The organism is Mycolicibacter sinensis (assembly GCF_001667375.1).
GTDB lineage: Bacteria > Actinomycetota > Actinomycetes > Mycobacteriales > Mycobacteriaceae > Mycobacterium > Mycobacterium sinense_A.
Genome location: NZ_LZIN01000039.1, coordinates 1 through 57,671 on the forward strand (window position 1 = coordinate 1; position 57,671 = coordinate 57,671).

Below are 57,671 nucleotides of genomic sequence, written 5' to 3' on the forward strand. Positions count from 1 at the left end.
CAGCCGGTTGATCACCGACTACGGCGCCGAGCACCAGTGTGAGTTCTGGGCGACTATTCGTTACATGCCCCCGCCGAACGTGAAGCCACCTTCACGCTCGGCGGACATAACGGCTGGGGGGCGGTCGCCGGCGCCGGGATCTTCCTGGGCTTCGCGGCCACCTTCTATACCCTGCTGGTGGCCTACACCGCGTTCACCGTGGTGCTGATGGCGCTGGCCCTAGCAGTTACCCGGCGCAGCCTGAATCCGCTGGTCCGGCTCACCGTGGCCGGAGTGATCGCCGCGGCCATCGCCGCGATCACCTGGACGCCGTACCTGCTGCGCGCCGCGAGCAACCCGACCAGCGACACCGGCAGCGCCCGGCACTACCTGCCCGGCGACGGCGCCGAACTGAGCTTCCCGATGCTGCAGTTCACCCTGCTCGGCGCGCTGTGCCTGCTGGGCACCGGATGGCTGGTGGTGCGGGCCCGAACCTCCACCCGCGCCGCCGCGCTGGCGATCGGCGTGCTCGGCGTCTACGCGTGGTCGCTGCTGTCGATGTTGTCCACGCTGGCCCGCACCACACTGCTGAGCTTCCGGCTGCAGCCGACGCTGACGGTGCTGCTGGCCACCGCCGGGGTGTTCGGCTTCGTCGAGGCGGCCCGCGCCTTGGGCGGGGCCGCGACCGGCTGGCACCGGGTGGTGTATCCGGCGGCGACGGCGGTCGGGCTGGCCGGGGCGATCGCGTTCAGCCAGGACATCCCCGAGGTGCTGCGGCCCGACATCACCGTCGCCTACACCGACACCGACGGCCACGGCGAACGCGGCGACCGGCGCCCGCCCGGCGCGGCCAAGTACTACGACGCCGTCGACGCCGCCATCACCAAGACCACCGGCAAGCCCCGGAATGAGACCGTGGTGCTCACCGCCGACTACAGCTTCCTGTCCTTCTACCCCTACTGGGGGTTCCAGGGCCTGACCTCGCACTACGCCAACCCGCTGGCGCAGTTCTCCGCCCGCGCCGCCGCCATCGAGGCCTGGTCCAAGCTGGAGACCGCCGAGCAGTTCACCCGCGCGCTCGACGACCTGCCGTGGCCGGCGCCGACGGTGTTTCTGATGCGTCCCGGTTCCGGGGACACCTACGCGCTGCGGCTGGCCAAAGACGTCTACCCCAACCACCCCAACGTGCGCCGCTACACCGTCGACCTGGACGCCGCGCTGTTCGACGGACCGGCGTTCAGCGTGGAGAAGATCGGCCCGTTCGTGCTGGCGGTGCGGCGCTGATCCGCTCGGCCACCTCGGCGGCCACCGCCAGCGTGTGTCGGTCGGTCGCGGCCGCATAGCTGTCGGTCGCGGGGTGGTAGACGGCGCCGGCGATCGACCCGTGATCGGCGGACAGCTCGGCCAGCTCCACCGGCCACTGGTGCTGGGCCAGGGCGTGGGCGAACTCGCGGCTCGCGGTCACCGGAACGACGTCGTCGAAGGTGCCGTGCAGCAAGGTGATCGGGCAGCGCCGCTCGCCCGGCAGCGCGGCGGCCGGGACCTCGCCGCTGATCGGGTCGGCAACCATGAACGCGCCGGCCAAGCACACCACGTGCGAGAAGCCGACGTCGTATCGGCTCGCGTGGATCGCCAGCCCCGCCGCTGCGAGGCCGCCCATCGACCAGCCCACCAGGATCAGCCCGTCGGGATCGTCAGCCCGGTCGCGGGCGAACCGCACCGATCCCAGCAGGTCGGCGCGCCCGCCGTCGTCGTGGTGGGAATTCCAGTCGGCGGCCACCACCTGCAGGCCGTGCGCGGCCACCCGTTCGGCCAGCGGCCGGACCGCTGCGCGGGCGTCGGGCTGTTTGCCGTGCCACAGCAGGGCGGTCCGCGGCGAACCCGCACCGAACACATCGGCCAGCCGGCCGGGGGCGTACTCGAGCGTCTCCACGGTGCAAGTCTGCCCGGCCGACACGCCAAACGCCGCCGCCGAGGTCACCGATAGCATCTAGGTCCGTGACCGATACGCGCGCCGACTTCCGGATCGCTCGGGCCGTCGCCGTCGTCGCCGGCGTACTGGGCACCTTGCTGGCGATCCTCACTCCGCTGTTGCCGGTCAAGCAGACCACCGCCGAGCTGAACTGGCCGCAGAACGGCGCGTTGACCAGCGTGCAGGCCCCGCTGATCGGCTACGTGGCCACCGATCTGGACATCGCCGTGCCCTGCCAGGCCGCGGCCGGGCTCACCAAGACCAAGACCGTGCTGCTGTCCACGGTGCCCAAGCAGGCGCCCAAGGCCGTCGACCGCGGGCTGCTCATCGAACGCGTCAACGACGACCTGGTCCTGGTGGTGCGCAACGTGCCGGTGGTGGTGGCGCCGCTGTCGCAGGTGCTCGGACCGGACTGCCGGCAGCTGACGTTCACCGCGCACGCCGACCGCGTCACCGCCGAATTCGTCGGCCTCAAATACGGGCCCAACGCCGAGCACCCCGGCTCACCGCTGACCGGCACCCGCAGCGGCTATGACTTCCGGCCGCAGATCGTCGGCGTCTACACCGACCTGGACGGGCCGGCGCCGGACGGGCTGGCCTTCTCCGCCACCGTCGACACCCGCTTCTCCAGCGCCCCGACCCCGCTGAAGCTGGCCGCGATGATCCTCGGGGTGGCGCTGACGGTGGTCGCGCTGATCGCCCTGCACATCCTGGACACCGCCGACGGCCACCGGCACCGCCGTTTCCTGCCCGCGCGCTGGTGGTCGATGTCGCCGCTGGACGCGCTGGTGGCGCTGGTGCTGGTGTGGTGGCATTTCGTGGGCGCCAACACCTCCGACGACGGCTACATCCTGACCATGGCGCGGGTGTCGGAGAACGCCGGCTACATGGCCAACTTCTACCGCTGGTTCGGCACCCCGGAGGCGCCGTTCGGCTGGTACTACGACCTGCTGGCGCTGTGGTCGCACGTCTCCACCACCAGCATCTGGATGCGGCTACCCACCCTGGGCATGGCGCTGGCCTGCTGGTGGCTGATCAGCCGCGAAGTGCTGCCCCGGCTGGGGCATGCCGTCAAGCACAGCACCGCGGCGGCATGGACCGCGGCCGGCATGTTCCTGGCGTTCTGGCTGCCACTGAACAACGGGCTGCGCCCGGAACCCATCATCGCGCTGGGCATCCTGGCGACCTGGTGCTCGGTGGAACGGGCGGTGGCCACCAGCCGGCTGTTGCCGCTGGCGATCGCCTGCATCATCGGCGCGATGACGTTGTTCTCCGGGCCGACGGGCATCGCCTCCATCGGGGCGCTGCTGGTGGCGATCGGGCCGCTGCGCACCATCTTGCACCGGCGCTCGGCGCAGTTCGGGTTGCTGCCACTGCTGGCGCCGATCGCCGCCGCGGTCAGCATCACCGCGATCGTGATCTTCCGCGACCAAACCCTGGCCGGCGAGATCGAGGCCAGCACGCTCAAGTCCGCGGTCGGGCCCAGCCTGGCCTGGTTCGAGGAGCACGTCCGCTACGAGCGGCTGTTCCTGGCCACCCCGGACGGTTCGGTGGCGCGGCGGTTCCCGGTGCTGGCGCTCGGTGTCGCGCTGGTGATGAGCGTGGCAATGGCGTTGCGCAAGGGCCGGATTCCCGGCACCGCGGCCGGGCCGAGCCGGCGCATCATCGGGATCACCATCATCTCGTTCATCGCGATGATGTTCACCCCCACCAAGTGGACGCATCACTTCGGGGTGTTCGCCGGGCTGGCCGGATCCCTGGGTGCGCTGGCCGCCGTCGCGGTCGGCGCCGCGGCGATGCGCTCCCGGCGCAACCGAACGCTGTTCACCGCGCTGGTGCTGTTCATCACCGCACTGTCGCTCGCCAGCGTCAACGGCTGGTGGTACGTCTCGAACTTCGGGGTGCCGTGGTCCAATGCCTTCCCCAAGTGGCACCTGGCGTTCGCCACGATGGGGGTGGGGCTGACGGTGCTGGCGCTGCTGGTGGCGGCCTGGTTCCACTTCTTCAACGGCGAAGACCGCCCGCCGCGCTTCACGGCGCTGTCCGGCTACCCCTTGGCGATCGCCTGCTGGGTGCTGATCGTCTTCCAGGTGGTGTCGCTGACGGTGGCGATGCTCGGTCAGTACCCGGCGTGGACGGTGGGCCGCTCCAACCTGGCCGCGTTAACCGGCAAGACCTGCGGGCTGGCCGACGACGTGCTGGTCGAGCAGGACCCCAACGCCGGGATGCTGGCGCCGGTCTCGATGCCGACCGCCGACGCGCTGGGCGCCACGTTCTCGACGGGCTTCACCCCCAACGGGATTCCCACCGACGTCTCCGCCGACCAGCTGATCGGCCCGCCCGGGTTGGGCAGGCTGGCCGACGACGACGCCCAGACCGGCGGTGAGGCCGGTAGCGAGTCCGGCGGTGAGGCCGGCACCGAGGGCGGCACCACGGCCCGCGAGGGCATCAACGGCTCCCGGGCCCGGCTGCCCTACAAGCTCGACCCGGCCCGGGTGCCGGTGCTGGGCAGTTGGCGCCCCGGTGTCCAGGTGCCCGCACAGCTGCGCTCGGCGTGGTACCGGCTGCCCGCCGACCGGGCCAGCGCCGGGCCGTTGCTGGTGGTGGCGGCCGCGGGCCGCTTCGACCGCGGCGAGGTCACCGCGCAGTGGGCCACCGACGCCGGCGCCGCGGCCGACAAGCCCGGCGGCAGCATCGACTTCGGTGACATCGGGGCGGTGCCGGCATGGCGCAACCTGCGCGCGCCGATGTCGGCGGTCCCGGCCGACGCCACCGTGGTGCGCCTGGTGGTGCGCGACAACGACCTGGCGCCGCAGCACTGGATCGCGGTGACGCCGCCGCGCGTCCCGCAGTTGAGCAGCCTGCAGGAGGTGGTCGGGTCGTCGGATCCGGTGCTGCTGGACTGGCTGGTCGGTTTGGCGTTCCCGTGTCAGCGCCCGTTCGGCCACCAGAACGGGGTGACCGAGGTGCCCAAGTGGCGGATCCTGCCGGACCGGTTCGGCGCCGAGGCGAACTCGCCGGTGATGGACAACAACGGCGGCGGCCCGCTGGGCATCACCGAGTTGCTGGTGCGCGCGACGACGGTGCCCAGCTATCTGGCCGACGACTGGTTCCGCGACTGGGGTGCCCTGCAGCAGCTGACGCCGTATTACAAGGCGACGCCGGCTGAGCTGGATCTGGGCACCGCGGTCCGGTCCGGGCTGTGGAGCCCCGCGCCGCTGCGGCACTGATTTCCCGCCGCCGGTTTCCGCACCGCGGCGGCTCCGGACCATATGGATGCCCGCCTTTGAGCAACAACCACATATCTCCCCGCCGCGGCAGGCAGCGGGCCGGGGTTCCCACCGGGACGGGCCGGACGGGGTCCCGACGTCACCCATCCCGTCGCATAGCATCGAGGCTCGTGTCCTCCCCCCACGACCGGCCCAATTATCGGCTAGCCCGGCTGATCGCGGTGGTCGCCGGAATCACCGGCGTATTGCTGTGCGGCATCACCCCGCTGCTCCCGGTCAAGCAGACCACCGCCACCATCGCCTGGCCGCAGGGCACAAACGCCGACGGCCATATCACCGACGTCACCGCCCCGCTGGTCTCCGGCGCCCCCAAAGGCCTGGACATCACCATCCCCTGCGAGGCGATGTCCGCCCTGCCGGAAAAGGGTGGCCTGGTGCTGTCGACCGTGCCGGCCGGCGGCGTCGACGCCACCGCACACGGCCTGTTCGTGCGGGCCAACAAGACCGCCGTGTTCGCCGCCTACCGCGACCAGGTGGCCGCGGCCGCCCCCCGGGACAAGCTCGCCGACTGCAGCCACCTGCGCCTGTGGGCCAACGCCGGTGAGGTCGGCGCGGAGTTCGTCGGCATCCCGGGCGCGGCCGGCAGCCTGCCTCCGGAGAACAAGCCGCAGATCGGCGGTATCTTCACCGAACTGAAGATCGCCCCGCAGCCCGGCTTGAGCGCGCACATCACCGTCGACACCCGGTTCATCACCAACCCCACCACGCTCAAGGCCGCGGTGATGGCGCTCGGGATCATCGCGGTGCTGGCATCGATTGCAGCCCTGGCGGTACTGGATCGCCGCCAGACCCACCGCACCCCGCGCAGCTGGCGACGCCGGCTCAAGGCCAACCCGATCACTTGGCTGGCCGACGTCGGCGTGCTGGGCATCCTGGCGCTGTGGCACGTCATCGGCGCGATCTCCAGCGACGACGGCTACAACCTGACGATGGCGCGCAACGTCGCGCACGCGGGATACGTCGCCAACTACTACCGGTTCTTCGGCGCCAGCGAGGCCCCGTTCGACTGGTATCCCGCCCTGCTGGGCCAGTTGAGCACGGTCAGCACCGCCGGAGTGTGGATGCGCCTGCCGGCCACCGCCGCCGCCATGGCCTGCTGGCTGATCATCAGCCGGATGATCCTGCCCCGGCTGGGCCGGCTGTCGAGCAACCGGATCGCGGTGTTCACCGCCGCGATGATGTTCGCCGCGGCGTGGCTGCCGTTCAACAACGGCCTGCGCCCGGAGCCGCTGATCGCGCTGGGCACCCTGATGGTCTGGGTACTGGTGGAGCGCACCATCGCCACCCGCCGGCTGGTGCCGACGGCGTGGGCGATCGTGGTGGCCGTCTTCACCGTCACGCTGGCCCCGCACGGGCTGATCGCGCTGGCTCCGCTGCTGACCGGCTCCCGCAAGATCGAAGCCGTCATCCGAACCCGGCGCCTTACCGACGGGCTCCTAGCCCCGCTGGCGGTGCTGGCCGCGGCCGCCTCGACCATCGCCGTGGTGGCCTGCCGGTCGCAGACCCTGGCCGCGGTCGCCGAATCGGCCCGGATCAAATACGTCGTCGGCCCCACCATCGCCTGGTACCAGGAATTCCTGCGCTACTACTTCCTGACCGTCGAGGAGAACGTCGACGCCTCGCTGACCCGCCGGTTCGCGGTGCTGGTGCTGCTGTTCTGCATGTTCGCCATGCTGGTGGTGCTGTTGCGGCGCGGGCGGATCACCGGGGTGGCCGGCGGCCCGGCCTGGCGGCTGATCGGCTCGACCGCGGTGGGTCTGCTGCTGCTGACGTTCACCCCGACCAAGTGGGCGGTGCAGTTCGGCGGGTTCGCCGGGCTGGCCGGGGCGCTGGCCGCGCTCACCGCGTTCACCTTCGCCAGGGTCGGCCTGCACAGCCGACGCAACATGACCCTGTACGTCACCGCGCTGCTGTTCCTGGTGGCCGTGGCGACCTCGGGGGTCAACGGCTGGTTCTACGTCGGCGGCTACGGCGTGCCGTGGTTCGACATCCCGCCGGTGATCGCGAGCCGTCCGGTGACGTCGATGTTCCTGGCGGCCTCGATCGCCACCGGGCTGCTGGCCGGCTGGCAGCACTTCCGGCTGGACTACGCCGGCCACACCGAGGTCACGCCGAACCGCCGCAACCGGATCCTGGCCTCAACACCGCTGCTGGTGGTCGCGAGCCTGATGGTGCTGCTGATGGTCGGTTCGATGGCCAAGGCGGCAGCGGGCCGCTACCCGGCCTACACCACTGCCCGGGCCAATGCCGACGCTCTCATGTCCGGCCTGTCCTCCTGCGGCATGGCCGACGACGTGCTGACCGAGCCCGACACCAACGCCGGTCTGCTGCAACCGATCCCGGGCCAGAAGTACGGCGAGCTCGGCCCGCTCGGCGGCGCGGACCCGTACGGCTTCGACCCCAACGCCGTCGACGACGACCTCACCTCGCTGGCGGTGATCGCCAAGCCGGGCGTGCCCAACGCCGACGCCTCACCCAACAAACCCAGCGCCAACCAGAGCGACGCCGCGGGCACCGCCGGCGGCAAGCTGCCCGACGACGCCCCCGATGGGGTGAACGGCTCCCGGGTGGCACTGCCGTTCGGCCTGGACCCGGCCGTCACCCCGGTGCTCGGCTCCTACAAGGAACAGGTCGCCGCGCACGCCACCTCGGTCTGGTACCGGCTGCCCGAGCCGGCGAAGGAACGGGCGCCCATTGTCGTCGTCAGCGCCGCCGGCGCCATCTGGTCGCACGGCGAGGACGGCAAGCTCGACTACGGCCAGCCGCTCAAGCTGGAGTGGGGCGCCAGCGCCCCGGACGGCACCGTGAAGGGCCTCGGCGAGGTGGAGCCGATCGACATCGGGCCGCAGAACTCCTGGCGCAACCTGCGTTTCCCGCTGGCCTGGGCGCCGCCGGGCACCGACACCGTGCGGATCGTCGCCAATGACCCGAACCTGTCCACCGAACAGTGGATCGCGTTCACCCCGCCGCGGGTGCCGGTGGTGCAGACCATCACCGAGCTGATGGGATCGCAGACCCCGGTGCTGATGGACATCGCGGTGGCGGCGAACTTCCCCTGCCAGCGGCCGTTCGCCCAACACCTGGGCGTCGCCGAGCTCCCCGAGTACCGGATCATGCCCGATCACAAGCAGACCGCGGCGTCGTCGAACCTGTGGCAGTCCGCCGAGGACGGCGGGCCGTTCATGATCACCCAGGCGATGCTGTGGACGACCACCGTGCCGACTTACCTGCGCGACGACTGGTATCGCGACTGGGGTGCGGTGGAGGCCTACCACCGGCTGGTCCCGGCCAAGACCGCGCCCGACGCCGCGATCGACCAGGGCACCCTGACCGTTACCGGCTGGAGCCGGCCCGGACCGATTCGAGCACTGCCATGAGTATCCGCACCACGCGCCTGGTAGCGATCATCGCCGGCCTGGTCGGCTTCCTGCTGTCGGTGGCCACCCCGCTGCTGCCGGTGGTGCAGACCACCGCGACGCTGACCTGGCCGCAGCACGGCGAACTGAACAGTGTTACCGCGCCGCTGATCTCGCAGACCCCGGTGTCGATGTCGGTGACGGCGCCGTGCGCGCTGGTGCGCGAGCTGCCGGCCGAGGGCGGCACACTGCTGTCCACCGCCCCGGCCAAGGGCAAGGACGCCGCGCTCAACGGGCTGTTCATCACCGTCACCGAGAAGCGGGTCGACGTCACCGACCGCAACGTGGTGCTGGCCACCGCGCCGCGGGCCAAGGTGGAAGGTCCCGGCTGCACCGACATCGAGGTGACCTCCTCGCACGCCGGCACCTTCGCCACCATCGGCGGGGTCACCCAGCGCTACGGCTGGGCCGACCCGAACCTGCGCCCGCAGATCGTCGGGGTGTTCACCGACCTGGCCGGCCCGGCGCCGCAGGGCCTTTCGCTGACCGCCGACATCGACACCCGGTTCTCCACCAAGCCCACGGTGCTCAAGCGCATCGCGATCTACGCGGCGATTCTGGCCACCGTGATCGCGGTGCTGGCGCTGTGGCGCTTGGACCGGCTCGACGGCCGGCGGATGCACCGGCTGATCCCGTCCCGCTGGCGGTTCTTCAGCATGGCCGACGTCGCCGTGGTGCTCGGGTTCGGCCTCTGGTACGTGATCGGCGCGAACTCCTCTGACGACGGCTACATCCTGGGCATGGCCCGGGTGGCCGACCACGCCGGCTACATGAGCAACTACTTCCGCTGGTTCGGCAGCCCCGAAGACCCGTTCGGCTGGTACTACAACCTGCTGGCGCTGATGACGCATGTCTCCGATGCCAGCATCTGGATCCGGTTGCCGGACTTGGCCGCCGGGCTGGTGTGCTGGCTGCTGCTGTCCCGCGAGGTGCTGCCGCGGTTCGGCCCCGCGGTGGCGGCCAGCAAGCCCGCGCTGTGGGCGGCCGGGATGGTGCTGCTGGCGGCATGGATGCCGTTCAACAACGGTCTGCGGCCCGAGGGCATCATCGCGGTCGGGGCGCTGATCACCTGGGTGCTGGTGGAACGCGCGATCATCTCCAGCCGGCTCACCCCGGCCGCGCTGGCGATCATCTGCGCCGCGTTCACCCTGGGCATCCAGCCGACCGGGCTGATCGCGGTGGCCGCACTGCTGGCCGGTGGCCGGCCGCTGCTGCGGATCTTGGTGCGTCGTCATCGCATTCACGGCACCTGGGCGCTGGTGGCGCCGTTGCTGGCGGCCGGCGCGGTGATCCTGACCGTGGTGTTCGCCGACCAGACCATTCGGGCGGTGTTGGAAGCCACCAGGATTCGCACCGCGATCGGGCCCAGCCAGGCCTGGTACACCGAGAACCTGCGCTACTACTACCTGATCCTGCCCACCGTCGACGGCTCGCTGTCGCGGCGGTTCGGGTTCCTGATCTGCGCGCTGTGCCTGTTCACCGCGATGTTCATCATGTTGCGCCGCAAGCGGATCGCCGGAGTGGCCAGCGGCCCGGTATGGCGGCTGATGGGCGTCATCCTGGCGACGATGTTCTCGCTGATGTTCGCCCCCACCAAATGGGTGCACCACTTCGGGCTGTTCGCCGCGGTGGCCGGAGCGATGGCCGCACTGACCACCGTGCTGGTATCGCGTCAGGTGGTGCGCTGGTCGCGTAACCGGATGGCGTTCGCGGCGGCGGTGCTGTTCGTGTTGGCACTGTGTTTCGCTACCACCAACGGCTGGTGGTACGTCTCGAGCTACGGCGTGCCGTTCAACGCCGACATGCCGCGGTTCGGCGGGATCACCGTCAGCACAGTCTTCTTCGCGTTGTTCGCCGTCGCCGCCGGATGGGCGGCGTGGCTGCACTTCGCACCGCGGGGCCGCGGTGAGGGCCGGGTCGCGCGGGCGCTGACCGCCGCCCCGGTTCCGGTGGCCGCCGGCTTCATGGTGTGCGTTTTCGTGGCCTCGATGGCGATCGGGATCGTGCGCGAGTACCCCAGCTACTCCAACGGCCTGGCCAACGTGCGCGCGTTCGTCGGCGGCTGCGGTCTGGCCGACGACGTGCTGGTCGAACCGGACGCCAACGACGGCGCGCTGACGCCGCTGCCGGGCAGGTACGGCGAGCTCGGTCCACTCGGCGGCTCCGACCCGGTCGGGTTTACCGCCAGCGGGGTGCCGGAGAAGGTGGTGGCCGAGGCGCTGCGGATGTCGATCACCCAGCCGGGCACCGACTACGACTGGGACGCCCCGAAGAAGCTGAAGACCCCGGGCGTCAACGGTTCGACCGTCCCGCTGCCCTACGGGCTGGATCCGGCGCGAATTCCGTTGGCCGGCAGCTACAGCACCGAGGGCCAGCAGGAGTCCAAGCTGACCTCCGCCTGGTACGCCCTGCCCCCGGCCGACGACGCGCACCCGCTGCTGGCGGTGACCGCGGCGGGCACCATCGCCGGCAACAGCGTGCTCAAGGGCTACACCACCGGCCAGGACGTGCAGCTGGAGTACGGGCTGCCCGGCCCGGACGGCGCCGTCGTTCCCGGCGGACGGCTGGTGCCCTACGACCTGTTCGGCGAGTGGCCACGGATGTGGCGCAACCTGCGCTACCCGCGCGAACAGATCCCCGCTGACGCGGTCGCGGTTCGCATTGTGGCCGTGGACAAGTCGCTGAACCCGCGGGACTGGATCGCGTTCACCCCACCGCGGCTGCCCGAGGTCAAGACCATCCAGGAGTACATCGGCTCCGAGCAGCCGGTGCTGCTGGACTGGGCGGTGGGCCTGGCGTTCCCGTGCCAGCACCCGATGCTGCACGCCAACGGTGTCACCGAGGTACCCAAGTACCGGATCACCCCGGACTACAACGCCAAGAAGCAGGACACCGACACCTGGCAGGACGGTGTCAACGGTGGGTTGCTGGGTATCTCCGACATGCTGCTGCGGGCGCACGTGATGGCCACGTATCTCAACCACGACTGGGGCCGGGACTGGGGCTCGCTGCGCAAGTTCGACGAGGTCACCTCGGCCACGCCGGCCGAGCTGGAGCTGGGCAGCGCGACCCGCAGCGGCTGGTGGTCACCCGGTGAGATCCGCATCAAGGCCTGACCCCCGCGCCCATGGCGCGCGACCCCTTGCGGCTCAGAACAGGTAGATCACGAAGATCGCCCCGATCAACGCGGCCAGCCAGCCGTCGGTGGCACGTCTGAGCCAGCGCGGCGCGGTATGGACTTCCATGAAGTGGCCGATGATCATGCGTGACTTGATGAATGTCAGTGCCAGCACCAGCGCGGTGACTCCCGCGCTGGCCTGCGCGACATGGGTGATGTGCGCCGGCGCCAGGGTCCACGATCCGATGGTGATCGCCACCAGCACGAGCCAGACCCGGGTCAACGACCGCTCGGTGCCCTCTGAATGTTGGCGGTAGCCCAAGACCGTCATGCTCACCTCATCACGTAGAGCAGGCCAAAGATGATGACCCACAACAAATCCACCATGTGCCAGTAAATCGCTGCCGACTCGACCACCATGAGCCGGCGCCGCCCCGGGTTGTTCAGCTCCCGGACGACCACGCCGAGCGCGATCAGTCCGATCACCACGTGCACCAGATGCACACCGGTGATCACGTAGTAGAACGAGAAGAACAAGTCGGAGTTGGTGTGCCCGGCGCTGATCTTGGCCGCCCATTCGTAGCTCTTGAGCACCATGAACAACACCCCGCCGCCTGCCCCGGCATAGACGAACCGCACCGCCGAGCGGTGGTTTCCGGCCCTGGCGGCCAGCACACTGCGCGCCACGAACCAGGAACTGGTCAGCAACACCACCGTGTTGATCACACCGATGTTGACGTTGAGATGTTGTTGGGCGGCAAGGAAGTCGGCCGGATTCATGGTCCGGTAGACGATGAAGATGACGAGGTAGCCGGTGAAGATGAGCAGATCGCCCAGCACCATCACCCAGATGTGGCCGTCGCCCGGCACTCGGGTTTCCGTTGTGGTCGGAGCATCACGTTGCAGCATGGGTTTCCTTCCGGTGCTTCAGTCCAGGCCTGGCGAGTCGACCGGCTCGCGGATAGTGGCCGCCCGCAGCACGAAGACCAGCGCACCCAGCCACACCGAGAACACCACGACCGCCCACCAGAGGCTGAGCACACCATTCCAGGCGAGCGGCCCGGAGTAGAACAGGAAGAACTGGGTGGCGATCACCTCGGTGATGACCTGCCAAACGGTCACGTAGCCAAACCATTTCGGGAAAACGCCGTTCTTGTCGTACAGCACGGCGATGGCCAGCACGATGTAGGCGGTGGTGAAGCATCCCAGCGACCCGTTGTAGGACAGGTTGCCCAGGTCGTAGAGCCAGCCGATGAGCTCCGGATCACGGTCGGGCCGAAATGTCGCGGTCAGGTAGCAGACGCCGACCAGCAGGAACCCCGGCAGGGCGCCGACGCTCATGCCGCCGATGTAGCCGTAGGCGAACACCGACCCCACCGACATCCGTTTCATGTGGTACAGGACCAGGCCGTTGGTGAGGGGGGCACCGCCCAGCAGGATCAGCAGCAGCACGAACCCGATCTGGATGGTCAGGTGGTGTTCGGTGAAGAACGCGACCTTCCCGGCGGTGGTGACGTCCGGCCGCGGCGGCGGCGTCACCCGCGTCAGCACGCAGATGATGACGCCGAAGACGGTGTACCAGACCGGGAAGAACCAGGTCAGAAAGCGCACATCGGGTTTGCCGGCCGGGACGCCGTCTGTCGTGGTGACGTACCGGTCGGGGGTCAGCAGGTTCACCCGGCCACCACTCCCTCGGCCACCGCCTGGCGCAGCACCGCACGACGCAGCACGAAGAACATCACCACGACGAACGCCGCGAACGCCCCGTTGCGCAACCAGAACGACAGCAGCCCATCCCAGGCCAGCGGGCCGGTCTGCCAGACCGCCGCGCCTGCCGCCGGGGTGATCGCCACACCGGTGGCCAGCGAGTAGGGCCCGACCCAGCGCGGGAAGACCGGGTCGGGTCCGTCGTCGAAATGAACCGCGGCGGCCAGCAGCAGGAACTGTGCCAGCACCATCCCGATGGGTGCGATGAACACGATCCAGGCCAGGTCGTTGAGCAACATGGTCAGTTCCGGGTTGCGGTCCGGGCGAAACGCCGCGACCAGGAAGAAGACGTTCGACAGCGCGAAGATGGTGGTACCGCTGACGATCGCGGTCAGATAGCAGTAGGCGAAGATGTGGCTCTGGGTTTTCATGCGTTTCATCTGGACCACGATCACCATGAAGAACGGCAGCAGCATGATCCCGCACAGGTTGAAGGTGATCTGACTGAACCGAATCCAGTCGGTGTGCTCGGCGTAGTAGCGAGCGACTTGTTCGGCGGTCAGGGTGGGCGACATCGGGGGCCAGAAACCGGGGAACGCCAGCAGCGCGACCACCAGCACAGCACCGACCGCCGGCCCGGTCCACAAACTGACCCACTGGGCTTTGACGTTGCCCGCACTCGGCAGGTCTTGAACTTCCTGGAGAATCTGCACCGAACCCCTCCGAGATGACTCGAGTCAACTGGCTGACGGCCGCTGACGGCCGCCGATCTGCCACCAAGGCACTGCTGAGAGCCCTGCTATGGCAGTGATTACGCCACTCGTACCGTAGCGGCCCCGATCACCGATGCCAAGCATTTTTTTGATTACAGTCAGTTTTGCGATGGTTTAGACTCGACCAGACCAGTGCGCCGAACCCGGAGAAAGCCCGCCGTGCCCAACCCCAAGCCCGACAGTCGCAGCCGCAAAGGTCTGCAGACCCGCGAACGGCTGCTGGGAGCGGCCCTCGCCGAGTTCAAGCGCGCCGGCATGGCCGCCGCCGACATCGGCGCCGTCGTCACGGCGGCGGGCGTGGCCCACGGCACGTTCTTCTTCCACTTCCCCACCAAAGAACACGTCCTGCTGGAGCTGGAGCGTCGCGAGGAAGAACGGATGGCCGCCGAGCTGGCGCGCTTCTTCGCCCGCGAGCATGATGTGCGGGCCACTTTGGCGCAGATCGTGCAGGTGCTGGAGAAGCTAGAGCGTCGCCTGGGCGGTCATTTGTTCAAAGAGCTTCTGGTACTGCACTTCTCGCCGACCCGACCGCCGTCGGAGGTGTGGCCTACGCACCCGGTGATCGTGGCGGTCATCGAGGAACTGGAGCGGGCCCGCCACCGCGGCGAGATCCCGGCCGAGGTCGACGTCATGCACAACGGCATCTCGTTTCTGGTCGGGCTGTACGCCTTGCTCATCACGATCCCCGAGGCCAAGGAGGTCCGGGCCCCGGTGATCGAGGAATACCTGACCACCTACCTCTATGGCATGCGGGTGATCAGACCCTGATCCGGGGGCCGCATTGGCGCGCCGCCAATTTATCTGTGCTGCATTTCATTCGATCCGGGACTAAGGCACCAGTGGTGCGCAACCTCAGTGCTGATCGCGGGCCTCGGGTGGCAGGAGTTCGTCCATTAAGGCATGGACGTGCTCGCGAACGTTGTCGCGGATCCTGCGAACAACTTCGAGGGGTTGGCCGGCGGGGTCGTCGAGCTTCCAGTCGCGGTATGTCACGCCCGGGTGGTAGGGACAAGTGTCGCCACAGCCCATGGTGACCACGACATCGCTGGTTTGGACGGTGCCGGCGGTAAGGATGCTGGGCGCGTTGGTGGTGATGTCGATGCCGAGTTCGGCCATGGCGGTGATGGCGACCGGGTTGATCTGGTCGGCGGGTTCGGTCCCGGCCGAACGGACTTCGATGCGGTCACCGGCCAGGTGTTCCAAGAGGGCGGCGGCCATTTGGGAGCGGCCGGCGTTGTGCACGCAGACGAACAGCACACTGGGTTTCGTAGGCATCACGTTGCCGCGGTGTCGGGTTGGGTGAAGCTGGACCGCAGCGCCAAGGAGGCGTAGACCAGGCCGACGAGGACGGGCACCTCGATCAGGGGGCCGACCACCCCGGCGAGGGCCTGGCCGCTGGTGGCGCCCCAGGTGGCGATCGCCACGGCGATGGCCAGTTCGAAGTTGTTGCCGGCTGCGGTGAACGCCAGGGTGGTGGTACGTGCGTACCCCAAGCCCAGTGCCGCGCCGAGGAGGTAGCCGCCGCCCCACATGATCGCGAAGTAGGCCAGCAACGGGACGGCGATACGAACGACGTCGAGGGGCTGGTGGGTGATCTGATCGCCTTGCAACGCAAAGAGGATCACGATGGTGAACAGCAGACCATAGAGCGCCCACGGCCCGATGCGCGGCAGGAACCGGGCCTCATACCAGTCTCGGCCTTTCGTGCGTTCGCCGATCCGCCGCGATAGGTACCCGGCCGCCAGCGGGATGCCCAGGAAGATCACTACCGATTTCGCGATCTGCCACGGGGACACCTCGATGCTGGCTTGCGGCAACCCGAGCCAACCGGGCAACACCGCCAGGTAGAACCAGCCGAGTGCGGCGAACATGACGACCTGGAAGATCGAGTTCAGCGCGACCAGCAAGGCGGCGGCTTCGCGGTCCCCGCAAGCCAGGTCGTTCCAGATGATGACCATGGCGATGCAGCGCGCCAACCCGACCACGATCAGGCCGGTGCGGTATTCGGGCAGATCGGCCAGCAGCAGCCAGGCCAGCGCGAACATCACCGCCGGGCCCAGCAGCCAGTTGAGCACCAGGGAACTGACCAGCAGTCGTCGATCGGAGGTGACGGCGTCGAGGCGGTCGTAGCGGACCTTGGCCAGCACCGGATACATCATGATCAGCAGGCCGGCCGCGATCGGCAGGGAGATCCCGTCGAGCTGCACGGCGCTGAGCGCGTCGCCGAGGCCAGGGATGATGCGGCCCAAGGTCAGGCCGGCGGCCATGGCCAGTCCGATCCAGAGCGGCAGCAGCCTGTCCAGGGTGGAAAGCCGTGCCGCCGCCGGGTGGATCGCTGTTGCGCTGGTAGTCATCCATCACCGCCTGTGGGGTTCGGTCGTGGGGTCAGCAGCACGAGGCCGGGGCGGCCGCGGACTCGTCGGGTGCGTTGGCGGTGCTGCCGCAGCACACCTGGTGACCGTCAACGTCATTATCGGGGTGCTGCGGGCTGGCGCCGAAGGTCTCGGTGTCGGCGAGTTTGGTGTAGACCTCCCAGCGCTCGTTACCGGGGCCGGTCACCCAGACCTTGTCCTGGGTGGCGAAGCAACAGGTGGCGCCGATCTCCTCCTCGGTGAACATCCCCGCTTCACTCAACCGGGCAATCTCGGCGTGCACAACCTCGCTGGAGGCCACCTCCACACCCAGGTGGTTGAGGGTGCCGCCCTGGCCCTGGTTTTCCAACAGCACCAGCTTCAGCGGCGGGTCGGCGATCGCGAAGTTGGCGTAGCCGGGCTTGACCTTGGCCGGCTCGGCATTGAACAGCGTCGAGTAGAACGCAATCGCGGCGTCGAGGTCATCGACGTTGAGGGCGAGCTGAATCCGGGCCATGACAAACACCTCCGGCTTGTGAGACATATATCGAACTAATGGACGCGCTCCAGCATGCTCCACCTTTTCGGCATATGTCAACAGGGTGTGGCAGGATGGGGGCCATGCCCAAAGCGTTGCCGGCGATCGACATGTCCGCGCCGGTGTGTTGTGCTCCGGTGGCCTCGGGGCCAATGAACGATGCCGATGCGCTGGGGATTGCGTTGCGGCTCAAGGCATTAGCTGATCCGGCGCGAGTCAAGATCGTGTCGCATCTGTTCAGCTCGACCGCCGGTGAGGAGAGTTCCGGTGACCTGGCCGCGGTGCTGGATCTGAGCGACTCCACGGTCAGCCACCACCTGACCCAGCTGCGCAAGGCCGGCCTGGTGGTATCCGATCGGCGCGGGATGAACGTGTTCCACCGGGTCCGCCCGGAGGCCCTGCAGGCACTGTGCACCGCACTTGACCCGAACTGCTGCACCTGAAAGCCAGACCTTACGCCCCTGACACGGTCGGCCGGCTGCTGAGCCAATACACCGAGGGTGAGACCCTGATCAGACCCTGATCCGGGGGCCGCTCACACCGGCGAGTTGCGGGACGCCGCGATAGCCGGCGGGCGTGCGCTGCTGCGGCCGCAGGTACTTGTCGACGGCCCACTCCGCCTCGAACGCCGCGTTGCGAGTCGCCCCGGCCGGCGGGCCGGCGGTCAGCGCCGCCAGCTCGCACTCGAGCTCGCCCTGCACACCGGGAACACCGGTACCGCGCAGGGAGTAACCGACCGTCTCCGGCAGGAACCGCAGGGCCACCAGACCGATCAGCGCGGCGAACACCAGGTAGGCGGCCGGAAACAACTGCCACCCGGTGCGCTCGATGACGGTGTCGGCCACCACGGGCGCGGTGCCGCCGAACACCGCCACCGCCGCATTGTCGGCGATCGCGAAGCCGGCGTAACGCACCTGGGTGGGAAACAGCGCCGGGAACGTCGCCGACACCGTGGCCAACGGCGCCGCGAACAGCACGCTGAGCACCGTGAAACCCACTAGCGCCCAGCCGAAGCCTTGGCCCATCAGCCAGTACATCGGCAACGCCAGCGCGGCGAATCCCAGCAGCGAGACCCGCCACAGCGGCTTGCGGCCGATCCGGTCCGACCAGGCGCCGGCGAACGGGATGCAGGCCATCATCGCCAGCTCCCCGATCAGCACCACCGTCGTCCGGCTGCGCTCGTCGAGCCCGGCCGTGGCGTGCAAATAGGTCGGCTGGTAGGTCACCAGGGTGTAGTCGATGATGTTGAGCACCACGAACAATGCGAAGGTTACCGCGATCGGCCGGGTGTAGTTGGTGAGCAGGTCCACCAGGCGGTCCCACGCCGAACCGGTGATCTCCTCGCAGGCAACGCATTCGGTGAACACCGGCGTCTCTTCCATCCGGCTGCGCAACGCCAGGCCCACCACGCCCAGCGGCAGGGCCAACAGGAACGGGATCCGCCACCCCCAGGCCGCCATCTGCTCGTGGGTGAGCATCGCCTCCAGTGCGAGTACGACGGCGCTGCCGAGCACGAACCCGGCTACCGCGCCGAACTCCAGGAAGCTGCCGTAGGTTCCACGTTTGGCGTCGGGTGCGCTTTCAGCCATAAATGTTGCGGCACCGCCGTATTCGCCGCCAGTGGAGAACCCCTGAACCACCCGTAGCGCGATCAGCAGGGCGGGCGCCCACCAGCCGGCCGTCGCGTAGGTGGGCAGCACACCCATCAAAGTGGTAGCCACCGCGATCAGCGCGATGGTGGCGACCAACACCGACTTGCGTCCGAACCGATCGCCGATCGGGCCCCAGACCATGCCGCCCAGCGGCCGCAGCACGAACGACACTGCAAAGCCGAGCATGGTGCCGACGTTGCCGAGGGTGCCCGGGAAGAACGCCCCGGTGAGGTAGGTCGCCACGACGGCGTAGACGCCGTAGTCATACCACTCGGTGGCATTGCCGACCGCGGAGGCGATAATTGCCCTGCGCAGCACGCGGTTACGTTCATCGGCGGTGCTGCGCTGCGTTATGCCGGCCCGCGCCGGCGGCAACGCCGCCGGCAATAGCAGGCTCATCGCACCTCGCCGCTAAGACGCACGCCGTCCCCCTCATCACACCACCGGAGACCCCGGGAGGCGATCCGCGCAGCCGGGAATCACGTTCCGGCCCCGGCGTTTTGGGTGCCTCGGCGGTCGGCCCTGCATGGGATCGCCTGGAGGAAACGATAACTGCTTTGGGACGAAAGTGACTGGCGTTGCCGAAGCGTTACGCAACACTTACTCGCCCGAGACCCGGTGCTCGGCACACCGGGCGCGCAATGCCCTACGACGGCATCGCGAACAGGCCACCCACCAGCGAGGACCACATCATGTTCGTCAACCCGGCGAGCAGGTCCGACACCGACGTGTCGTCCGAGCCCCCGACGCCCGCAGCGAACCCCGCGTCCAACAGGCCCGCCAGCGCGGGATTGTCGACCAGGGCCGGGATAGCGAAGAGGTCGTAGGTCGCCGGGTCCATCACGTCGGCGACGAAGGCGTCCCAGCCGGTCTGCGCGGCCTTGGCAAGCGCGTCGGAGACCTCGGCCCAGTCCATATCCGGCCCGTCCACCGACACCGGCGTCGGCACATCGGGCGGTCCGTCATTCCAGCCGTGATCGATGTTGCCGTAGCCCAGATTCACCAGGATCCGCATGGTCGGCTCCATCAGGTCATACAGCGGCTGTCCGACCACCGGCACGAACAGCAGCGGCCACAGTAGCGGCAGGTACTCGCTGGTGATCATGTAGGAGTTGATCAGGCTGTCCGGACTGGACTCCAGCAGCGTCGCCTCGGCAAGCTGTTCGGGGGTCAGGCCCAGGTACGCGATGTGCTGGGTGGCCAGGCCCATCAGGGCGTTCATGCTGGACAGCAGATTCATCGGGTAGCGCGGGAAGTCGGCGTAGCCGTCGTACTCCAAGGTGTAGATGTCGGTGGGGTACAAGTCATTCGGCGTCGGGTGGCCTAACGTGACCCCGCCGTGCTCCAGCGAGTCGAAGATGCCCGGCATATTGGCGAAGCCCACCAGCATGCCGCCGTTGGGGTACGCCGAGTCGCCGATCAGCACGAAGTGCACGGCCGAACTGGGCACCCCAGCCTCATTGAGCTGTTGCATCGCCAGCGTCGTCAGGGCGGCGCTTTGGGAGTAGCCGAAGACCGTCACCGGATGCTCGGCGTCGGCCTGGCCACCGTCGAGGAGGCTCTGGACCCGGTCGACCAGGATCCTTGCCCCCTCGGCCAGCGAGCTGTTCAGGTTGTAGGGCGACGCGGGGGTGGTCAGCACCTCGAGTTCGCCGGCGAAGCCGCGCGGCTGCAGAAACAGCGCCTCCACGGTGTCGGCGTACTGCTGGCTCGGCGTCGGGATCATGCTGGGCCCCATGATCAGCGCGACGTTCGACCCCGAAAGGCTGCCCCCGTCGGTGGCCGTCAGCGCAACGCCGTCGTGCGCGAGAGCCGACGACGGCGGCGCTCCCGGCGGCATTCCACTCAGGCCGACCGCCAGTGCGACGACTCCTAAGGCAGCTCGCGGAGCATCAAACATCCAGAACTCCCCGTTGAGGTCGCGCGTCCGCGCGTGAGCGGGCCGCCGTCGAACTGGATGATGTCAATCACACTCTGTTATGTCAAATTAAGCTTGCCAGGGTCGCGGGCCTGCGGTGATGAACACTCTTCCACCTCAGCCGACCACGGTTCTGAGCATTAACTTAATGCGGGTACGGCCGACGAGCGTGCGTAAATCCGGTCCACTGCCCGGTGTGTCGGGCGGGTACACGCACGCTCGCGGGGAAAGAACCCTAGATCGGCAGCAGCCCGTGCTTGCGCTGTACCTTGGGGAAGTTCTGCTTGTCGCGCAGCAGCCGCAGCGACTTACGCAGCAGCAGCCGGGTCTCGTGCGGCTGGATCACCGCATCGATGTAACCGCGCTCGGCCGCGGTCCACGGAATCGCCATGTTCTCGTTGTAGCCGGCGATGAAGTCCGCCTTGATCTTCTGCACCTCGGGCGCGGTCGGATCCGGGAAGCGCTTCACCAGCAGCTGGGCGGCGCCGTCGGCACCGATCACCGCGATGCGGGCCGTCGGCCAGGCGAAGTTGAGGTCGGCGGAGAGCTGCTTGGAGCCCATCACCGCATACCCGCCGCCGTAGGCCTTGCGGATGATGAAGGTCACCTTGGGCACGTCGGCCTCGACGATCGCGTTGAAGAACCGGCCGCCGCGCTTGATGATCCCGTTCTTCTCCTCCGAGACCCCGGGCATGGCGCCGGGGGTGTCGACGACGAACACCAGCGGCAGGTTGAACGAGTCGCAGAATCGGATGAAGCTGGCGGCCTTGTCAGAGGCCTCGGTGTCGACCGCCCCGGACATGAACATCGGCTGATTGGCGATTACCCCGACCGGATGCCCGTCGACCCGGGCGAACGCGGTGATCATCGCCCGGCCGCGCTGTTCGGAGATCTCGAAGACGTCGCCGTCGTCGAACATCCGCAGCAGGATCTCGTGCATGTCGTAGGCGGTGTTGTCCGAGTCCGGCACGATCGCGTCCAGCTCCAGGTCGTGCGGGGTGATCTCCGGCTCCAGGCCCGGGTTGACCACCGGCGGGTCGTCGAAGTGGTTGGCCGGCAGGAACGACAGGTAGTCGCGCACGTATTGGAAGGCCTCGGCCTCGTCGGCGACCACCTTGTGGATGTTGCCGCGCTGCGCCTGCGCGTCGGCGCCGCCGAGCTCGTCGAACGACACGTCCTCACCGGTGACGTCCTTGATCACGTCGGGTCCGGTGATGAACATGTAGCCCTGGTCGCGCACCGCTACTAGAAGGTCGGTCTGGATCGGTGAATACACCGCTCCCCCCGCGCATTTGCCCAAAATGATGGAGATCTCGGGCACCAGGCCGCGCAACATCTCATGGCGCCGGCCCAACTCGGCGTACCAGGCCAGCGAGGTGACCGCGTCCTGGATGCGGGCCCCGGCGGAGTCGTTGATGCCGATGATCGGGCAGCCCACCATGGCCACCCACTCCATCAGCTTGGCCACCTTGCGGCCGAACATCTCCCCGACCGAGCCCTGAAACACCGTCTGGTCGTGGCTGAACACCCCGACCGGCCGGCCGTTGATCCGGCCGTGCCCGGTCACCACACCGTCGCCGTAGAGGGCATCCGGGTCGCCGGGGGTCTTGCACAACGCACCGATCTCCAGGAAGCTACCCGGATCCAGCAGCGCATGGATGCGCTCGCGGGCGCTGGGAATGCCCTTCTTCGCCCGCTTGGCGACGGCCTTCTCACCGCCGGGTTCCTTTGCCAGCTCGAGCTTTTCGCGCAGTTCGGCCAGCAGCTCGGCGGTGGTCTTGGACTTCGGAAGCGGGAGCTCGGTGGTCACTGCTCTCCTTCGATGCGGTTGAGCGCCTCGCTCATGTGGGCGCCCACTTTGGCAATGTACGGCTCATCGATGGCCTGGATGTGCTCGCCCCCGATCGGCACGATCTCCAGATCGGAGATGTATTCGCCCCAGCCGCCGTCGGGCTTGCGGGTCGCGTACGCGGGCTCGAACACGATCGCGTCGTCGTGGTAGCGGTCGGCCATGTACAACGTGACGTGTCCGTCATACGGCTGGATCTCGATGGTGTCCAGGGCGCGGTTGTCCAGGTACGAGGTGCGCTGGTGCTCGATGATCCCGCCCGGGATCTGCACACCACTCTGCGCGACGACGTCCAGCACGAACTTCACCTGGCCCTCGTCGTCGAGCTTCTCCAGCTCCTCGTAGGGGATTTCGGGCACCTCGACGTTGAAGGTGCGCTCGGCGAACCGGGCGTAGCGGTCCCAGCGCGCGCGCATCCCCTCCTTGCTCTGGTCGATCGGCTCGCCGGGCAGCACCAGGTCGATCAGGCCGACGTAGCGCACGTCGGCGCCGGCGCGGGTCAGCCCGATCGCGCAGGCATACGCCAGCGCCCCGCCCAGCGACCAGCCGGCCAGCGCGAACGGGCCGTCGTGCAGCTCCAGCAGCTTGGGCACGTACTCGGCGGCGCGCTCCTCGATGGAGCCCTCCACCCGCTCGATGCCGTACACCGGGATGTCGGCGGGCAGCCGCTTCATCAGCGGTTCGTAGACCACGGTCGAGCCGCCCGCCGGGTGGAATACGAACAGCGGCACGGCTTTCGAGCCTTCTTTGGGTGCTCGCAGGGTGCGGACGAAGCCGTCCACCACCCCCTCTTCGAGCTGGTCGCGGACGACGGTGGCCAGGCCCTCGATGGTGGTGGCCGACATGACGTCGTCGACGGTGATGATGCCCTCGGCCCGCTCGGACAGCCGCGCGGCCATCTGCTCGGCCGCGGCGTGCTCGAGTGCGGGCAGCTCGTTGAAGATGCCGCCCGGTGACTTGCCGGTGATGATCGCCCAGGTCGCGAAGGTGACCCGCTCGGCGGCGTCGCGCGGCGGCACGTCCGCACCCAGCGCCTCGGTCACCGCCTCCTGGGTCAGCACCTTGGCGGCCGCGGCGGCAGCCGTCGCCTTGGCCACACCGGTCTGGTTGGCACCCGGCCCCGACGGGTCGGTCGGCGGCGGCGGGACCGGGATGTCCGACGGTGCCATGTCCGGGGGGGCAGGCGCGTTGGTCTCCGGCTCGGCCTGCGGGTCCGGTGCCGGCGCGGTCACGCTGGAGACCGTGGCACCGGAGATGAGCGCGGCCTGCTCGGCGGCGATCTCCTCGGGCGTCAGGGTCTTCTGGTGTTCATGCAGCGCCTGGACCTCGTCGCGGTGCTCGACCGCGTACTTGATCATCTCCGCGACGTTGTAGAGATTGGCGTCGCGGACCGCGGTCAGCTGAATCGGCGGCATGTCGAAGTCGTATTCGACCCGGTTCTTGATCCGCACGGCCATCAGCGAATCCAGGCCCAGTTCGATCAGCGGGACCTCCCAGGGCAGGTCCTCGGGCTCGTAACCCATTGCGCCGCCGACGATCGCGCCGAGCCGGTCGGCAATGGTCTCGCCGGAATCCGGCGACCATTTGGCGAAGCCGGCCGCCAGTCCCGCTCCCGCGGTCAGATTGTCGTGCAAAATCGCTGCGTCGTCGACCTCCGGCTCGGCCGGCGCCGCAACGGGTTCCGTCGTCACCGCGGTGCCCGCACCGACCGCCATCGGCAGCGCCCCGGCGCCCTCACCGCCGCGCGACACCAGGGCGTCGTAGACCAGCGTGAACGACTCGCCGATGCGGGAGTGCACCTGCACGGCCGCCCCGCCCGGGTGCCGGGTCAGCGTCGTCACCAACCGAGAACCCTCGGCCGGCACCGCGCGCTGCTCGAAGGCCGCCAGCGTGGCATCCGGAAGCACCGCTGCCGCAGCCGATTTCACCAGAGCCGCCAGGTCGATATCCGATCCGCGTGCGGCGTATTCAAAGACGTGCCGGCCGTCCGGGGTGGAGATGTGCGAGCCGGGCATGACACCGGTGGCGTCGCCGGAGAAGTGCGCGTCGAGCCAGTACGGCTTGCGCTTGAACCGGGTCGGCGGAATGTTCGCGAACTCTTCGGGGCCCACCGGGCCTTGCGCGTGCCGCGGGAACAACGTGCGGATGTCCAGGTCGTGGCCGTGGACGTAGAGCTGGGCCATCGCCATCGTCATCGAGTCGACTTCGTCGGCCTTGCGGGCCAGCGTGGCGATCAGCTGAGCGTCGGGCAATCCGGCGTCGGCGGTGGTCAGCCCCACCTGCATCAGCGCCACCGGGTTGGGCGCCAGCTCCAGGAAGGTGGTGTAGCCGTTGTCGACCGCGTTGCGCACCCCGTGGGTGAAGTACACCGAGTGGCGCAGACCCTTCTTCCAGTAGTCGACGTCGTGGATCGGCTCGACGCCCGGGCGGATGTAGCTGCCCTCGTGCACGGTGGAGAAGTAGCCGCAGGCCAGCGGCATCGGCTCGATGCCCTGCAGATCCGCGGTGAATTCGCCCAGCAGCGGGTCCATCTGGGCGGTGTGGCTGGCGCCCTTGGTCTGGAACTTGCGGGCGAAGCGGCCCTCGGCCTCGGCGCGGGCGATGATCGCGTCGACCTGTTCGGGCGGCCCGCCGATCACGGTCTGGGTCGGTGCGGCGTAGACGCAGACCTCGAGGTCGGGATAGGGGTTGGGGCAGGCAGACAACAGAGTTTTGATCTCCTCGGCGGAGTACTCGACCAGCGCCATCAGCCTGATGTACTCGCCGAACAGCATCGCCTCGCCCTCGCCCATCAACCGGGCGCGCGGCACGATGATGCGGACGGTGTCGCGCAGCGACAGGCCCCCGGCGAAGTACGCCGCTCCCGGCTCACCCAGCGACTGACCGATCATCGCCGCCGGCCTGGCGCCGTGCGCGCGGAGCAGTTCGCCGAGCGCGATCTGGATCGCGAAGATCACCAGCTGGACCGCTTCGATCGGGTACTCGACGGTGTCGCCGGTGTAGTCCACCGCGTCGTCGAGGATCATCTCCAGAATCGAGACACCGCGTTCGTCTTGGATCAGCGCGTCGACGCGTCCAATCCACTCGGCGAAGATCGGGTCCCGCAGATACAGCTCTTTGCCCATCTTGCGGTGCTGCGCACCGAATCCGGCCAGCACCCACACCGGCCCGTTGGTCACCGGGCCGTCGGCGGAGTAGACGGTGGGTTTGGATTTGCCCTCGGCGACCGCGCGCAGACCGGCGATGGCCTCGTCATGATCGTGGGCCAGCACCACCGCACGGGAACGTCCGTGGTTGCGCCGCGACAACGCCCGGCCGATCGACTCCAGCGGAGTGGCCCGGCCCTCCTCGCTGTCGATCCAGTCGGCCAGCTCGGCGGCGGCGGCCTTCTTGCGGGAGGTCAAAAAGGCCGAGATCGCCAGCGGGATCAGTGGTTTGGACGGCTCGCGGGCCGCCAGCTCAGCCAGTGCGGCGTCGCGGAGACGCAGCGCCTCCTCGGTCAGGCCGGGCAGCGGGTACTCCTCGTCGTCGGCCGCGGCCGGTTCGTCGTGGATGAACTCGCCGTACTCGTCGAACCGGGGCGCCTCGTGCTCGAGCACCGGATCCTCAGCGGCAACAGGCTCTTCGGGCTCCGCGGGAGCTTCCTTTTCCACCACGTCGCGCGGCAGCACCTCGCGCACCACCAGGTGGGCGTTCGCGCCGCCGAAGCCGAAGCCGGACACCCCGGCCACCGCGTAGCCGCCGTAGCGCGGCCAGTCGGTGACGGTGTCGGCGACCTTCAGATGGGTGGCGTCGAAGTCGATGTAGGGGTTGGGCCCGGCGTAGTTGATCGACGGCGGGATCTTGTCGTGCTGCAGCGCCAGCACGATCTTGGCCAGGCTCGCCGCTCCGGCTGCCGACTCCAGGTGTCCCACATTGGATTTCACCGCGCCCAGCAGGACGGGCTTGTCGGCGGCGCGGCCGCGGCCGACCACCCGGCCCAGCGCCTCCGCCTCGATCGGGTCGCCCAGGATGGTGCCGGTGCCGTGCGCCTCGATGTAGTCGACGGTGCGCGGGTCGATGCCGGCGTTCTTGTAGGCCTTGCGCAGCACGGCCTCCTGCGCGTCCGGGTTGGGCGCCAACAGCCCATTGGACCGGCCGTCGTGGTTGACCGCGGAGCCGGCGATCACCGCGAGGATCTGGTCGCCGTCGCGGCGGGCGTCGTCGACCCGCTTGAGCACCAGCACCCCGCCGCCTTCGGCGCGCGAATAGCCGTCGGCGTCCGACGAGAACGACTTGATCCGCCCGTCGGCGGCCAGCACGCCACCGACCTCGTCGAAGCCGACCGTGACCAGCGGGGTGACCAGCGCGTTCACGCCGCCGGCCACCGCCACGTCGGCCTCGCGGTTGCGCAGCGCCTGCACGCCCTGGTGCACCGCCACCAGCGACGACGAGCACGCGGTGTCCACCGTCACCGACGGGCCGCGGAAGTCGTAGAAGTAACTCACCCGGTTGGCGATGATCGAGCTGGAGTTACCGGTGATGGCATACGGGTGGGTGATGCTCGGGTCGGACAGCGCCAGGTTCTGGTAGTCGGCGTTGGACGAGCCCATATAGACCCCGACCGCTTCACCGCGCAGCGCCGACGCCGGGATGCGAGCGTGTTCCAATGCCTCCCAAGTCAATTCGAGCGCCATCCGCTGCTGCGGGTCGATGTTCTCGGCTTCCATCTTCGACAGCGCGAAGAACTCGGCATCGAAACCTTTGATGTCGGAGAGGTAGCCGCCGCGGGTGCGGGCCTTGGCGACCCGCTCGGCGATCCGCGGCTCCTCCAGGAACTCGCTCCAGCGGCCCTCGGGCAGGTCGGTGATCGCGTCGAACCCGACCAGCAGCTTCGCCCAGGTCTCCTCGGGGGAGTTCATGTCGCCCGGGAAGCGGGTGGCCAGACCGACCACGGCGATGTCGTCGACATCGGCCGCGCGCGACCAGTCCTCGTCGCCGGAATGATCGACGACCACCGGCTCGCCCTCGATGATCACCGTGGCCAGCGCCTCGATCGTCGGGTGCCGGAACGCCACCGTGGCCGACAGCGTCACGCCGGTGAAGTCCTCGATGTCGGAGGCCATCGCCACCGCATCCCGCGAGGACAGCCCCAGTTCGATCAACGGGGCGGTCTCGTTGATGTTCTCCGGCGACTGCGCGGTGGCATTGGCCACCCAGTTGCGCAGCCAGGCCCGCATGTCGGCGACGGACAGGTCGGTGCGGCTGGTGCCGCGCAGGGTTGCGTCATCGCCGGTCATCTGCGGTGCCTCACTCATCGGGCTCAGGCCTGGTCGGGGAAGGAGTTCGGGGCGGTGGTGCCGCGGCGCAGGCTGCCGTCCAGGTAGGCGGCCCGGCAGGCCCGCCGGCCGATCTTGCCGCTGGAGGTGCGCGGCACCGACCCCGCCGACACCAGCAGCACGTCCCGCACGGTCACCCCGTGGCGCACCGCGATCGCCGCCCGGATGTCGTCGGCGATCGGCTGGTGGTCCAGCTTGTGGGCGCCGGGGGCGCGCTCGGCGACGATCACCAACTGCTCGGAGGTGTCCTCGGCGTCGAACTTCAGCCCGGAGTGCGGGTTGTCGAACGCCTCGGCCGGCAGCTGGTTGGCCGGCACCGAGAACGCCGCGACGTAGCCGGTGCGCACGGCCCGGCTGGCCTCCTGCGCGGAGTACTCCAGGTCCTGCGGATAGTGGTTGCGGCCGTCGATGATCACCAGGTCCTTCACCCGGCCGGTGATGTAGAGGTCGTCCTGGTAGTAGGCGCCGTAGTCGCCGGTGCGCACCCAGAAGCCGTTCTCATCGGCGCCCTCGGCCCGCGACGGGTTGTTTCGGGCCTTCAGCACGTTCTTGAAGGTGTCGATGGTCTCCTGCTCGCGGTTCCAGTAGCCGCTGCCCATGTTGTTGCCCTGCAGCCAGATCTCGCCAATCTGACCGTCGGGCAGCTCGGTGGCGGTGTCGTAGTCGACGATGACGGTCCACTGGTCGACGCTGACCCGGCCGGCCGAGGCCTGGGCGACCGCATTCGGGGCGTCCTGGGGGACCTCGACGAACCGGTTGCCGTTGTTGAGCTCCTCGCGGTCGACGTAGATGATCCGCGGGCCCTCGTCGGGCGGGGTGGTGGAGACGAACAGGGTGGCTTCGGCCAGCCCGTAGGACGGCTTGATCGCCTCTTCCCGGAAGCCGTACGGAGCGAACGCCTCGTTGAACTTGCGCAGCGACGCCGCCGAGACCGGCTCGCTGCCGTTGAGGATCGCCTTGACGTTGCTGAGGTCCAGCGGCGGGTCGCCTTCCTTGGGCAGCCCGCGGGCCGCGGCGTGCTCGAAGGCGAAGTTGGGAGCCGCTGAGTAGACCTCGCCGGTCTCGCCCTCCTTGCGGGCCAGCTCACGGATCCACCGGTGCGGCCGGCGCACGAAGGCCGCCGGACTCATGAAGGTGAACTGCTGACCAAGCACGCTAGACAGCAGGATGGTGACCAGGCCCATGTCGTGGAAGAACGGCAGCCAGCTGACGCCCCGGTCGCCTTCGCGGCCCTTGAGGGAATCCAGCAACTGGACGACGTTGGTGGGCAGGTTCAGTTGGGTGATCTGCACGCCAGTCGGGGTGCGGGTGGAGCCGGAGGTGTACTGCAGGTAGGCGATGGTGTCCCGTTCGTACTCGGGCATCACCCAGGTCGATCCCACCTCGGCGGGCACTGCGTCGACCGCGATGACGCGCGGTCGGGCATTGGCCGGGCGGCTGCGGAAGAACTTGCGCACCCCCTCGGCGGAATCGGCGGTGGTCAGCACCGCCGACGGGGTGCAGTCGTCGAGCACTGCGTGCAGCCGGCCCACATGGCCGGGCTCGCCCGGGTCGAACAGCGGCACCGCGATGCGCCCGGAGTACAGGATCCCGAAGAACGACACCAGGTAGTCCAGGTTCTGCCCGCACAGGATCGCCACCCGGTCGCCGGGCTGGGTGACTTGCTGCAGGCGGGCCGCCACCGCGCGGTTGCGGGCGCCGAACTCCGCCCAGGAGAGCTCGCGGGCGACGCCGTCCCGCTCGGTAGAGAAGTCCAGGAAGCGGTAGGCCACCTTCGGGCCGCGCAGCGCCGCCCAGCGCTCGACGGTTCGCACCAGGTTGGCGTTGTCCGGGAACCGGATCTTGCCGTCCTTGACGAACGGGTTGTGGTATGCGGCCTGTGCTGGTGCCGGGGCCATGCAAAATCTCCTGTCGCGAACGTGCGTTCAGTCAGCTGCCGGGCGCGGCCGGCCACCTGCTGTGACCTGTCTGCGGGACCCGGGACCTTACAGATGCTAGCGGGATTCCGATGCCCCTCGACGCGCGCTATTGGCCCCGCGGCCCTGGGCGCCATGCTCTTAAATTCTTCTTAATGTTAGAGGTCGGTGCGGCTCGTGCCAAATCAAACGGTACCGCGTGTGACGGCTATCTCGGGGTCACGCGGGTCACGCGGCGGTCCCAGCTTCGCCTCTCCTTCGTCGAGCCCCGCTATCACCCGTGTGGCGGATGCGGCGCATTGTCGATGAGGCCGCGCGCCCAGTTCAGCGTCCACTCGGTGGCGGGCTGTCCGTCGGAGCTCCACACGGCGGTGGTGCCGTACAGCGCGTGCACCGGCTGACCGGCGCCACCGGCCAGCGTCTCCAGGGTGGCGGGCAGCCTGCCGATGCTGAACGCCTCTCGCGGAGCGGCGCAGATCAGGTCCCCGCGCGCGCAGATCTCGTAGGTGCGCTGGTCGAGGTCACCGAATCCGCCGTCGCGGGCGCCGGTCATCGTCAGCCCCATCCCGGACAGGATCGGCAGCTCGTGCAGGGTCACCTCGGCGCCCTGACCCGGCGGGGTCGGCGGCACGTCGATACCCACGCCGTCCTGGCGGCGGCCGTCGGCGATCAGCGTCACGCCCAGCACCAGGTCCTCATCGACCGGGCCGCGCCCGTTGCCGATGTCGCTGGCGACGTCACCGGCGATTACCGCACCCTGCGAGAAACCGACGAGCACATAACTGGTCAGCGGGCACTTCTCGTTCATTTCGGTCATCGCCTTGATGGCGTTGCGGGTGCCCTCGGCGCGGCTGTCGTTGTAGCTCATCTGCTTGTCGGCCGACAGCGGATTGTGGAACTGCGCGGTGTAGGGAACGGTGTAGGTCTGCACCCGGGAGGCGTCGAACTGCTCGGCGATGGGCCGGGTGACGGTGAGCAACAGCGCAATGGGGAACTGGGTGGGGTTCAGCGGGTCGTCGGTGGGCGAGGTCTCCCAGGTGCCGGGCACCGAGACCAGTTGTACGTCCGGGCAGCTGGCGTCCTGATAGGCCGGACGCGGCTTCTTCACCCGCGGCGGCACCGAGCCGCTCGTGGGGACGCCCGCGGACGGCGGCTCCGCGATCGGCGGGGAGCTCGGGTGCCGAATCCAGATCACCAACACCACCGCGACCAGCGCCACCGCCAGGGCCATCGCACCGGCGGCCACCCACGCCAGCAGGCGGCGACGGTCGCGCACCGATTTCGACGGGGATTTCCGGGGGGATTTGCGAGGGGATTTCGCGGGCTTCTTGTTGGCCATAGCGCTTCTCACGGTACAGATCGGCTACGGCATGCATGACTCTGCGCCTACCAGGCGATCTACTCGCACTTTCCCCTGGTGAGCGCAGAGTCAATAGGTGAAGTGCGCTCGCCGGCACCCGCTGGCACCATCCCGGCATGGGTCGGTCCGGCAACCAGCCGTTCATCGGTTCCGAGGCGTTGCGCGCCGGCACCGTGACCTGGTACGAGCTGGCCAAGCACTACCGCGCGATCATGCCGGACGTCTACCTGGATCGGCGCGCTGCTCGCACGATGCGGAATCGGACGCTCGCGGCGTGGCTGTGGTCGCGCCGGCGGGCCGTTGTCGCCGGCGCTGCCGCCTCAGCGCTGCACGGGGCGAAGTGGATCGACGACGACACCCCCGTCGAATTGATCTGGCGCAATGCCCGGGCGCCTCAGGGAGTCATAGCCAGGAGTGACCTCCTTTTGGGCGGTGAAACCCAGCGGTGGGGCGCGCTTGAGTTCACCACGCCGGAGCGCACTGCATTCGACCTGGGCCGGCGGGGATCGCTTTGGCATTGCGTGGCCCGCCTCGACGCGCTGGCTTGCGCAACGGGTTTCAAACTCGATGACGTCATGCAGCTGGCGAAGCAACACCCGCACACCAAGGGACTGCGCCAACTCGAAACCGCACTGGATCTTGTCGACTCCGGCTCCGGGTCGCCGAGGGAGACCAAGCTGCGATTGTTACTGATCAAGGCGGGCTTCCCGCGTCCGCAGACCCAGATTCCGGTGCTCCGCCCGAACGGTCGCTGGTTTTTCCTGGACATGGGGTGGGAGGACATCAAGCTGACCCTGGAATACGACGGCGATCAACACCGCACCAGCCGCCCGCAGTTCGTGAAGGACGCCGAGCGCTTGGAGTACATCCTCCGAATGGGATGGACGCACATCAAAGTACTGGCCGAGCACCGCGACGACGACGTCATCTATCGGGTGCGGCAGGCCTGGAACCACCTGACAGCTCATTGACTCTGCGCCTACCAGGCGAGCTACGCGCACTTCTGCCTGGTGAGCGCAGAGTCATGCAGAGTCAGCGGTCAATGCAGAGTTAGCGGATCGCGCCGACGATGTCGCCGGACATCGCGCCCAGCTGCGAAGCCCACGATCCCCAGCCGTTGTCACCGGCGGAGAAGTCGAAATGCCCGTTGTGGCCGTGCACCTGGCGGTACTGCATGTTGAAGAACCGGCCGGAGCCGTGCGCCTGGGCCGGGTCGCCGATCACCGCCGCCGGGTTGGACGCGCCGCCCATCGGGCTGTAGATCCACACCCGGGTGTTGTTCTGCGCCAAAAGGGTGGCGTGCACCGTCGGGTCGTGCCACTTCCAGCGGCCCAGCTGGGGCGCACCCCACATGCCGTACGGGTCGACCCCGCCGAAGTTCTGTAGGCCGGCGCTGATCACACCGCTCTCGGTGGTGTGCGACGGCCCGAGGAAGCCCGACATCGACCCGGCGAAGCCGAACCGGTCGGGGTGGAAGGTGGCCAGCGCCAGTGCGCCGTAGCCGCCCTGGCCCGCGCCGACCACGGCGTGACCGCCCGGCGCCAATCCCCGGTTGGCGGCCAGCCAGTCCGGCAGCTCGGTGGACAGGAAGGTGTCCCACTGCTTGGAGCCGTCCTGCTCCCAGTTGGTGTACATGCTGTAGGCCCCGCCGGCCGGCGCGACCACCGAGACGCCCTTGCCGGCCAACGTGTTCATCGCGTTGCCCGCGGTCACCCAGTTGCTCAGGTCGGGGTGGGCGTCGAAGGCGTCGAGCAGGTAGACCGCGTGCGGTCCCTGGTTGAGGAATGCCACCGGGATGTCGCGGCCCATCGACGGTGACGGCACCATCAGGTTCTCGAACTGTGCGGCATGCGCGCCCGCGCCGACCATCACGCCGCCGCCCCACAGGCCCAGCGCCAGCACGGCCACGGACAGCGTCCGCAGCAACTTCGACAGTCCGCTCATACCCACCTCGCTCGTCGGTACAGATTTCGTGGCGATCATCGCCTGCTGGCTCGCGCGCCGGCGATCCGCCGAAGGTAGTCAACCACACGGCGACGGTGGTCAGGGCCGGAAACCACCGACGGCGGCGACCCCTCCGGGTCGCCGCCGTCGGCGGTGCTTATGTGTAGGACTACTCGGCCGGAGCGCTCTCGGTCGTCGGCGAAGCGCCCAGGTGGCTCTGCAGGTCGGGCTTCATCGCCTGCAACTGCTGGCCCCAGTACTCCCAGGAGTGGGTGCCGTAGGCCGGGAAGTTGAAGACCGCGTTGCTGCCGCCGGCCGCGGTGTAGAGCTCCTGGAACTTCTTGTTCGCGCCGATCATGAAGTTCTGCTCCAGGAAGACCGCCGGGATGTTGTCGCCGCCCAGCTCGTTAGCCTTGCCGTTGCCGCAGAAGACCCACAGCCGGGTGTTGTTGGCGACCAGCTTGTCGACGTTGACGGTCGGGTCGTTGCGCAGCCAGGCCGGGTCGTTGTCGTCGCCCCACATGTCGTTCTTCTTGTAGCCGCCGGCGTCGCCCATCGACAGGCCGATCCAGCCCTTACCGGTGGACGGGTTGAGGTAACCCGACAGCGAGCCGGCGTAGGTGAACTGGTTGGGGTGGTAGATGGCCAGCGTCATCGCCGACGACCCGGCCATCGACAGGCCCACCGCCGCGTTGCGGCTCTGGCTCACGCCGTACTCCGAAGCCAGGTAGGCCGGCAGCTCACTGGTCAGGAAGGTCTCCCACTTGTAGGTGGAGCAGCCCGCCTTGCCACAGGCCGGCTTGTACCAGTCGCTGTAGAAGCTGGACTGGCCACCGACCGGCATGATCACCGAGATGCCCGAGTTCAGGTACCACTCGAACGCCTGGGTGTTGATGTCCCAGCCGTTGAAGTCGTCCTGGGCGCGCATGCCGTCGAGCAGGTACAGGCCCGGCGAACCCTGACCACCGCTCTGGAACTGCACCTTGATGTCACGGCCCATGCTCGCCGAGGGCACCTGCAGGTACTCGACCGGCAGACCCGGCCGGGAGAAGGCGTTCGCCTCCGGGGTGCCGCCGACGACACCGACCAATCCCGCCAGCAGGGCCGCGCCGGCGGCGGCGACCATCAACCTGTCAAGCAGCTTCATTCTGGACATCCTCATTCGTCTTGTTGCCGTGCTCATCATGGGGTGGCCCGAGTCGGACCAGATCTGCGCGCGCGTGCGCGGCAGTGCCGATGTAGTCAACCACAGAAACCTGACCTCGACCCCTTACGGTTCTGCCACGCCACCGGCGAATCGGCCCGACACGGGATTTCCCGCGACCGATGCGCTGCGCTCATGAGGCCATTCCAGCCGGTAAGACCGGACGTGGCCGATAGCTGCGGCCGGGCGACATGACGTCGATCACATTTTCGGCGTGGACGTTCGCAAGTCCACCCCGTCACGGAACATCGGGCGGCATCCCGGTATAGGGCGGGCGGGTCGGTTTGGGCACGGCCAGGCCGCATCGGATCAGTTCATCGCGCGGCACCCGCTCGATCCGGTACCGGGTGTAGCTCGGCGAATGCAACACATTGGACAGGAACCGGCGCGGGCCCATCGGCGCGCGCACCGAACCCAGCACCGCCGCGGTGTCGGGGCAGCGCAGGGCGGCCTCGGCCTCGGCGACCCAGTCCTGATCCAGGTAGCCCGGGATCAGCGGATACCACTTGACCCATGGGCCGTCTGCCACCACCCAGTCCCGGAACAGGTCCTTGTCGTGGCCGATCCGGCCGTGCTCGAGCCGTTCGGTATGCGCCGCAATCGGATTGATCAGCCCGATCTGGTCGATTACCCGAACGTCCAGGCCGGTGTTCATGCCCAACATGCCCATGTTGGTGAAAAAGACGGTGTGGGGACCTGTTCCACCCGGATCGGGATCGTCTGGAACGCCGATCCCCGGGGGCACCGGCAGGATGACCGGGACGACGTCCCACTGGTCGTAGTTGCCCGACGGCAGCAGCAACGCGCCATCGGGGGTGGCCGCGATCGTGCTCAACACCGCGCGCATCCGCGGGTAACCGAGGTAATCCGCGGCGGTCAGCGGGTGGGCGTGGCCGGTGGCCTGCGAATAGAACCGGCGCTCGTCGACGATCCCAGAGTAGGTGACGCGGGTGGCGTCATCGCCCATTCCCGGCGAGTTGGCCGCCCACAAGGCCCAGCCGGCCACCGCCAGCCACAGCAGGCCGACCGCGCCGCTGAGCGGGTAACCGGCCTCGCGGTGGAACCGCGCGCCGTCAGGCAGCAGCACCGGGACGACGGCCACCGGGGCCAGCATGCAGAACAGCGGCGCCAGCAGCACCCGGCCGTGCATGAAATCGCCGCCCTGGCGAATCCAGTAGGCGCCCTGCAGCACACCACTGATCACAAAGAAGCAGACCACCGCCCCCGGGCTCTGCACCAGCCGCGCCCACCGGCCGACCCCGCGCGGCACCGGACGCCGGGGCCGATGCCGTACCGCCGAACCCACCCACAGCGCCGCGCCCAGCGCCGCCAAAAGCACTGCGGGCGCCCACAAGGCGTAGGGGGCGTTGAAGTTCGCCAGGTAGATCATGCCCTGCGACCACTTGTCGCCGGCGGCATCCTTGGCCAGCGCGGTACCGGGCACCAGCAGCGCGTAGTAGCCCATCCGGAAGATTTGGTAGGCCACCGGCAGCGCGCCACCGGCCACCAGGATCAGTGCCCGCGGCCGCCAGTCCCGCGCCGCGATCAGCAGCATGATCAGCGCACCACCGCCGATCAGCGCCAGCTCGGGGCGGACCAGCACGCTACAGCCGGCCACGAACGCCAGGGCGGCGGTGAATACTGTTCCGCGGGCACGGGATCGGGGCATCCGTAGCGCCTGCGCCCAACAGACCAGCATCCACCACAGCAGGCCCAGATAGGCCAGCACCAGGCCGCTCTCCAGTCCGGAGGTGGCGAAGTCGCGAGCGGGCGGCAGCGCGATGTAGACCAGCGCCCCGGCCGGCAGCACCAGCGCGCGGCGGCCCTGCAGTCCGGGGGCGTACAGCCGGGTGGTGCCCAGCATCAGCAGCGCCACCCCGGCCAGGCTGAGCGCCAGCGCGAATGCCAGCGCCACGTACTCCATGCGCACCGGGCCGCCGAGCCAGCTGCCGACATACATCAGGTAGGTCCAGGCCGTGGAGGTGTTGGCCTCCACCCGTTCACCGGCGTTGAAGACCGGCCCGTTTCCGGCCAGCAGGTTCCGCACGGTGCGCAGCACGATCAGACCGTCATCGGAGATCCAGCGTCGCCGCCACGCCCCGATGCCGAACAACAGCAGCACGATCACCACCGCGGCCCACGAGCTCAGCCGCACCGACGGGCTGTAGGCGACCGCCGGCCAGCCCAGTGGCCGAACCCGCGGGTCCGGTAAGCCGCCGGGCGCCGGCCGACTAGCCGAAAGCGACGGCAGCACCGATGGTTCCGATCCAGGCCAGCGCCATCAGCTGCAGCACCCGGTCGCGCCGCAGGATGTCCTCTGCTTCACCGGCCATGCCGCCGTCGACGTCGACCGCGTAGCGCAGCACCCCGATGATGATCGGGATGATCGACACCGCGTACCAGGAGCCCGACCCGCTGTCGCGCTCGAAGGCGTACAGGCTGTAGCAGACCACCGCCGCGGTGGCCGACATCGTCCAGACGAAACGCAAGTAGGTGCTGGTGTAGCTCTCCAGGGACTTGCGGATCTTGGCGCCGGTCTGTTCGGCGAGCTGCTTTTCGGCGTAGCGCTTGCCGGCCACCATGAACAGCGAGCCGAACGCCATCACCAGCAGGAACCATTGCGACAGTGGGATGTTCGCGGCCACACCGCCGGCGATCGCCCGCAGCAGATACGCCGACGAGACGATGCAGATGTCAAGCACCGCTTGGTGTTTGAGCCCGAAGCAGTAGGCCAACTGCATCGCCAGGTAGATGCTTATCACCAGCGCCAGGTTGGGGGTGAGCCACCAGGAGATACCGAGCGAGGCCGCCGCCAGCAGCACCGCCAACACGTAGGCGAGCCCGACCGGCACCACCCCGGCGGCGATCGGCCGGAACCGCTTGGTGGGGTGCGCCCGGTCGGCTTCGACGTCCTGGGCGTCATTGACCAGGTAGATCGCCGAGGCCGCCAGGGAGAACACCACGAACGCGATCAACGACTTGCGCGCCAGATCGGCGTAGTCGTAGTGGATTCCGCCACCGAGGGCGGCCAGCGGCGCGGCCAGCACCAGTACGTTCTTCACCCACTGGCGGGGCCGCATCGCCTTGATCACTCCGGAGAGCAGGTTGGCCGGCGGGCCGAGCTCCGACGTGTGGTCTTGGGTGTCTGCGCTCATCGTGAGTCTCCAGAGTTGTCCAGACGGATCGCGGCTGCGGCGACCGCGGCTCCAACCAGCGCGCCGACGGCGACATCGCTGGGGTAATGCACTCCGAGCACCATGCGCGACAGCGCCATTGGCGGCACCAGCACCGCCGGCAGGGCCAGCCCGCGCAGTCCGGCGGCCCGCCCCAGCAGCACCGCCGCCGCCGTGGTGGAGGTGGCATGCGCCGAGGGGAAACTCAACCGGCTCGGGGTGGCCACGTTGACCGCGATCGCCGGATGGTGCGGGCGTTCGCGGCGGACCACCCGCTTGATCACCACAGCGGCCGCGTGGGCGACGAACGCCCCCGCCCCTGCGGTCAGCCAGGCCCGCCGCCGTCGCGGCTGGGCCAGCGCACCGAGCGCGGACACCGCCAGCCAGCCCAGGCTGTGCTCACCGAAGTGCGACATGGCACGCGCGGTGGTCAGCACCCCGGGACGGCCCGTCAGCGCCGACTGCACGGCGACCAGCACGGCGTTCTCGCCGTGCGGGGGGCCGGCCAGCGGTTCAGTCATGGTTCTCCAACAACACGGTCTCCCACTGCTGTTTGCTGGCCAGGGTGGGCAGTGCCCGGCGGTAGGCCCGGCGCAGGTCGTCGAAGCGGCGGCCCAGCTGGTACTGGCGGCGCAGCGACTCGCGCAGCAAGCTGAACATCTTCTCCCGGTCGCGCTGCCGGTAGACCACGCCGCGACCGTCGGCGGTGGTGACGGTGACGCCGTCCTGGGTGCACAGCAGGAACCACCGGGCGTCCTGGGTGGGCACGTTGAGCTGCGGGCGCTGATGGTGCTCGGGGGCGGCGGCCTTGAGGTTGTGGGCGATGCCGCGGGCCAGCCGGTAGCCGATCGACAGCGGTTGCACCGGCGGGCGCATCGGCTTGCGGCGCTTCGACGGGGCGGGTAGTTCGCTGGCCGCGGGCAGCACCACCGCGTCGGGATAGCTCTTGCGCAACGCGTGGATGTCCGGCAGCGCCGACTCCAGGATCGAGAAGATGTGCTCGGGGCCGGCCATGAAATCGTCGAGCGCCTTGTTCTGCACGGCGACCGTCGAATACTCCAGGCAGGCAAGGTGTTTCAGCGTCGCCTTGAGGTGGCTGCGGATCAGGCCGGCGATGTTGCCGTCCCAGTGCAGGGCGGCCACCATCAGCCGGTTGCGCAGGTGGAAGTAGGCCTGCCAGTCGATCGCGTCGTCCTTGTCGCTCCAGGCCATGTGCCAGATCGCCGCCCCGGGCAGGGTGACCGTGGGGTAGCCGTGCTTGCCGGCCCGCAACCCGTATTCGGCGTCGTCCCACTTGATGAACGACGGCACCGGCTGGCCGATCTCTTCGGCGACGGCCCGCGGGATCATGCACATCCACCAGCCGTTGAAGTCGACGTCGATACGCCGGTGCAGCTCGGGGCTCTCGGCCAGTGACTTCTCGGCGAAGTTGTGGTCGTACTCGGTGTGCGGGGCGTTGGTCCACATGAACACGCCCGGGTCGACGACCTCGCCCATGATGTGCAGGTGCGACGGCTCCTGCAGGTTGAGCATGTGCCCGCCGACCAGGGTGGGCGTCTTGGCGAATCGGTTCAGCGCGAGTGCCCGCAGGATCGAGTCCGGTTCGATGCGGATGTCGTCGTCCATGAACAGGATCTGTTCGCAGCCGGTGTTTTTCAGCGCCTCGTACATCACCCGGCTGTAGCCGCCCGAGCCGCCGAGGTTGGGCTGGTCGTGGATCGACAGCCGGTCACCCAGCGCGGCGGCCGCCTCGGGGAAGCCCTGATGGTCGCGCGCTTTGCGGGTGCCCTGATCCGGTACGATCACCGCGCTGATCACCTCGTCGACGTCCGCGTCGGAGGTGAGCGCGGCCAGCGCGTTGACGCAGTCGTCGGGCCGGTTGAAGGTCGGGATGCCGACGGCGACGTCGGCGCGCCCGGGCGCCTCGACCGGCGCATACCAGCCGCCGCCGATCAGGGTGACCGCGGTGTCGGTGGTGATGTCGAACCAGATCCAACCGCCATCCTCGAACGGCTGCAGGCCGACCTCGAACTCGATGATCGCCGGGGTGCCACTGCCATCGACGGATCCGAATGGCTTGCCGTCCACCGCGATACGCGCACCGGTGGCCTTGGAACGGTAGACGTCGACACGGCCGGAGCCGGTCAGTTCCAGGCGCAGCACCACCGACTCGAGGATCGACCAGCGGCGCCAGTAGGAGGCCGGGAAGGCGTTGAAGTACGTCGCGAACGACACCTCCGACTCCTCGCCGATCTCCAGGCTGGTGCGGGTGAGCGGGTGCGCCCGGCGGTTGTTGGTCTCCGACTCCTCGATGTAGAGCTTGCGGACGTCCAGCGGCTCACCGTGGCGCGGCAGGATGATGCGCGAAAGTCGGCTCACCGCACGCGAACTCTTGGCCTTGGTCATCGGTTGTTATCCCTGTTGTTCTCGTGCAGCGGAACACCCTCGGCCAGATACGGCGCCAGGACGTTGTCGTACATGCTCAGCGCACTGGCGATGGCCATGTGCATGTCCAGATATTGATAGGTGCCCAGCCGCCCGCCGAAAAGCACCTTCGCCGACTCCATTTCGGCCTTGGCCAGCCGGCGGTAAGCCTCGACCATGGCACGGTCGTCGGGGGTGTTGATGGGGTAGTACGGCTCGTCGTCGTCGCGCGCGAATCGCCCGTATTCGCGCATGATCACCGTCTTGTCGGTCGGGTAGGACCGTTCCGGATGGAAGTGCCGGAACTCGTGGATGCGGGTGTAGGGCACGTCGGCGTCGTTGTAGTTCATCACCGGGGTGCCCTGGAAGTCGCCGGTGTCGAGCACTTCGAGCTCGAAGTCCAGGGTGCGCCAGCCGAGCCGGCCCTGCGCGTAGTCGAAGTAGCGGTCCAGCGGCCCCGTGTAGACCACCGGGGCGTCCGGACTGACCGCCCGAAGCTCGTCGCGGACGTCGAACCAGTCGGTGTCCAGACGGACCTCGATGTTGTCGTGCGCCGCCATGTTCTGCAGCCACGCGGTGTAGCCGTCGACCGGCAGCCCCTCGTAGGTGTCGTTGAAGTAGCGGTTGTCGAAGGTGTAGCGCACCGGCAGCCGGGTGATGTTGGACGCCGGCAGCTCGGTGGGGTCGGTCTCCCACTGCTTGGCGGTGTAGTGCTTGACGAACGCCTCGTAAAGCGGGCGGCCGATCAAGCTGATCGCCTTCTCCTCGAAGTTGGCGGCGTCCGCCGCTGAAATCTCCGAGGCCTGCTCGGCGATCAGCGCCCTGGCCTCGTCCGGAGTGAAGTAGCGGCCGAAGAACTGCGACACCAGGCCCAGCCCCATCGGGAACTGGTAGGCCTGGCCGTCGTGCATGGCGAAGACCCGGTGCTGGTAGCCGGTGAAGTCGGTGAACTGCCGCACGTAGTCCCAGACCCGCTTATTAGAGGTATGGAACAGGTGCGCGCCGTATTTGTGGACCTCGATGCCGGTCTGCGGGTCGGCCTCGGAGTAGGCGTTGCCGCCGATATGGTGGCGCTTTTCGACGACCAGGACGCGCTTGCCGAGCTGCGTGGCTGCGCGCTCGGCAATGGTCAGGCCGAAGAATCCAGAACCAACAACATAGAGGTCGTAGCGACTAGCAGGTGAAGTCATCGGCGCCAAGGGTATCTGAACAGCGGCCGTGAGCAGCGTCGGCGCCCCGCCACTTCCGCTGTCCAGCCGGCCGGGCGATCCCTCACGGTACTGCCGGTACCGCGAGATTGCGCCCACGCAGGCAAAACGCGCGGATTCCCGGCACCAGTGCGATCTCGGCGCCCGGCTGAGGATATCGACGCCGACGAAGGGTTGGTCGCGGTTTCCTCACGATTCGATCTCGTCACTCTATTCACATCAGTCACACGCGTACCGTCGATCCGGTAGGCAGTAAACGCTCTGGTGGTCCCCGAGATCAGGACCGCGGGGCAAAACACATTGAGGAGACTTCCGTGCCGAACCGACGTCGACGCAGGCTCTCGACCACCATGAGCGCAGTCGCCGCCCTGGCAGTCGCGAGTCCGTTTGCAGTTGTCGCAGTATCCGACCTGGCCGCCCGCCAGGACGCCCCGCAGCACCGTGACTTCGTCGCGGCCGCGTCGGTGGCCGATCTGCCCAGTGAGCTCATCTCGGCCCTCACCCAAGGGCTGTCCCAGTTCGGCGTGAACCTTCCGCCGGTCCCGGGCTTCGGGGGCGGGACGGGTTCGATGCCCGGCGCCTACCCGGCCTCGCCGGGGCTTACCTCGCCGGGGCTGTACCCCGCCTCGCCGGGGTTGACCTCGCCCACGGGACTGACGCCGGGCCTGGCCACGCCGGGGCTCACCGACCCCTCGCTGACGACGCCGTCACTGGCGACGCCGCCGCTGGGTACCCCGGGCGTGTCCACCACCTCGGGCTTGACCACGCCGTCGCTGGGCACCCCGGGCCTGACTTCGCCCGGTCTGACCACGCCGTCGCTGTCCGACTCCTCGCTGACCAGCCCCGGGCTGACCAGCCCCGGGTTGACCAGCCCGGACACCGGCCTGCTGGGCTCCGGTGACCCGCTCACCTCGCCGGTGGGCCTGGACCCGGGCCTGGACGGCACCTACCCGATCCTCGGCGACCCGTCGCTGGGCATGGGCATGCCGGAGGAGAAGGGCGGAGTCGTCAGCGACCTGATGAGTGCGGCCAATCAGCTCGGTGCCGGACAGGCCATCGACCTGCTCAAGGGTGTGGTGATCCCGTCCATCGCGCAGGCCGCGCAAGGTGCCGCCCCGGCCGCCGCGGCCGCACCCGCCGCGGTCCCAGCCCCCTGACCCAGGAGCCTGTTTCCCTAACGGCACCGCAGAGTCAGCCCGCCAGGGCAACGGAGGACTCTGCGGTGCCGTTAACAATGCGGCCGGCCCGCAGGGTCGCGTGTCGTATCACTAACAACACAAGACACATACGTAACATCAGCACGTGCCAACCCGTCGCCCACCGCCGACGATCAAGCTGACCGCTACCGTCGCGACCGTGCTGATCCTGCCGTGGGCATTGGGCTATGGATCGGGCTCCCCGCCGGCCGAGCCACCGAGCGCCGCCGCGACCAAGCTGAACCAGCAGCCGCTGCCCGACCTGGAGCCCGGCGTCACCGTCCGCGAGATCACCCAGGACGAGCCGTTCACCATGGTCGCGCTCACCGGCGCCGACCTCAGCGGCACCTCGGCGAAGATCCGCGCCAAGCGCGCCGACGGGTCCTGGGGACCCTGGTACGCCACCGCCCACGAGGCCACCGAGCATGCCTCCCCGGCCCGGCCCGCCGACGCCCCCGGTCCGGACGGCACCGAGCCGGTGTTCGTCGGGCGCACCACCGCGGTGCAGATCGCGGTCACCCGGGCCGGCCCCGCCGCCCAGGCGCAGACCCCGGCCAAACAGCAGACGCCGCCGAAACAGCCCAAACCCGACCTCGGCTACATCCCGGCCACCGCCGCTCAGCCGTTCGCGCAGAACATCTCCGCGGTGCTGATCACCCCCCCGAAAGCCCCGGTCGACGCCCAGTGGTCGCCGCCGAGCGCGGCCCTGGCCCCGGGTCAGCCGCCCAACATCATTCCGCGCAGCCAGTGGGGTGCCGGCGCTCGCGGGCGGTGCGGCAAGCCGGCGGAGAGCGGCCCGATCCACGCCGCGGTGGTGCATCACACCGCGGGCTCCAACGACTACTCCCCCGAGGACTCGGCGGAGATCATCCGGGCCATCTACGCCTACCACACCCGCACCCTGGGCTGGTGCGACATCGGCTACAACGCGCTGGTGGACAAGTACGGCCAGGTGTTCGAGGGCCGGGCCGGCGGCATCACCAAGGGCATCGTGGGCAGCCACGCCGGCGGGTTCAATAAGAACACCTGGGGGGTGTCGATGATCGGCACCTTCGACGACGCGCCTCCCCCGCCGATTCAGCTCGAGACCGTCGGCCGGTTGCTGGGCTGGCGGCTGGGCCTGGACCTCGCCGACCCGCGCGGCACCGTGCACCTGACCTCCGCCGGCGGCGCGTCCACCCACGTTCCCCGCGGCTCGGAGCTGACGCTGCCGGCGATCATCGGCCACCGCGACCTCGACGCGACCGAGTGCCCCGGTGAGCAGGGGTACGTGGCGCTCAACGAGATCCGGGAGATCGCCGCCCGATTCGGCGACCCGCCGGGCCCGGAAGACCTCGCCCGGACGATGCAGGGCGGCGCCATCCACACCCGCTGGCTGGAGCTGGGCGGCTCCGAAGGCATGCTCGGCGCCGTCACCTCGCCCGAGGCGATCGGCGAGGGTTCCACCAAGTACGCGACGTTCGAGCACGGAGCGGTGTACTGGTCACCGGAGACCGGCGCCCAGCCGATCACCGGGGCGATCTACGACGCCTGGGCGTCGCTGGGCTACGAGCGCGGCATGCTGGGGCTGCCCACCAGCGCCGAGATCCCCGAGCCGGAGTGGATCGGGCAGAACTTCCAGCACGGCACGCTGAACTACAACCGGGCCAGCGGCAGCGTCGTCCGGGTCATCGACGGCAACGCCGAAGAGCTGCCGCCGCCCCCGCCGGAGGGTCCGCCGGTACAGCTGGAGCGCTTCTCCCGGGTGCTCGAAATCGGCTAACCCCCGTTGGGGTTCCACCATCGTTCCAGCACCCGCGCCAGGCCGTCCTCGGTGTTGGGCGCGGTGATCTCGGCAGCCGCCGCCAGCACTTCGGGATGCGCGTTACCCATCGCCACACCATGGCCCGCCCCCAGCAGCAACGGCAGGTCGTTGGGCATGTCGCCGAAAGCCACCACCTGATCGATGCCGATTCCCATCGGCATGATCAGCTCCTCGATGCCGGTGGCCTTGGTGATCCCGGCCGGCACCACCTCGACCAGCCCGTTGTTGGTGGAATAAGTCATCTCCGCGGCGCTGCCGATATGCGGCGCCAGCTGCGCCGTCATGTCGGCACTGGCCGCCCCGGCCTTGCGGATCAACAGCTTGATCGCCGGCTGGGACAGCAGGTCGGCCAGGGAGACCTCGGTGTTGTCCGGGTTGAGCCAGGCATGTTCATAGCCCGGTGAGCTGACGAACTGCGGCGTCGCCGCGTCGTGTGCGCGCTCGCCGATGCGTTCCACGGCCAACCCCGCGCCGGGCAGGACGCGTCCGACGACCTCGGCCAGTTTGACCAGGATGTCGGCCGACAGCGTGCGCGCCGAGATCACCCGGTCGGTGTCCGGGTCGTAGAGCACCGCCCCGTTGGCGCACACCGCCAGCGGGGCGAAGCCGAGCGCGTCGACCACCGGGGCGATCCAGCGCGGCGGGCGCCCGGTCGCCAGGACGAACCCGGCGCCGGAGTCGACGGCCGCGTGCACCGCCGCCCGGGTGCGCGCGGTGATGTTCTCGGCGTTGTCGAGCAGAGTGCCGTCGACGTCGCTGGCGATCAGCGCGGGGACCGGGTATTGCCGCGGTGCCATCAACGCCGACTCAGACCGGCCAGCGCCCGCCGCAGCCGGCCCTGCTGTGCCCGCTCGAGCCGTTTGCGATCGCGTTCGGCGAGCTCGGTTTCGCGCATTGCCAGGCCTTCGGCCATGGTGGGGGCGCCGCCGCCGAGCCGCCGCGGCACCCAGTACGCGCCGGCGGGGTGCGGGTACTCGCGTTGCGCCTGGTCGAGCATGACGGCCATGGTGTCACGCAGCGCGGCGGTGGTCGCCTCGACGTCACCGGAGGCGGCCATCGGCCGGCCGATCTTGGCCAGCACCGGAACGTGGTTGCGCCACAGCTGCTTCGGGTGGTCCTTCGTCCATACCCGCTGCATGCCCCAGACGATGACCGGGATGATCGGGACACCGGCGGCATGCGCCATCCGGGCGGCGCCGGTCTTGAACTCGCGCAGTTCGAAGCTGCGGCTGATGGTGGCCTCCGGGTGCAGCCCGACGAGCTCACCCTCGCGCAGCCGCTGCACCGCCACGTCGTAGGCACCGGCCCCGGCCGAGCGGTCGACCGGGATCAGCTTGATGTGCTTGATCACGTATCTGATCACCGGCACCTCGGTCATCTCGGCCTTGATCATGAACCGCAACCGGCGGCGGCGCCGCAGGGCCGCCAGCGAGGCCGGATACCAGTCCAGGTAGCTGGTGTGGTTGAGAGCGAGCACCGCGCCGCCGCGTTCGGGAATGTTCTCCAGGCCCTCGAAGGTCACGTGCGGCCCGTTGGCTTTCACCAGCGCGGGGATCACGATCTCCAGGGTGCGGAAGAAGGGTTCAGCCATCTTCAGCGCTCCGGGCTCGGCCGGCCGCCCGCTGCGCCAGCTCCCGTTCGTCGAGAACCTTGGCTTCCGCCGGGGTGGGCGCGGTACCGCCCAGCCGCCGCGGTACCCAGTACTGGCCCGCCGGGTGCGGGTAGTCCTGCTGAACGCCGGCCAGCATCGGCGCCATCTGCGCACGCAAGGCGGCGATGAGGCCGGCGGCGTCGCCGGCCGGGGCCAGCGGCGCGCCCACCAGCACGGTGATCGGGATCCGGCTGCCGATCAGCCGCGCCCGCGGGTGGTCCTTGGTCCACAGCCGGTGCGCGCCCCACACGATCAGCGGGACGATCGGCACCTGCGCCTCGAGCGCCATCCGGGCGGCCCCGGACTTGAACTCCTTCAGCTCGAAGCTGCGGCTGATGGTGGCTTCCGGGTAGACGCCGACCACCTCGCCGGCGCGCAGCGCAGCCACCGCATGCCGGTAGGCGTCGGAGCCGGCGCCGCGATCGACCGGGATGGTGCCGGTGTGGTGGATCAGATAATTCACCACTCGCACCTGCTGCATCTCGGCCTTGATCATGAATCGCATCCGCCGGCCCCGGCGATAAGCCGCCAGCGCCGCGGGCAGGAAGTCGACGTAGCCGGTGTGGTTGATCGCGATCACCGCGCCGCCCTCGGCCGGGATGTGCTCCAGGCCGCGAAAGTCGATGCGGGCGCCGGAGACCTTCACCGCGGTCACCGCTGTCAGCTCCAGCGCACGAAAAACCGGCTGCATGCCAGGGCTACTCCGCGGCGCCCGTCGCGGTCGGCGGCTGCGGGTGCCGGGCGGCCCGCGCCTCGGCCTTGCGGGCGGCTTCCTCGGCGTCGAGCCGCAGCGCCTCGGCCGGAGTGGGGGCACCGCCGCCGAGGCGGTGCGGCACCCAGAACTCACCGGCCGGGTGTTCGGGATAGGCGTCCTGGGTCTGCTCGAGCAGGTGTTGCATGCGGGTCTGCAGCAGATCCCGCAGGTCCTCGACGGACAGCGTCGGCGGTATCGGTTCGCCGACCGCCACCGAGATCGGCACCTTGGAGCGCCCCAGCCGTCTGGGGTGGTCCTTGGTCCAGACCCGCTGGGCGCCCCACACGATGTGCGGGATGATCGGCACCTGCGCCTCGAGTGCCATCCGGGCGGCACCGCTCTTGAACTCCTTGAGCTCGAAGCTGCGGCTGATCGTCGCCTCCGGGTAGACCCCGACCAGCTCACCGGCCCGCAGGTAATCGACGGCGGAGGCGTAGGCGTCGGCGCCCTGACCGCGATCGACCGGGATGTGCCGGCAGCCGCGCATGATCGGGCCGGTGAAGCGGTTGTCGAAGGTTTCCTTCTTGGCCATGAACCGCACCCGCCGGCGCGGCTTGTTGTCGTAGGCGGCGAGGCCGGCGAACGCGAAGTCGAGGTAGCCGGTGTGGTTGATCGCGACCACGGCGCCGCCGCTGGCGGGGATGTTGTGCGCGCCGGTGACGGTGATCTTCACCCCCTGAAAGCGCCACAACGTGCGGGCGGTTGTCGCGACGCTGCCGTACCACGGTTCCACAGTCGTCCAGCCTAGGCGATGCCGCGGGCCGCGCCGTCGTTAAGCTCGGGAGGAATCTGCTACAGCGTCGGGAAGGTACTAGTGCGGGTCACCAGCGTCGGACACGCCGGCTTCCGGATCGAGACCGCCGCGGGCAGCATCCTGTGCGACCCGTGGGTGAACCCGGCCTACTTCGCGTCGTGGTTCCCGTTCCCGGACAACTCCGCCCTGGACTGGGACGCCCTGGGCGACTGCGATTACCTCTACATCTCGCATCTGCACCACGACCACTTCGACCCGCGGCATCTGGCCGCCCACGTCAACAAAGACGCGGTGGTGCTACTGCCCGACTATCCGGTCCCGGATCTGCGCACCGAACTGGAGAAGCTGGGCTTCCACCGGTTCTTCGAGACCACCGACTCGGTTCGGCACACGGTGAGCGGCCCCAAGGGCGCTCTGGACGTGATGATCATCGCGTTGCGTGCCCCGGCCGACGGCCCGATCGGCGACTCGGGACTGGTGGTTTCCGACGGGGTGACCACCGTCTTCAACATGAACGACTCGCGCCCGATCGACCTGGACGTGCTCACGGCGTTCGGGAGCATCGACGTGCATTTGCTGCAGTACTCCGGGGCGATCTGGTACCCGATGGTCTACGACATGCCGCAGCGGGCCAAGGAGGCGTTCGGCATCCAGAAGCGGCAACGGCAGATGGACCGCGCCCGCCAATACGTCGCGCACGTCGACGCCAGGTGGGTGGTGCCGTCGGCCGGCCCGCCGTGCTTTCTGGATCCCGAGCTGCGTTACCTCAACGACGACCACGGCGATCCCGCCAACATCTTCCCCGACGAGATGGTGTTCCTGGATCAGCTGCGCCGCAACGGCCACGACGGCGGGCTGCTGATGATCCCCGGGTCATGTGCGACGTTTACCGGGGCACAATTGGATTCGCTGACCCACCCGTTCGACGACGTCGAGTCAATCTTCACCAGCGGCAAGGCCGACTACATCGCCGCCTACGCCGATCGGATGGCGCCGGCGCTGGCCGCCGAGAAGGCGTCCTGGGCGCCGGCGGCCGGGCCGGCGATGCTGGAGCCGCTGCGGGCGCTGTTCGAGCCGATCATGGCCAAGAGCAACGAGATCTGCGACGGCATCGGCTATCCGGTCGAGCTGGTGCTGGACGGAGCCGGCCACCAAGAAACCGTCGTGCTAGATTTCCCCAAACGCATGGTGCGCGAACCGGTTCCGGGTGAGAAGTTCCGCTACGGCTTCGGTATCCCGCCCGAGCTGGTGCGCACCGTGCTGCGCGACGGCGAACCGGACTGGGTCAACACGATATTCCTGTCCACCCGGTTCAAGGCCTGGCGGGTCGGCGGTTACAACGAGTACCTCTACACGTTCTTCAAGTGCCTCACCGAGGATCGGATCGTCTACGCCGACGGCTGGTTCGGGGAGAGCCACGACGACTCGGCGACGATCACCTTGGGCGACTGGCAGATTCAGCGCCGCTGCCCGCACATGAAAGCCGACCTGTTGAAGTTCGGGGTGGTCGAGGGCAGCACCCTGACCTGCAATCAGCACGGCTGGCAGTGGGATCTGAACACCGGTCGCTGCCTGACCGCCAAGGGCCACGAGCTGCGCTGCGAGAAACTGTGAGCGGCTCCTACGACGACGGTCTGATCGCCCTGGATGGCAGGGCCATCACGTTGCGCCGCTACCACTTTCCGTCCGGCACCTCGAAGGTGATCCCGTTATCGGCGATTCGCGGCTACCGCGCCGAACCGCTGGGCGCGCTGACCCACCGCTTCCGGCTGTGGGGCAGCTCGGATCTGCGCCGCTGGCTGCCGCTGGACATCAAGCGGCCGCTGCGATCCACGCTGATCACGCTGGATCTGCACGACAACCATTGGCCGCGGCCGGCGTTCACCCCGGCAGACCCGCAAACGTTCCGGGAGTTGCTCGACGAGCTGCTGGCGGGGGGCGAACCCGAACTGAATTGACCCCGGCCACCGCGGTGGTAGCGTTGATCGCCGCGCAAGCTAAGGGGTCATCGGTGCACCTGGAGTCGATCAGCATTCCGTTGCTGGTCGCCGAGGCCGGCGGTGATCCGTGGGCGATCAACGCCGCGCTGCAGCACGGCCGGCCGGCCCAGATCGACAGCCTGGCGAAGGCGTTTCACAACGCCGGTAGCTCCGCCGCCGAAGCCGATGCCACTTTCGAGCAAGCCCGCAAGCGGTTCGAGGGCGCCTGGAACCGGGAGAACGGCGACCATCCGATCAACGATTCCGCGCAGGTGCAGCTGGTCACCACCTCGCTGGGAGTGCAGGCCGAGCAGCTGCCCAAGATCGCCGCCGATCTGGAGAGCATCGCCGCGGCACTGGCCGAAGCACAGCAGTCGTCGGCGGGGTGCATCTCCGAGCTCGAGACCGTCCTGGAGGGCATCGACCGCAATCTGACGCACTGGCTCGAGGTGGACAAGAACTCCGAGCTGACCGCCGAGCAGCGCCGGGGAGTCCACGACCAGATCCACCACCTGCAGCAGGCGGCGATCGACGACACCAAGGAGACGCTGCGCCGCATCAAGGTCATCCGCGACGGCTACCTGGGCGCGCTGCGCGCCGCCGAGGCCCGGCTGCGCGCCGAGGGCTATGACCCGGGCCTGGTCAAAAGCCTCGACCAGCCCACGTCGCCGCTGGGTGATCCGCTGATGCCGATCCCCCCGTCCGACACCGACCCGCAGGCCGTCACGAACTGGTGGAATTCGCTGACCCCGCAGCAGCGCGCGGCCTATCTCGCCCAGCACGATCCGGGCCTGGGCAACCTCAACGGCATCCCCGCCGACGCCCGCAACGAAGTCAACCTCGCGGTGCTGCACGACGACCTCAACCGGGTGCGCGACCTGGCCAACCTTCGCGGCGTCTCCGTCGATCACGTGCTGCGTGACCCCGGCGCCTACGGCCTGTCGGCCGGTGATGCCACCCGCTATGCCAATGCGGTGCAGACCGAAAAGGGCCTGGAGCGCACGGCCGGCAAGGTCAACCCCGACGGCACGACCGCGCGTCAGGCCCTGCTGTGGGCCTACGACCCGGAGGCGTTCAACGGGCAGGGCAAGGCGGCGATCGCGGTCGGCAACCCCGACCATGCCGCCAACACCGCGGTGGTGGTTCCCGGCACCGGCAACAGCGTGCAGCAGGGCTGGCTGGAAAGCAGCGACGCCACCAACCTCTACGACCAGATGCGGTTGGCCAACCCCGGTGAGTCGACGTCGGTGCTGGCCTGGATGGGCTACGACGCCCCGGACAGCCCGGCCGACTTGCGGATCGCCACGCCCTGGCTGGCGCGCGACGGTGGCGCGCTGTTGGCCGCTGACGTCAACGGCCTGTCGGCGACCCACGACGCCGGGTTGTCGTCGCACGTGACGGTGCTCGGCCACTCCTACGGCGCCACCACGGTGGCCGACGCGTTCGCCAACAGCGGGATGCACGCAGGCGATGCGGTGCTGATCGGTTGTCCCGGAACGGATGTGGCGAAAAACGCCGCCGATTTTCATCTCAACGGCGGCCAGGTCTACGTCGGCGCGGCCTCCAGCGACCCGGTGTCGTGGCTGGGCCAGTCCGGACTGGCGCCGGACTTCATCAACCACACCATGCACCACCCCCTGGGCGAGATGGCCGGGCTGGGCACCGACCCGGCCGGCGATTCCTTCGGGTCGGTGCGTTTTCGGGCCGAGGCGGTCGGCCACCAGGGGCTGGCGTTCGGCGATCACTCCCGCTACTACGACGTGGGCAGTGAATCCTTGCGGGCGATGACCGACATCGCCGCCGACAAGGGGCAGTCACTGGCCGACGGCGGCCTGGTCGCCGACGGCCGCCGCCAGGCCCACATCGGTTTGCCGGAGAAAGTTCACGTCCCGTTCCTCGGGGAGGTCGACCTGCCACACGTGGACACCCGGATCCCCGGCACCCCGGCACTCATCGACCCGGAAGGCAAACGTGCGCCAGCAACGATCACCGATGATCACCAATACCGCTGACCGCACCCGGCGCCGGGCGGTGGCGCTGGTTGCGACGGCACTGATAGGAGGGTGCGCGATGTCTGCCCATGACCGGCGAAGCGAACTCGAAGGGCCGGAACTGACCGATGAACAGACCCGGGCCCAGGTCGTCGAACCGGCCAGAGCGATCGTGCGCGCGGCCGACCTGCAGGGGCTGTTCCCGGTATTCCGGTTTGAATCCTGCAACGACCAAAACGAGGCGCCGTATCGGGGTGTCGCCGAAGTCGGGTTCACGTTCCCGGCGAACGTCGAGCAGCAGGCGTATATCGACCGGATCGCGGCGGCGATGGTCGGCATCGGCTGGAGCGAGGGCCCACCGCCGGGAAAGATGCCGTATGGCCGAGTGCTGCACACCGAACAACTGATGGCGATCATCGCACCCGAGCCTGACCACCCGCGCTATGGAGACGTCAAGATCTATGGCCAGTGCCGCAACCTGACTGATCATCGCAAGGACGAGGGCCCGGTATTCCAGGACATCACCGGTGAGCTGACCGGATGAGTCAGGTCCGGTCGGCCAGCACCGCATGGGCGGCGTTGTAGCCGGGGATGAACGTGATCCCCGGGCCGCCGTGACAGCCCGCGCTGCCCAGATAGAGTCCCTTGACCGGTAGCGGTTGGCCGACGAAGCCCCGGGGGCCGGGCCGGTTGGGACCGATCTGGTCGGGGTTCAACAGGCCATGGCAGTAGTCCCCGCCGGGCGCTCCGAACATGGTGCCCATATGGCGTGGCGTAAAAGTGGTGTGGCGGGTGATGCTGCGCTCGAAATTCGGCGCCAGCCTGGTGATCTTGTCGATCACCCGCTGGCTCATCTCGACCTTCATCTCGCCGTAGTTGCCGTTTCCCTCGATCGGGAACCACAGTGCGAACGCTGACGCAGCGTGCTTGCCGGGCGGCGCCAGATCGGGATCGTGCAGCGACGGAATCTGCAGCACCACAGTCGGATCGGCCGGCACGATGCCGCGCCGCGCGTCCTCCCACTGCTGCTGCACTTCCTCGGGCGTGCAGAAGATTCCCAGCGAGGCCTGCATGGCGGGATCGTTGAGCGCCTCGTACGGCGCGGCGAACTGCGGAGCCTCGTCCAGCGCGAAATGCATCTGCAGGTAGGAGCCGCGATGGTCGGTGCGGGCATAGCGGGCCCGGACGTCCTCGGGCAGGACGGTCCCGTCGATCAGCGCGGTGACGGTGACATCGGGGGCGATGGCCGAGACCACCACCGGTGCGGTGACGGTCTCGCCGGATCCATGCGGCGGTCCCAGCTTCCCCTCTCCTCCGTCGAGCCTCGCTGAACCGCCGGCTTCGGTGCGCACCCCCGCCACCCGGGCATCGTCGACGACGATCTCGGACACCTTGGTGCGCAACCGCAGTTCACCGCCGGCAGCGGTGAACGTCTCATGCAGATGCCCGGTGAGCGCCCCGATCCCGCCGCGCAGCTTCTTCATCAGCACGGTGTTCTCGTCGGGGACCCCGAGACCGTAGGCCAGGGCCGCCGCGCTGCCGGGGGTGGACGGTCCGCGGTAGAGCGTGTTGACGGCCAGCACGGTGAACGACCCGCGCAGCGCCGCGTGCTTCTCCCGGTCGGGCAGGTAGCGGTCCAGCACGTCGGTGACCGATCCGAACAGCATGTCGTCGATGGCGGAGCGTTCGAATTCGCTGGTGGCGCAGGCATACATCTCGTCGAGCGTCTTCGGCGGGCGGCCGGCCTCGAAACGGCCCAGCGCCCGGGTGGGCGCTTGGCTCCAGGCCAGCAGCCCGGCCATGCCGTTGACGGCCTCGGCGCCGTGCACCTCGGACAGGTGGGTGAACAGCTTCATCGGGTCGGTGTATTGGATCAGCGGGTCGTCGCCGACGCCGCGCATCGCCACCGACATGACCTCGAGGTCGATGCTGTCCAGGCCGTCCAGGCCCAGTTCCGCGCTGACCGCGGCCGACGTCGGGAACTGCACCGAGCCGGCGATCTCGAACCGGTAGCCGTCGAACAACTCCACCGTCGAGGACATCCCACCGGCGTAGCGCCCGGCCTCCAGACACAGCGTGCGCAGGCCGGCGCGCTGCAGGATGAGCGCCGCAGCCAACCCGTTGTGCCCGGCACCTATGACGATCGCGTCGTAATCGGTCGTGAAACTCACCCCCGCACCGCCTTTCCGTCGAGCCGAGGCTGACACGGAAGCGGCAGTTTTGTCAATATTGACGTAACTAGAGGTTCCGAAGCGAATCCAGCGCGGTTCGGCACATCCGGGCCAGCTCGGCCAGCGAACGGTCCTCGCCGAGCATCCAGACCTCCATCGCGGCGAACACCGCCGCCGCGATGCAGCGGGCCGTCACCGCAATTCCCAGTTGATCGTCGGGCGCCGTGACCCGCAGTCGCTCGGCCACCGCATCGGCGAAGTCGGCTTCCACCTGACGGATATGGCGCACGATGCGCTCCGGGTCGAGCTCCTCGGCACGCAACGCGGCGATGCGGGTCACGGCCTCAACGTCATAGGGAAAAGCGAAGATAGCGGCCTGCACCGACTCAATCGTCGGCTCGGCGGGGGGCCGGGCGGCCAGCGCGCTGCGGAACCACTGCAGCCCGGCGTCGTAGTCGGCGAACAGCAGGTCGTGTTTGGAGGTGAAGTGCCGATAAAAGGTGCGCAACGAGACCCCGGCGTCGGCGGCGATCTGCTCGGCGGAGGTGTCTTCCACCCCCTGCGCCAGGAAGCGGACCAGCGCAGCCTGGCGCAACGCTTCGCGGGTGCGTTCGCTGCGCGCGGTCTGCGGCGCTCGGGGCATGCCGGTAAACGTACCGCAGGCCCACAGCCGCCCTGAATGGCAATATTGACAAAACTTTCGGGTCGTGGTGACACTAACCTCATGATCTCGCTCATCGTGCACGCAGTGCTGGGCCTGGCGACCGTCTGGTGGATCGTGGCATCCAACCGCGGGGTTTTTGCGAAACCGACCGGGGGCGGGGCGTTCTCGCCTCTGGAACTCGGGTATTACGTGATCGGCATCGCCTCGATCGGGCTGGGCTGGTACTTCAACGTCCGTTTCGTGAACGAGTACGCCCAGGGGCCCAATCACAATCCGATCCGGGGCCCGGGCAGCTGGACGCACTACATCCAGCTGATGTTCACCAATCCGGCGGCCGGCTCGGCCAGCCAGGACTACACCATCATCAATGTGGTTCTGCTGCCGTTGTTCACCATCGTGGATGGCTACCGGCGTGGACTGCGGCGCCCCTGGCTGTACTTCGTCTCGAGCCTGTTCACCAGCTGCGCGTTCGCCTACGCGTTCTACTTCGCCACCATGGAACGCCAGCGCCGCCACACCCCGGCTCCAACGTCGCGGGTCGTGGCAGAGCTCTAGCGAAAGCGCCTCACGATAGGCTGGCCGCGACGACGGGAGGGATGTCGTGGCCAAGCCGGTGGCGCCGCGCGGATCCGCGCGCGAGCGGGTGCTGCAGGCGGCATTGGCCCTGTTCATGGAGCACAGCGTGGGCGGCACCTCGATGCAGATGATCGCCGACCGGCTGGGCGTGAGCAAACCTGCCGTCTATTACCAATTCCGGTCCCGCGACGACATCGTGATCGCCCTGGTGGAACCGATGTTCGACGACATCGGCCGGGTAATCAAGATCGCCGAGGCGATGCCGACCGAGCAGGGCAAGCGTGATGTGACGGTCAGCGGGGTGGTCGAGCTCGCGGTGCGATACCGCCGGCTCACCTTCCTGTTCTACGACCGCGCCGTGGAGTACGCCGTGCGGTCCCGGGAAGATTTCATGGCCGCCGGCCAGGATGCGGCGGCGATCCTGCAGGGGCCCGAGCCGGATGCGGCGGCCCGCGTCATCACCACGACGCTGATGGCGGGGACCTTCACCGCGGCAGCCGACCCGGAACTCGAGGACATCGCCGACGAGGAGCTACACGAGATCCTGCTGGCCACCGCACGCCGGGTGATGGCACCGCTGACTTAAAAGGTCAGGTCCAGTTCCCCCCGTGGCGGGCGACCGCGGTCCGCATCACCAACCTCCCCGATGCGCTCCACCGCCGGACCCGACGAGCTCGTCGCGCGGGTTGCGCTGCAGCGGCGCCGGCCAGGGTGACGGCTTGGGCCGCAGCCGCGGTACCTGTGGCCACCAGAACCATTTGCCGAGCAGCGTCGCGATCGACGGCGTCATGAACGAGCGGATGATCAGGGTGTCGAGCAGCAGACCCAAGCCGATGGTGGTGCCGACCTGGCCGATCACGCGCAGTTCACTGATCGCCATCGTCATCATCGTGAAGGCGAACACCAATCCCGCCGCGGTGACCACCGAACCGCTGCCGCCCATCGCTCGGATCATGCCGGTGTGCAGGCCGGCGTGGATCTCCTCTCGCAGGCGTGAGACCAGCAGCAGGTTGTAGTCGGCACCGACCGCCAACAGGATGATCACCGCCATCGCCATCACCATCCAGTGCACCTGCAGTCCGATGATGTTCTGCCAGAGCAACACCGACAGTCCGAAGGCGCTGCCGAGTGATACCACCACGGTGCCCACGATCACCAGCGCGGCCACTACGGCACGGGTGATCACCAGCATGATGATGAAGATCAGGCACAGCGCCGCGACGCCGGCGATCATCAGGTCGTAGTTGGAGCCCTCCTGCATGTCCTTGAACATCGCGGCGGTACCACCGACGTAGATCTTCGAGCCCTCCCAGGGGGTGGTCTTGATGGCTTCCTTGGCGGCGAGCTTGATCGCGTCGATGTGCTTGATGCCGTCCGCGCTCAGCGGATCGCCCTCGTGGTTGACGATGAACCGCACGGCATGCCCGTCCGGCGACACGAAATTCTTCATGCCGCGCTGGAACTCGGCGTTGTCGAAGATCTCCGGGGGCAGATAGAACGAGTCGTCGTTGCGGGCCTTGTCGAAGGCCTCCCCCATCGCGGCGGGATCTCCCTGGGCTTCCTGCGCCTGTTTGGCCAGTCCGCTCTGGGTGGCGTAGGTGGTCAGCATCATGGCCTTGGTGTTCTTCATCATCTGGATCATCGGCGGCATCAGCGTGAGCATCTGCGGCAGTTGCGCGGCCATCGCGTCCATGTCCGGAACGATCTGCTTGAAGTTGTCGGTCATGGTGTCGACACCATCCATGGCGTCGAAGACCGACCGCAGCGAGTGGCAGACCGGAATGTCGAAACAGTGTGGTTCCCAATAGAAGTAGCTGCGCATCGGCCGGAAGAAGTCGTCGAAGTCGGCGATCTTGTCGCGCAGTTCTTCGATGTCGTCGACCATCAGGTGCATCTTGCCGACCATGCGCCCCATGGTGGCGTTCATCTCCTCCATGAGCTCGATCATCTTCGTCATCGTGTCGATGTTGACCTGCATCTCCTCTGCTTGGGCCAGCATGTCCGCCGTGCGATCCTCGTTGAACTTGCGGGTCATGTCCTGGCTGACGGCCTGCATGCCGAGCATGTAGCCGAAGGTGGAGTGCTCCATCGGAATGCCCTGCGGCCGGGTGATGGACATAACGCGCGAGACACCCTCTACCCCGGTGACCCGCTTGGCGATTCGCTCGATCACCAGAAAGTCCCCGGAGTTTCGAATGTCATGGTCGGTTTCGATCATGAGCATCTCGGGGTTCATCCGCGCTGAGGGAAAGTGCCGGTCCGAGGCCAGGAACCCTTGGTTGGCGGGTAGATCCGCGGGCATGTAGGCGCGGTCGTTGTAGCCGGGCTTGTACCCGGGCAGGGCGAGGATGCCGACCAGGGCCGCTGCGGTGGCGGCGATCAGAATCGGTCCCGGCCAACGGCTTACGGCCGCGCCGATCTTCCGCCAGCCGCGCCCCCGGTTGGTGCGCTTGGGTTCCAGCAGGGTGCCGAACCGACCGGCAACCACGATGACGGCGGACCCCATCGTCAGCGAGGTGATCACGACGATGGTCATGCCGATGCCCAGCGGAATGCCCAGTGACTGGAAGTAGGGCAACCGGGTGAAGTGCAGGCACAACGTCGCACCCGCGATGGTCATGCCCGAGCCGAGCACCACGTGCGCGGTGCTGCGAAACATGGTGTAGTACGCCTGTTCCCGGTCCTCGCCGGCACTGCGCGCTTCCTGGTATCGGCCGATCAGGAAGATCGCGTAATCGGTGGCTGCCGCGATGGCCAGCGTCACCAGCAGGCTGGTGGCGAACGGCGAAAGACCGATCAGCCCGTGGTAGCCCAGGAATGCCACGATGCCCCGAGCCGACGCCAGGCCGGTCACCACCATCGCCAGCGCCAACGCCACGGTGGTGATGGAGCGGTAGACCGCCAGCATCATGCTGATGATGACGACGAAGGTCAGGCCCTCGATGACGTGCATGCTGCGGGTGCCGGCCTTGTCCTGATCGGCCGCCAGCGCCGCACCGCCGGTCACATACGCCTTCACAC

Annotated in this window: 40 protein-coding genes and 2 pseudogenes (1 of these 42 running past the window's edge); 15 read left to right on the forward strand and 27 right to left on the reverse strand. The window is 68.5% G+C overall.

Annotation, left to right across the window (positions count from 1 at the left end):
* Positions 1 to 72 precede the first annotated feature (72 nt).
* Positions 73 to 1,263: pseudogene (locus A5771_RS08765) on the forward strand (arabinofuranosyltransferase); the annotation flags it as partial.
* Here A5771_RS08765 and A5771_RS08770 read toward each other — a convergent pair.
* Positions 1,217 to 1,912 carry an alpha/beta hydrolase family protein gene (locus tag A5771_RS08770; protein ID WP_064854880.1) on the reverse strand — a complete coding sequence of 232 codons (696 nt, stop codon included), beginning with the start codon at positions 1,910 to 1,912 and terminating at the stop codon, positions 1,217 to 1,219. The pseudogene A5771_RS08765 and the gene A5771_RS08770 sit on opposite strands and share 47 nt — an antisense overlap.
* A 50-nt stretch (positions 1,913 to 1,962) precedes the next feature.
* On the opposite strand from A5771_RS08770, the gene A5771_RS08775 reads away from it, so the two are divergent.
* From A5771_RS08775 to A5771_RS08785, 3 genes are all read left to right on the forward strand, one after another.
* Positions 1,963 to 5,181 (forward strand): arabinosyltransferase domain-containing protein, encoded by a 3,219-nt coding sequence (locus A5771_RS08775; protein WP_109401071.1) that lies wholly within the window; start codon positions 1,963 to 1,965, stop codon positions 5,179 to 5,181.
* Positions 5,182 to 5,351: 170 nt separating this feature from the next.
* On the forward strand, positions 5,352 to 8,618 hold the full coding sequence (locus A5771_RS08780) for an arabinosyltransferase domain-containing protein (protein WP_064854834.1): 3,267 nt from the start codon (positions 5,352 to 5,354) through the stop codon (positions 8,616 to 8,618).
* Positions 8,615 to 11,773 carry an arabinosyltransferase domain-containing protein gene (locus A5771_RS08785; RefSeq protein WP_064854835.1) on the forward strand — a complete coding sequence of 1,053 codons (3,159 nt, stop codon included), beginning with the start codon at positions 8,615 to 8,617 and terminating at the stop codon, positions 11,771 to 11,773. Before A5771_RS08780 ends, A5771_RS08785 begins: the two co-directional genes overlap by 4 nt.
* 33 nt (positions 11,774 to 11,806) lie before the next feature.
* On the opposite strand, the gene A5771_RS08790 is transcribed toward A5771_RS08785, so the two are convergent.
* Genes A5771_RS08790 through A5771_RS08805 form a run of 4 tightly spaced genes read right to left on the reverse strand, consistent with a single transcriptional unit; the run spans position 11,807 to position 14,195 of the window.
* Positions 11,807 to 12,106, reverse strand: coding sequence for a cytochrome C oxidase subunit IV family protein (locus tag A5771_RS08790; protein WP_064854836.1), 300 nt, complete (start codon positions 12,104 to 12,106; stop codon positions 11,807 to 11,809).
* A 2-nt stretch (positions 12,107 to 12,108) separates the two neighbouring features.
* The gene (locus A5771_RS08795; protein ID WP_064854837.1) at positions 12,109 to 12,684 is read right to left on the reverse strand and encodes a cytochrome c oxidase subunit 3 family protein; all 576 of its coding nucleotides are present in this window, start codon (positions 12,682 to 12,684) and stop codon (positions 12,109 to 12,111) included.
* 18 nt (positions 12,685 to 12,702) lie between these two features.
* Positions 12,703 to 13,452: a hypothetical protein gene (locus A5771_RS08800; protein ID WP_064854838.1), complete on the reverse strand. Its 750-nt coding sequence runs from the start codon at positions 13,450 to 13,452 to the stop codon at positions 12,703 to 12,705.
* The gene (locus A5771_RS08805) at positions 13,449 to 14,195 is read right to left on the reverse strand and encodes a hypothetical protein (protein ID WP_064854839.1); all 747 of its coding nucleotides are present in this window, start codon (positions 14,193 to 14,195) and stop codon (positions 13,449 to 13,451) included. The genes A5771_RS08800 and A5771_RS08805 overlap by 4 nt, the downstream gene beginning before the upstream one ends.
* A gap of 219 nt (positions 14,196 to 14,414) precedes the next feature.
* Between A5771_RS08805 and A5771_RS08810 the strand changes: the two genes are divergently transcribed.
* Positions 14,415 to 15,023 carry a TetR/AcrR family transcriptional regulator gene (locus A5771_RS08810; protein ID WP_064854840.1) on the forward strand — a complete coding sequence of 203 codons (609 nt, stop codon included), beginning with the start codon at positions 14,415 to 14,417 and terminating at the stop codon, positions 15,021 to 15,023.
* A gap of 84 nt (positions 15,024 to 15,107) precedes the next feature.
* On the opposite strand, the pseudogene arsB reads toward A5771_RS08810, so the two are convergent.
* Positions 15,108 to 16,609, reverse strand: a pseudogene (arsB, locus tag A5771_RS08820) (ACR3 family arsenite efflux transporter).
* Positions 16,610 to 16,640: 31 nt separating this feature from the next.
* Complete coding sequence (locus A5771_RS08825; protein WP_064854881.1) at positions 16,641 to 17,123, reverse strand: ArsI/CadI family heavy metal resistance metalloenzyme; 483 nt, start codon at positions 17,121 to 17,123, stop codon at positions 16,641 to 16,643.
* A gap of 104 nt (positions 17,124 to 17,227) precedes the next feature.
* On the opposite strand from A5771_RS08825, the gene A5771_RS08830 reads away from it, so the two are divergent.
* On the forward strand, positions 17,228 to 17,587 hold the full coding sequence (locus A5771_RS08830) for an Rv2640c family ArsR-like transcriptional regulator (protein WP_064854843.1): 360 nt from the start codon (positions 17,228 to 17,230) through the stop codon (positions 17,585 to 17,587).
* Positions 17,588 to 17,656: 69 nt separating this feature from the next.
* On the opposite strand, the gene A5771_RS08835 is transcribed toward A5771_RS08830, so the two are convergent.
* The 6 genes from A5771_RS08835 to A5771_RS08860 all read right to left on the reverse strand — a co-directional run bounded on the left by A5771_RS08835 (position 17,657) and on the right by A5771_RS08860 (position 31,136).
* Positions 17,657 to 19,195 (reverse strand): MFS transporter, encoded by a 1,539-nt coding sequence (locus A5771_RS08835; protein ID WP_064854844.1) that lies wholly within the window; start codon positions 19,193 to 19,195, stop codon positions 17,657 to 17,659.
* Between the two features lie 247 nt (positions 19,196 to 19,442).
* The gene (locus A5771_RS08840; protein ID WP_064854845.1) at positions 19,443 to 20,696 is read right to left on the reverse strand and encodes a PE-PPE domain-containing protein; all 1,254 of its coding nucleotides are present in this window, start codon (positions 20,694 to 20,696) and stop codon (positions 19,443 to 19,445) included.
* A 253-nt stretch (positions 20,697 to 20,949) separates the two neighbouring features.
* Entirely contained in the window at positions 20,950 to 22,524 is a 1,575-nt protein-coding gene (locus A5771_RS08845) for an acyl-CoA carboxylase subunit beta (RefSeq protein WP_064854846.1), read from the reverse strand.
* Positions 22,521 to 27,860, reverse strand: coding sequence for a polyketide synthase Pks13 (gene pks13 / locus A5771_RS08850; RefSeq protein ID WP_064854847.1), 5,340 nt, complete (start codon positions 27,858 to 27,860; stop codon positions 22,521 to 22,523). Before pks13 ends, A5771_RS08845 begins: the two co-directional genes overlap by 4 nt.
* A 5-nt stretch (positions 27,861 to 27,865) precedes the next feature.
* Complete coding sequence (fadD32, locus tag A5771_RS08855; protein ID WP_064854848.1) at positions 27,866 to 29,779, reverse strand: long-chain-fatty-acid--AMP ligase FadD32; 1,914 nt, start codon at positions 29,777 to 29,779, stop codon at positions 27,866 to 27,868.
* Between the two features lie 292 nt (positions 29,780 to 30,071).
* Positions 30,072 to 31,136 (reverse strand): cutinase family protein, encoded by a 1,065-nt coding sequence (locus A5771_RS08860; RefSeq protein ID WP_207545414.1) that lies wholly within the window; start codon positions 31,134 to 31,136, stop codon positions 30,072 to 30,074.
* Positions 31,137 to 31,273: 137 nt separating this feature from the next.
* Between A5771_RS08860 and A5771_RS08865 the strand changes: the two genes are divergently transcribed.
* Positions 31,274 to 32,128: a hypothetical protein gene (locus tag A5771_RS08865; protein ID WP_064854850.1), complete on the forward strand. Its 855-nt coding sequence runs from the start codon at positions 31,274 to 31,276 to the stop codon at positions 32,126 to 32,128.
* A 79-nt stretch (positions 32,129 to 32,207) separates the two neighbouring features.
* Here the strand turns inward: A5771_RS08865 and A5771_RS08870 are convergent, their stop codons facing one another.
* From A5771_RS08870 to glf, 7 genes are all read right to left on the reverse strand, one after another.
* Entirely contained in the window at positions 32,208 to 33,101 is an 894-nt protein-coding gene (locus tag A5771_RS08870; protein ID WP_064854851.1) for an esterase family protein, read from the reverse strand.
* Between the two features lie 169 nt (positions 33,102 to 33,270).
* Entirely contained in the window at positions 33,271 to 34,248 is a 978-nt protein-coding gene (locus A5771_RS08875; protein ID WP_082947142.1) for an esterase family protein, read from the reverse strand.
* Between the two features lie 295 nt (positions 34,249 to 34,543).
* The gene (gene zomB, locus A5771_RS08880) at positions 34,544 to 36,559 is read right to left on the reverse strand and encodes a flagellar motor control protein ZomB (RefSeq protein ID WP_064854852.1); all 2,016 of its coding nucleotides are present in this window, start codon (positions 36,557 to 36,559) and stop codon (positions 34,544 to 34,546) included.
* Complete coding sequence (locus tag A5771_RS08885) at positions 36,537 to 37,460, reverse strand: decaprenyl-phosphate phosphoribosyltransferase (RefSeq protein ID WP_064854853.1); 924 nt, start codon at positions 37,458 to 37,460, stop codon at positions 36,537 to 36,539. The genes zomB and A5771_RS08885 overlap by 23 nt, the downstream gene beginning before the upstream one ends.
* Entirely contained in the window at positions 37,457 to 37,999 is a 543-nt protein-coding gene (locus A5771_RS08890; RefSeq protein ID WP_064854854.1) for a phosphatase PAP2 family protein, read from the reverse strand. The genes A5771_RS08885 and A5771_RS08890 overlap by 4 nt, the downstream gene beginning before the upstream one ends.
* Positions 37,992 to 39,884 carry a glycosyltransferase gene (locus tag A5771_RS08895; protein ID WP_064854855.1) on the reverse strand — a complete coding sequence of 631 codons (1,893 nt, stop codon included), beginning with the start codon at positions 39,882 to 39,884 and terminating at the stop codon, positions 37,992 to 37,994. The genes A5771_RS08890 and A5771_RS08895 overlap by 8 nt, the downstream gene beginning before the upstream one ends.
* Positions 39,881 to 41,092 (reverse strand): UDP-galactopyranose mutase, encoded by a 1,212-nt coding sequence (gene glf / locus A5771_RS08900; protein WP_064854883.1) that lies wholly within the window; start codon positions 41,090 to 41,092, stop codon positions 39,881 to 39,883. The genes A5771_RS08895 and glf overlap by 4 nt, the downstream gene beginning before the upstream one ends.
* Positions 41,093 to 41,424: 332 nt before the next feature.
* On the opposite strand from glf, the gene A5771_RS08905 reads away from it, so the two are divergent.
* Together A5771_RS08905 and A5771_RS08910 are read left to right on the forward strand one after the other, a co-directional pair.
* Positions 41,425 to 42,267, forward strand: a complete 843-nt coding sequence (locus A5771_RS08905; RefSeq protein ID WP_064854856.1) for a hypothetical protein — start codon at positions 41,425 to 41,427, stop codon at positions 42,265 to 42,267.
* A gap of 145 nt (positions 42,268 to 42,412) precedes the next feature.
* The gene (locus tag A5771_RS08910; RefSeq protein ID WP_064854857.1) at positions 42,413 to 44,068 is read left to right on the forward strand and encodes an N-acetylmuramoyl-L-alanine amidase; all 1,656 of its coding nucleotides are present in this window, start codon (positions 42,413 to 42,415) and stop codon (positions 44,066 to 44,068) included.
* Here the strand turns inward: A5771_RS08910 and A5771_RS08915 are convergent.
* From A5771_RS08915 to A5771_RS08930, 4 genes are read right to left on the reverse strand one after another with little or no spacing between them, the layout of a single operon-like run.
* On the reverse strand, positions 44,065 to 44,907 hold the full coding sequence (locus tag A5771_RS08915) for a Cof-type HAD-IIB family hydrolase (protein WP_064854858.1): 843 nt from the start codon (positions 44,905 to 44,907) through the stop codon (positions 44,065 to 44,067). The two genes, A5771_RS08910 and A5771_RS08915, sit on opposite strands and share 4 nt — an antisense overlap.
* Positions 44,907 to 45,701, reverse strand: coding sequence for a lysophospholipid acyltransferase family protein (locus tag A5771_RS08920; RefSeq protein WP_064854859.1), 795 nt, complete (start codon positions 45,699 to 45,701; stop codon positions 44,907 to 44,909). Before A5771_RS08920 ends, A5771_RS08915 begins: the two co-directional genes overlap by 1 nt.
* A complete protein-coding gene (locus A5771_RS08925) occupies positions 45,694 to 46,452 on the reverse strand; it encodes a lysophospholipid acyltransferase family protein (RefSeq protein ID WP_064854860.1) in 759 nt (252 codons plus the stop codon). The genes A5771_RS08920 and A5771_RS08925 overlap by 8 nt, the downstream gene beginning before the upstream one ends.
* Positions 46,453 to 46,459: 7 nt before the next feature.
* Positions 46,460 to 47,248, reverse strand: coding sequence for a lysophospholipid acyltransferase family protein (locus A5771_RS08930; protein ID WP_064854861.1), 789 nt, complete (start codon positions 47,246 to 47,248; stop codon positions 46,460 to 46,462).
* Between the two features lie 81 nt (positions 47,249 to 47,329).
* On the opposite strand from A5771_RS08930, the gene A5771_RS08935 reads away from it, so the two are divergent.
* Genes A5771_RS08935 through A5771_RS08950 form a run of 4 tightly spaced genes read left to right on the forward strand, consistent with a single transcriptional unit; the run spans position 47,330 to position 51,783 of the window.
* The gene (locus tag A5771_RS08935; protein WP_064854862.1) at positions 47,330 to 48,883 is read left to right on the forward strand and encodes an MBL fold metallo-hydrolase; all 1,554 of its coding nucleotides are present in this window, start codon (positions 47,330 to 47,332) and stop codon (positions 48,881 to 48,883) included.
* Complete coding sequence (locus tag A5771_RS08940) at positions 48,880 to 49,227, forward strand: hypothetical protein (protein ID WP_064854863.1); 348 nt, start codon at positions 48,880 to 48,882, stop codon at positions 49,225 to 49,227. The genes A5771_RS08935 and A5771_RS08940 overlap by 4 nt, the downstream gene beginning before the upstream one ends.
* Positions 49,228 to 49,280: 53 nt before the next feature.
* Positions 49,281 to 51,260: an alpha/beta hydrolase gene (locus tag A5771_RS08945; protein ID WP_064854884.1), complete on the forward strand. Its 1,980-nt coding sequence runs from the start codon at positions 49,281 to 49,283 to the stop codon at positions 51,258 to 51,260.
* A gap of 19 nt (positions 51,261 to 51,279) precedes the next feature.
* The gene (locus A5771_RS08950) at positions 51,280 to 51,783 is read left to right on the forward strand and encodes a hypothetical protein (RefSeq protein ID WP_234783005.1); all 504 of its coding nucleotides are present in this window, start codon (positions 51,280 to 51,282) and stop codon (positions 51,781 to 51,783) included.
* Position 51,784: 1 nt separating this feature from the next.
* Here the strand turns inward: A5771_RS08950 and A5771_RS08955 are convergent, their stop codons facing one another.
* Positions 51,785 to 53,410: a phytoene desaturase family protein gene (locus A5771_RS08955; protein ID WP_064854865.1), complete on the reverse strand. Its 1,626-nt coding sequence runs from the start codon at positions 53,408 to 53,410 to the stop codon at positions 51,785 to 51,787.
* A 67-nt stretch (positions 53,411 to 53,477) separates the two neighbouring features.
* Positions 53,478 to 54,053 (reverse strand): TetR/AcrR family transcriptional regulator, encoded by a 576-nt coding sequence (locus A5771_RS08960; RefSeq protein WP_064854866.1) that lies wholly within the window; start codon positions 54,051 to 54,053, stop codon positions 53,478 to 53,480.
* A gap of 81 nt (positions 54,054 to 54,134) precedes the next feature.
* On the opposite strand from A5771_RS08960, the gene A5771_RS08965 reads away from it, so the two are divergent.
* Positions 54,135 to 54,629 carry a DUF2834 domain-containing protein gene (locus tag A5771_RS08965; protein WP_064854867.1) on the forward strand — a complete coding sequence of 165 codons (495 nt, stop codon included), beginning with the start codon at positions 54,135 to 54,137 and terminating at the stop codon, positions 54,627 to 54,629.
* Between the two features lie 46 nt (positions 54,630 to 54,675).
* Positions 54,676 to 55,236 carry a TetR/AcrR family transcriptional regulator gene (locus tag A5771_RS08970; RefSeq protein WP_064854868.1) on the forward strand — a complete coding sequence of 187 codons (561 nt, stop codon included), beginning with the start codon at positions 54,676 to 54,678 and terminating at the stop codon, positions 55,234 to 55,236.
* A gap of 45 nt (positions 55,237 to 55,281) precedes the next feature.
* Here the strand turns inward: A5771_RS08970 and A5771_RS08975 are convergent, their stop codons facing one another.
* Positions 55,282 to 57,671, reverse strand: partial view of an RND family transporter gene (locus A5771_RS08975; RefSeq protein WP_064854869.1) — the 3' portion only. The gene runs 559 nt beyond the window's last position; the window shows 2,390 of its 2,949 coding nt (coding positions 560-2,949); the start codon falls outside the window, past its right edge — the gene reads right to left on this strand; the stop codon is at positions 55,282 to 55,284.

Coding starts and splice junctions, on each gene's coding strand:
- A5771_RS08785 (WP_064854835.1), top strand. CDS start 8,615: ATGAGTATCCGCACCACGCGCCTGGTAGCGATCATCGCCGGCCTGGTC.
- A5771_RS08790 (WP_064854836.1), bottom strand. CDS start 12,106: ATGACGGTCTTGGGCTACCGCCAACATTCAGAGGGCACCGAGCGGTCG.
- A5771_RS08795 (WP_064854837.1), bottom strand. CDS start 12,684: ATGCTGCAACGTGATGCTCCGACCACAACGGAAACCCGAGTGCCGGGC.
- A5771_RS08825 (WP_064854881.1), bottom strand. CDS start 17,123: ATGGCCCGGATTCAGCTCGCCCTCAACGTCGATGACCTCGACGCCGCG.
- A5771_RS08830 (WP_064854843.1), top strand. CDS start 17,228: ATGCCCAAAGCGTTGCCGGCGATCGACATGTCCGCGCCGGTGTGTTGT.
- A5771_RS08835 (WP_064854844.1), bottom strand. CDS start 19,195: ATGAGCCTGCTATTGCCGGCGGCGTTGCCGCCGGCGCGGGCCGGCATA.
- A5771_RS08840 (WP_064854845.1), bottom strand. CDS start 20,696: ATGTTTGATGCTCCGCGAGCTGCCTTAGGAGTCGTCGCACTGGCGGTC.
- pks13 (WP_064854847.1), bottom strand. CDS start 27,860: ATGAGTGAGGCACCGCAGATGACCGGCGATGACGCAACCCTGCGCGGC.
- fadD32 (WP_064854848.1), bottom strand. CDS start 29,779: ATGGCCCCGGCACCAGCACAGGCCGCATACCACAACCCGTTCGTCAAG.
- A5771_RS08860 (WP_207545414.1), bottom strand. CDS start 31,136: ATGGCCAACAAGAAGCCCGCGAAATCCCCTCGCAAATCCCCCCGGAAA.
- A5771_RS08865 (WP_064854850.1), top strand. CDS start 31,274: ATGGGTCGGTCCGGCAACCAGCCGTTCATCGGTTCCGAGGCGTTGCGC.
- A5771_RS08870 (WP_064854851.1), bottom strand. CDS start 33,101: ATGAGCGGACTGTCGAAGTTGCTGCGGACGCTGTCCGTGGCCGTGCTG.
- A5771_RS08875 (WP_082947142.1), bottom strand. CDS start 34,248: ATGAAGCTGCTTGACAGGTTGATGGTCGCCGCCGCCGGCGCGGCCCTG.
- A5771_RS08885 (WP_064854853.1), bottom strand. CDS start 37,460: ATGAGCGCAGACACCCAAGACCACACGTCGGAGCTCGGCCCGCCGGCC.
- A5771_RS08890 (WP_064854854.1), bottom strand. CDS start 37,999: ATGACTGAACCGCTGGCCGGCCCCCCGCACGGCGAGAACGCCGTGCTG.
- A5771_RS08895 (WP_064854855.1), bottom strand. CDS start 39,884: ATGACCAAGGCCAAGAGTTCGCGTGCGGTGAGCCGACTTTCGCGCATC.
- glf (WP_064854883.1), bottom strand. CDS start 41,092: ATGACTTCACCTGCTAGTCGCTACGACCTCTATGTTGTTGGTTCTGGA.
- A5771_RS08915 (WP_064854858.1), bottom strand. CDS start 44,907: ATGGCACCGCGGCAATACCCGGTCCCCGCGCTGATCGCCAGCGACGTC.
- A5771_RS08920 (WP_064854859.1), bottom strand. CDS start 45,701: ATGGCTGAACCCTTCTTCCGCACCCTGGAGATCGTGATCCCCGCGCTG.
- A5771_RS08925 (WP_064854860.1), bottom strand. CDS start 46,452: ATGCAGCCGGTTTTTCGTGCGCTGGAGCTGACAGCGGTGACCGCGGTG.
- A5771_RS08960 (WP_064854866.1), bottom strand. CDS start 54,053: ATGCCCCGAGCGCCGCAGACCGCGCGCAGCGAACGCACCCGCGAAGCG.
- A5771_RS08965 (WP_064854867.1), top strand. CDS start 54,135: ATGATCTCGCTCATCGTGCACGCAGTGCTGGGCCTGGCGACCGTCTGG.